Raw genomic sequence first — 56,457 nt, 5'->3', positions numbered from 1 at the left:
CGACCTTCTTTCGCGCAGAAGTCGACAAAGCCAATGCCGCCGATGTGGGCGCCATGTTCTTTACCTCTGGCACCACGGGCAATCCCAAGGGCGTGGTTCACACGCATGACTCCCTGATCAACCGCGCTGAAGCCGGTGCCAAGTTTGACAAACTCACGTCGGAAGAAGAAGTGTTGGCTTATTTGCCACCGGCTTGGATCGGTCAAAACATCTTCAGCTATGCGCAATGGCTGTACTGCGGCTACGTGGTGAACTGTCCGGAGTCTGTGGCCACCGTCACCATCGATTTGAAAGAAGTCGGGCCCACCTATTACTTCGCACCTCCCCGCGTGTTTGAAGGCTTGCTCACCATGGTGATGATTCGCATGGAAGACGCCAGCGCACTCAAGCGCAGCATGTTCCATTTCTTCATGGATGTGGCACGCAAATACGGCCCCAGCAAAATGTCGGGCCAATCCATTGGCTTGGTCGGCAGTTTCTTGTATGGCTTGGGCAACCTGTTGGTTTACGGGCCCCTGCGCAACACCCTGGGCATGAGCCGCGTGCGCGTGGCTTACACCGCCGGCGAGGCCATTGGCCCCGATTTGTTCACGTTCTACCGCGCGATCGGTGTGAACTTGAAGCAGCTCTACGGCTCCACAGAAACTGCCGTGTTCGTTTGCTTGCAGCCCGACCACGAAGCACGCGCCGACACCGTGGGTGTGCCCTGTGCCGGCGTTGAAATCAAGGTGGCTGACAACGGTGAAATTTTGGTCAAGTCCCCTGGCTTGCTCAAAGGTTATTACAAGAACGACAAGGCCACCGCAGAAGTACTGACGGCCGATGGCTGGTACCACACCAGCGACGCGGGCTTCATCGATGCCAATGGCCATTTGAAAATCATCGATCGCGTCAAAGACGTGGGCCGCATCCAAGGCGGTGTCAACGACGGTGCCATGTTCGCGCCCAAGTACGTCGAGAACAAACTCAAGTTCTTCCCGCACATCAAAGAAGTGGTGGCCTATGGCGACCAACGCGAAAAAGTGTGCGTGATGATCAACATCGACTTCGATGCTGTGGGCAACTGGGCCGAGCGCCGCAACTTGCCTTATGCCGGCTACACCGATTTGGCGCAAAAGCCTGAGGTGTACGGCCTGATCAAAGAATGCGTTGAAAAAGTCAACGCCGATCTGGCCGCTGACGAACTGTTGGCGGGTAGCCAAGTGAGCCGCTTCCTCGTGTTGCACAAAGAACTCGATGCCGATGACGGCGAACTCACCCGTACCAACAAAGTGCGTCGCGGCTTCATCGCCGAAAAGTACGACGCCTTGGTGGGCGCTTTGTACAACGGCGCGACCGAGCAATTCATTGAAACCGTGGTGAAGTTTGAAGACGGCCGCACCGGTAGCGTGAGCGCCACGCTCAAACTGTCGGACGCCAAAACTTTCGCACCCATGGGGAAAGCAGCATGAGTAAAAAAATCGGTGACGTCATCTTGGACGTCCACAACATCAGTTTGCGTTTCGGTGGTGTTAAGGCGCTGACCGACATCTCCTTCAACGTCAAAGAGCACGAAGTGCGCGCCATCATTGGCCCCAACGGCGCGGGTAAAAGCTCGATGCTCAACTGCATCAACGGCGTGTACGCACCGCAAGAAGGCTCGATCACCTTCCGTGGTCAAACCTTTGGACATATGGACAGCCATCAAGTGGCGACCATGGGCATTGCGCGCACCTTCCAAAACCTGGCCTTGTTCAAAGGCATGAGCGTGCTCGACAACATCATGACGGGGCGCAACCTGCGCATGAAGAGCAACATCCTCATGCAAGCGTTGCGTATCGGGCCCGCTGAAAAAGAAGAAATGATGCACCGCGAAAAGGTGGAGCGCATCATCGACTTCTTGGAGATTCAAGCCTTCCGCAAAACGCCTGTAGGCCAGTTGCCCTACGGCCTGCAAAAGCGCGTGGACTTGGGTCGTGCGCTGGCGCTCGAGCCGCAAGTGTTGTTGCTCGACGAGCCCATGGCCGGCATGAACGTCGAAGAGAAGCAAGACATGTGTCGTTTTATCTTGGATGTGAACGATGAATTTGGCACCACCATCGTGTTGATCGAACACGACATGGGCGTGGTGATGGACATTTCTGATCGCGTGGTCGTGCTCGACTACGGCAAGAAGATCGGCGACGGCACCCCCGATGAGGTGCGCAACAACGAGGAAGTCATCAGCGCTTACCTCGGCACTTCACACTAAGGACAAGAACATGGCATTTTTTCTTGAAACCCTTTTCGGCGGCCTCATGGCAGGCATGCTGTATTCGTTGGTCGCGCTCGGCTTCGTGCTGATCTACAAAGCCTCTGGCGTGTTTAACTTTGCGCAGGGCGCGATGGTGTTGTTTGCCGCGCTGGCCATGGCTCGCTTTGGCGAATGGATCCCTGCCTATACCGGCATCAACCACTTTGTGCTCGTTAACTTGCTGGCTTTCACAGGCGCCGCTGCCGTGATGTTTGTGGTGGCGTGGGTGATTGAGTTTTTGGTCTTGCGCCATTTGGTCAACCAAGAGGGCACCACCCTGCTGATGGCTACGTTGGGCATCACTTACTTCCTCGACGGCTTGGGTCAATCCATCTTTGGCAGCGACATCTACAAAATTGATGTGGGCATGCCCAAAGAGCCTGTCATGCTGATGGAGTCCACCTTTGACGGCGGCATCATGATCAACCAAGAAGACTTGGTGGCCGCCGTGATTGCGGCAGCCTTGGTCGCTTTGCTCAGCGTGTTCTTCCAAAAAACAACCACTGGCCGTGCCTTGCGTGCGGTAGCCGATGACCACCAAGCGGCGCAATCGATCGGCATCCCGCTCAACCGCATCTGGGTCATTGTGTGGTGCGTGGCCGGCGTGGTGGCTTTGGTGGCCGGCATGATTTGGGGCTCTAAATTGGGCGTGCAGTTCTCGCTCTCCACCGTCGCTTTGCGTGCCTTGCCCGTGGTGATTTTGGGTGGCCTGACCTCGGTGCCTGGCGCCATCATTGGGGGCTTGATCATCGGGGTGGGCGAGAAATTGTCGGAAGTGTTCCTCGGCCCGTACGTGGGCGGCGGTATTGAGATTTGGTTTGCGTATGTGTTGGCCTTGGGCTTCCTGTTGATTCGTCCACAGGGCTTGTTTGGCGAAAAAATCATCGACCGCGTGTAAGGAAAAGAAACATGTTTTACAGAGAAAACGGTCAATTCAAAACGACATACAAGGCAGATCAACAGATCTTCCCGATCACACAAGACCGCATTGGGGTGCTGTTGCTCATCGCGTTTGCCTTCATTGGCGTACCTATGCTCGCTGACGAATACATGCTGCGCGCGATTTTGATTCCCTTCCTCATCTTGTCGCTTGCCGCCTTGGGGGTGAACATTTTGGTGGGGTATTGCGGTCAGATTTCTTTGGGCTCGGGCGCATTCATGGCGGTGGGCGCTTATGCCGCCTACAACTTCTTTGTCCGCATTGATGGCATGCCCCTCATCTTGGCCATCTTGATGGGCGGTTTTTTTGCCACCTTGGTCGGTATGTTCTTTGGTATTCCCAGCTTGCGCGTGAAGGGCCTGTATCTGGCGGTGGCGACTTTGGCTGCGCAGTTCTTTTGCGACTGGGCGTTCTTGCGCATCAATTGGTTCACCAACAACTCCGCGTCAGGCACCGCCTCTGTGTCTGACCTGCAAGTCTTCGGCTTGTCCATCAACACACCGTTTGAAAAGTACACCTTCTGCTTGATCTTTTTGGTGGTGTTTGGGGTGCTGGCCAAAAACTTGGTGCGTGGTGCGATTGGCCGCGAGTGGATGGCCATCCGCGATATGGACGTGGCCGCTGCCGTCATCGGCATTCGCCCGATGTACGCCAAGCTCAGCGCCTTTGCCGTGAGCTCGTTCATCGTGGGCGTGGCTGGCGCACTGTGGGCCTTTGTCTACTTGGGTTCTTGGGAACCCGCCGCGTTCTCAGTTGACCGCTCATTTCAGTTGCTGTTCATGGTCATCTTGGGCGGTATGGGCTCCATCATGGGTAGCTTTTTTGGTGCGGGTTTCATCGTGATTCTTCCCGTCATCATCAACCACGCACTGCCTTGGTTGGGTGGCTTGGTGGGTATTCCCGTCAGCACGGCCGCCATCACACATGCTGAGCAAATGATTTTTGGTGCCTTGATTGTTTGGTTCTTGATCGTCGAGCCGCATGGCTTGGCCAAGTTGTGGAGTGTGGGTAAACAAAAGCTGCGTCTGTGGCCGTTCCCGCACTGAGTTGGTTTTCTGGTGTTTGCAAAATTTTTCTAAGGAGACTTCAAAATGACAATTCGTTCCCTCATGTTGGCGGTGGCCATTGCGGCAACTGGCTTGACCGGTGCCGTGGTGGCTCCATCTGCTCAGGCGCAAGCCAAAGAGCAGTTCTTTCCCGTGTTGCCTTACCGCACAGGCGCCTATGCACCCAACGGCGTGCCTTGGGCGAACGCCTATGTGGACTACTTGAAGCTGATCAACGCGCGTGATGGCGGCATCAACGGCGTCAAGATCACGTTTGAGGAATGCGACACCGCTTACGCCACAGACCGCGGTGTTGAGTGTTACGAGCGCCTGAAAGGCAAGTCGCAAGGCGCGGTGTTTCAACCTTTGTCCACAGGCATCACCTTCGCTTTGACAGAGAAAGCACCTACCGACAAAAACCCATTGATCACGGGCGGCTACGGTCGTTCAGAGTCCAGCGATGGTCAGGTGTTCAAGTGGAACTTCCCTCTGCAGGGCACATATTGGTCGGGTGCTGACATCATCATGCAGTTGATCACCCAAAAAGAAGGTGGCAACATCAAAGGCAAGAAAATTGCCTTGGTCTACCACGACAGCCCATTTGGCAAAGAGCCCATCCCTCTGCTGCAAGAGCGCGCCAAAATTCAAGGCTTCGACCTGCAACTCTTGCCTGTGACCGCACCCGGCGTGGAGCAAAAAGCCACATGGTTGCAAGTGCGCCAAGCTCGACCCGACTACGTCTTGTTGTGGGGCTGGGGCGTGATGAACTCTGCCGCTTTGAAAGAAGCGGTCGCCACCGGCTATCCCCGCGAAAAAATGTATGGCGTGTGGTGGTCTGCTGCTGAACCTGATGTCAAAGACGTTGGCGAAGCTGCCAAGGGCTACAACGGATTGGTGGCGACCGGTGAAGGCGGCAAAGTCATGAACGACATCAAGTCTGTGTTGCATGGCAAAAAGCTCGGCACGGGCCCCATCGACGAAGTGGGCACCACCCTTTATAACCGCGGTTTGGTCAGCGCCGCTTTGGCGGTCGAAGGTGTGCGTCGTGCACAAGAACGATTCGGCAAAGGCAAGGTCATGACTGGCGATCAAATTCGTTGGGGCTTGGAAAACTTAGCGTTGGATCAAAAAGCGCTCGACAAGCTCGGTCTGGGCACGGTCATGCGACCTATCAGCACCTCATGCTTGGATCACGAAGGTTCACGTTCTGCTCGCCTGCACACCTGGGACGGCAAAAAGTGGAACTACAGCTCAGACTGGATCGAAGCTGATGAATCCATCATCAAGCCGTTGGTCAAACAGTTCGCTGACAAGTACGCCGCTGAGAAAAAACTCACACGTCGCACACCGGCAGACTGCCAGTCTTAAGTTGACGCAGATCAGCCTTAACGGCTGATCGTTTGGTGGCTCGCAAGAGCCACCAAACCTCAAACTCACCGCGCCAGTCTGGGTTTGAGGTTTGGTCCAGTCCAACAACGTTTTTTAGCAAGGTAAGTTATGAGCGCCAACAACATCGTTCTTAATGTCAACGGCATTGAGGTCATTTACAACCATGTCATCTTGGTCTTAAAAGGCGTCTCGTTACAAGTCCCTGAGGGCGGCATTGTTGCTTTGCTCGGCGGCAACGGCGCTGGCAAAACAACCACCTTGCGTGCCATTTCCAACTTGCTGCAAGGCGAGCGCGGCGCAGTCACCAAGGGCAGCATTGATCTGCGCGGTGAGCGTATCGAAAACCTCACCCCTGCCGATTTGGTCAAACGCGGCGTGGTGCAAGTCATGGAAGGGCGCCACTGCTTCGCCCACTTAACCATCGAAGAAAACTTGCTCACGGGCAGCTACACGCGCACCAGCAAGGGCGAGATCGAGGCCAATTTGGAGAAGGTTTACAACTACTTTCCACGCTTGAAAACACGCCGCACTTCCCAAGCCGCTTACACCTCGGGTGGCGAGCAGCAAATGTGCGCCATTGGCCGCGCCCTCATGGCCAACCCCAACATGGTGCTGCTGGATGAGCCCTCCATGGGCTTGGCCCCGCAAATCGTGGAAGAGGTGTTCAACATCGTCAAAGACTTGAACGATAAAGAAAAAGTCACGTTCTTGTTGGCTGAGCAAAACACCAACATGGCCCTGAAGTACGCCGACTACGGCTACATCATGGAGTCAGGCCGCATCGTCATGGACGGCGCGGCGTCTGATTTGGCGAACAACGAAGACGTCAAAGAGTTCTACTTGGGCATGGGCGGCGGCGAGCGCAAAAGTTTCAAAGACGCCAAGAGCTACAAGCGCCGCAAGCGTTGGTTGGCATAACCTTTCACCTCTTGACTGCAAGTTATGACCACTTCTTCTCACTACGACGCCCTCGAAACCCGCAACCCTGCTGAGCGCGAAGCCGCCTTGATGGCCGCCTTGCCAGCGCAAGTGGCTCACGCACAAAAAAATTCACCGGCTTTCACAGCCTCTTTGGCCGGTGTGGATGCCGCCAGCATCCACAGCCGCGAAGCGCTGGCCCAACTTCCTGTCATTCGTAAATACGAATTGCTGGCGCAGCAGCAGGCGCAACGCGCCACCAACGTGTTTGGGGGCTTTGCTGCCATTGGTTTTGGCAAAGCCATGCCGCGCGTGTTTGCAAGCCCCGGCACCATTTACGAGCCCGAAGGCGCCCGCGCAGACTATTGGCGCATGGCCCGTGCCATTTATGCGGCAGGGTTTCGCCCGAATGAGTTGATTCACAACTGCTTCAGTTACCACTTCACCCCTGCGGGCTCGATGATGGAAACTGGCGCACACGCCATCGGCTGCACCGTGTTTGCGGGCGGTACAGGCCAAACCGAGCAGCAAGTGGGCGCGATGGCCGAGTTGCAGCCTGCGGGCTATATTGGCACGCCCAGTTTCTTAAAAATCATTGTTGAAAAAGCGGCTGAGATGGGCGTCAAGTTGCCCAGCGTCACCAAAGCCTTGGTGTCTGGCGAAGCCTTTCCACCCAGCTTGCGCCATTGGCTGGCCGAGCGCGGCATTGCCGGCTACCAGTGCTACGCCACCGCAGACCTTGGCCTGATTGCCTACGAAACCGAGGCCCGCGAAGGCTTGGTGTTGGACGAGGGCGTGATTGTGGAGATCGTGCGCCCCGGCACCGGCGACCCCGTGCCTGAGGGCGAAGTGGGCGAGTTGGTGGTGACAACCCTCAACCCCGATTACCCACTCATCCGATTTGGCACAGGCGACTTGTCTGCCGTGCTGCCAGGCCCATGCCCGACAGGCCGCACCAATGTACGTATCAAAGGCTGGATGGGGCGTGCCGACCAAACCACCAAAGTGCGCGGCATGTTTGTGCACCCCGGCCAAGTCGCTGAGGTGGTCAAGCGGTTCCCCGAAATCACGCGTGCACGTTTGGTGGTCACTGGCGAGATGGCCAACGACCAAATGAGCCTCAAAGTGGAAGCCCCAGACGCAGAGGGTTTGGTGCAAAAAATCAGTGATGCCGTGCGCGACATCACCAAGCTCCGCGCCGACGTTTCTTTGGTGGCCTTAGGCAGCTTGCCCAACGATGGCAAGGTCATTGAAGACGCGCGCACTTATCAATAGAGCCTACGTAGTATCCGAAATGCTAAAGCTGTCAATAGAGCTTTAGTATGGAGGTTTATTTACAAGAGGCTTCCATGAAACAACTGTTCACTTTGAGCGTGCTGGCCGTCGCCGCATTGACTGGCGCGAACGCTGCCGATTTCCCGATCAAAGACAAGCCCATCACCATCGTGGTGCCGTTCACGGCCGGTGGCCCCACCGACCGCGTGGCGCGTGATTTGGCAGAAGCCATGCGCAAGCCTTTGGGCGCGAACGTCGTGGTTGAAAACGTGGCAGGTGCTGGTGGCACGATCGGCGCTAACAAAGTGGCCAAGGCGCCGCAAGATGGTCACACGGTGTTGTTGCACCACATCGGCATGGCCACATCGCCGGCGCTGTACCGCAAGATGCCTTACAACACCACCGAAGATTTCGAGTACTTGGGCATGGTCAACGAAGTGCCCATGACCTTGATCGGCCGTCCCACTTTGCCTGCCACCACTTACAAAGAATTGGCCGTTTGGATTGAGCAAAACAAAGGCAAGGTCAATTTGGGTAACGCCGGTTTAGGCGCTGCCTCTCACTTGTGCGGCCTGTTGTTTCAAAGCGCCATCAAGACCGACATGACCACGGTGCCCTACAAAGGCACAGCACCTGCCATGAACGACTTGATGGGTGGCCAGATTGATTTGTTGTGCGACCAAAGCACCAACACCACCAGCCAAATCGAAGGCAAAACCGTCAAGGCCTTTGCTGTGACCACGGCCAAGCGCTTGACCACACCCGCTTTGAAGCACTTGCCCACCATGCAAGAGGCTGGCATCAAAGGTTTTGAAGTCACCATTTGGCACGGTTTGTACGCCCCCAAGGGCACGCCGGCTGACGCGGTCACCAAAATCAATGCTGCTTTGAAGGCTGCGCTGAAAGACCCCGAGTTCATCAAGAAGCAAGAAGCCTTGGGTGCCGTCATCGTCGCCGACAAGCGCGTGGATGGCGCTGAGCACAAGAAGTTTGTGGCGTCTGAAATCGCCAAGTGGGGCCCGATCATTCAGGCCGCTGGCGTTTACGCCGACTGATCGACAACGCATCCGATCCACGTTGTCAAAAGCCACCCCTTGGGGGTGGCTTTTTTACGTGTATTCATAGGGTTTTTTCACTTAGGTGACCGTAAATTTACCTGCTTGGTGGCATCATCATGCAAGAAAATTTATTCAGGAGATCGCATGTTGTTACGTCGAAATTTATTGCAATTGAGCCTTCAAGCCGCTGTGTTGGCTGGGGCCGCATTCACGGGTTTGCATGCGCACGCTCAAGCTCAAGCCTGGCCTGCCAAGCCAGTGCGCATCGTGGTGCCTTTTGCCCCAGGCGGTACCACCGACATCTTGGCGCGCGCCATGGCGCCAGAGTTAACCAAAGCGTTTGGTCAAACCTTCTTTGTGGAGAACAAGGCCGGCGCAGGCGGCAACCTTGGTGCTGAACAAGTGGCCAAATCCGCCAACGATGGCTACACCTTGCTCATGGGCACGGTGGGCACACATGGCATCAACCGCGCGCTGTACAGCAAGCTGCCCTATGACCCTTTCAAAGACTTCGCCCCCATCACCGTGGTGGCGGGTGTGCCCAACGTGATGGTGGTCAACGCCGAGGTGGCCAAGTCGCGCAACATCAACAACATGGCCGACTTCATCGCGTATGCCAAAGCCAACCCGGCCAAACTCAACATGGCGTCCAGCGGCAACGGCACTTCCATTCACTTGTCGGGTGAGTTGTTCAAGAGCATGAGCGGCATCTTCATGGTTCATTTCCCTTACAAGGGTTCAGGCCCCGCGTTGCTCGACCTGTTGGGCGGCTCCATGGACGTGATGTACGACAACCTGCCCTCGTCCATTCCGCACATCAAATCAGGCAAGCTCAAAGCCCTGGCCGTCACCAGCATCCAGCGTTCCGCGGCTGTGCCTGACGTGCCCACGGTAGAGGAGGCGGGCGGCCCGAGCATGAAGGGCTTTGATGCCAGTTCATGGTTTGGTTTGTTGGCACCTGCAGGTACGTCACCTGAGGTGGTCGTGCGTATTCAGCAAGAAGTGGCGAAGGCCTTGAACTCACCAGCGATCAAAGAAAAACTGCTGGCGCAAGGTGCTATTCCTGGTGGTAACACACCGGCTGATTTCGCCAAGTTCATTGACGCCGAGCACAAGAAGTGGGCGCAAGTGGTGAAGATGTCGGGCGCCAAGGTCGACTGACCCGAGTTTGATTGACGCAAGGTTGAAGCAGGTGCTCAAAGCCTCTCAAAAGGCAAGGCCTGTTTCACCAACATCACGGTGCAAGGGGCCGCCATGGCCACCTTGATGGGCACAGTCGTTACCCATCGTTGCATGGGTAACCCGTGCGTGGCTGCACCCATCACCAACATGCTCACGTGGTTGCCCTCGGCATAGCGCAGCAGGGCATGCGCCACATCATCTGCCTCCAGCACATGAAACGACGTGGGGTGGTCCTCGATGTCCAGCGGTTGCGCCCATTGGTGCAGCTGGTGCAGGTGCAAGCGGTGGACGGAGGTTTCACTGTGTGCACTGTCCGTGGCGCTGGTTTGGCTGCTTGCAATCACGGTCACCACGGTCAAGCGCGCGCCGGGTCTATTTTTTAAAACACGGGCTACGGCTTGGCGCAACGCGAACAGGCTGGCGTCACTCGCTTCATGGTGTGGCACAGCCACCATCACGATGGGCACCTCGTCAATTTGCTGCGTGGGCATGGCGCTGGGTTGGTAGTGCATGCCCGCTGCTTTGAGCCAGCGTTTGAGGTGCGTCCAAAAAGACGTGCCTTGCAGTTGCTTGCCGCGCGCCGTGATGTGAATGTCTGAGGGGTGTTCCAAGTCAAACGCCAGATGAGCGGCCGAGGGGTAGCGCTTGGCAGCTTCGGGCTCAAGACAGCGCAGCACCACCTCTTGCAGCCATTCAGGCAAGTCGGTGCGATGCTGACGTGGCGGCTGAGGGTCCATCCACAAACGCTGACGCATACCGGCATCCGTTTGCGGGTTTCCAAAGGGCAACTCGCCGGTGGCCAACTCGTACAGCACCACGCCCAGCGCAAAGATGTCACTACGCGGATCACCTCGAACGCCCACCACTTGCTCGGGCGCAATCCATGCGGGTGAGCCGACGGCTTTGCGCAGCTCTTCGGCGAGCAAGTCGGGGTAATGCGCGTGGCAAGACAACCCAAAGTCGAGCAGCACCGCATGACCATCGGGCTGTATCAACACGTTGGCGGGTTTGATGTCCAGGTGGCAAACGTTTTGCTGGTGCAAGCTGTGTATCGCGCGGGAGATGGCTGCGCCAATGTGGGCAATCTCTGCGGCGCTAGGGCGTGTGTGCTGTGCGCTGAATTGATCGAGCAGCTGTTGCAAGGTTTGGCCTGGCACATGCGCCATCACCAAATAAGGCAAATTCACCAAGTCGCCTGCCGCCACAAACCGAGGCACATGGGGGCCTTGCAACACTTGCAAGATTTGATGCTCAACTTCGAAGCTCACAATGTTTTCGGCACCGTCACCCGCTGTCATGCGTGGCACCTTCATGACCATCGCAAACGGCGCGGGCCGATCGTCAGCGTAAGTCACGTCGTAAATGTGGGCCATGCCGCCAGCGTGCAGACAGGCGCCGACACGAAAGCCGTCAAGCAGGGTGCCAGGCTCTAGACGCTTCATTGCCCCGTCTCCAGTCGGCGTGCGCAAAACTCCGGTAAGCCGGCTTCGCGTACGGCGCGTGCCGCAGCCATGTGGTCGTAAGCCACCCGGTGAAAGGTGAGTTGGCCAGCGTTATCGTCAAACAAGGCATACATGGCGCGAGGGTTGCCATCGCGCGGTTGGCCCACCGAGCCGACCGTAGCGATCCAGCGGCGGTGAGATGCCACGGGAATGGCCACGCCTGCTGTGGGTTTGAAGGCCATCAACTGGCGTCCCGTGCCACGGTAATACAGCGACGGGTGGTGCACATGACCGCCAAACACATAGCGCACTTCGGGGTTGGCGCACGCGGCATCCAAGCTCAAGGCGGCAAGACGTTCGTCGGTGATGTAGCGCCATTTCTCAGGCGCATCGGCGCTGGCATGCACCAGCAAGCATTGCTCAAGGTGTGCCGTGAGAGGCAAGACTTCTAGCCAAAAGCGCTGGGCGGGGGTGAGTTGGTCGTGTGTCCACGCCGATGTTTGGCTGCCCAGTGTTTGATCTTTTGAGAGGTCTGACCCAGGTGTCATGCCCGCGTGTCTTTGCACTAACTCTTCATGGTTGCCCCGCAGCACGATGGCGCCTTGCGCTTGAAGCGCCTGGCAGCGCGCCACCACTTGCGACGGATAGGCACCGTAGCCCACCAAGTCGCCGAGCACCGCGATGCGGTCGGCCCCTTGCGTTTGTGCATGCAACAAGCACGCTTCTAACGCATGCAAGTTGCTGTGCACATCAGAAAGCAAGGCCAGTTTCATGGCGCTAGGTGTACGGCTGAGCGTGAACAGTGAGGCTCAATAAACGTAAACGCCACGGCCCGTTTTGCGGCCCAATTGACCGGCGGCCACCATTTCTTTCAGCAACGGGCAAGGGCGGTATTTGCTGTCGCCGTACTCGTTGAGGTAAACCTCCATCACCGCCAAGCACACGTCCAAGCCAATCATGTCGGCCAAGGCCAGGGGACCAATGGGTTGGTTGCAGCCGAGCACCATGCCGGCATCGATGTCTTTGGCGGTGGCGAGGCCTTCTGCCAACACAAAGAAGGCTTCGTTGATCATGGGCACCAAGATGCGGTTCACCACAAAACCTGGGGCGTTCTTCACCGTGATGGGGGTCTTGCCCAGGCGGGTGGACAACTCATGCACGGCGGCGTGCGTGGCGTCTGAGGTTTGCAAACCACGGATGATTTCAACCAGCGCCATCATGGGCACGGGGTTGAAAAAATGCATGCCAATGAAACGGTCGGCACGTGTGGTGACTGCGGCGAGTTTGGTAATGGAAATGGACGAGGTGTTCGACGCAATCAACACGCTGGCATCGAGCAAGGCATCCACTTGCTTCAAGATTTTGACCTTGAGCTCAAAATTTTCGGTGGCGGCTTCGATGACCAATTGCGTGTCTTTGAGGTCGTCGTAGCTGGTGCTGACTTTGACGCGAGCCAGCGCTGCAGCTTTGTCGTCTTCGGTGATTTTTTCTTTTTTGATCAAGCGGTCCAAACTGCTCGAAATGGTGGCCACGCCTTTGGCGACAGCCGCCTCCGAAATGTCCACCATCACCACGTTCACGCCTGATACGGCACACGCTTGTGCGATGCCGTTGCCCATGGTGCCGGCACCGATGATGCCTACGGTTTGAATGCTCATTGGAAAACTCCCTTAGCTGGTTGAATCAAAAGAACGATGTTAGCGGGTGATGTGTATGACTTCAGGCCTTGAAGCGCTTCTTCGTCAGGTGCAACGCGATTTTCCAAGCCACCACCGTGTACAAAGCCAACACACCCAAATGCAGCGCCACATCCGTGGGCCATTGGTCCATGAACAAAGGCCGAATCAAGGCAATCGCTTGCGTCAACGGCAGCCATTCAGAGATGTCGCGCACGACGCTTGGCAGCTGATCGCGGGGAAAGAACACACCGCTCAAAAACATCATGGGCGTGAGAAACAGTGTGAAATAGTAAGAGAAGAAATCGTAGCCCTTGGCCAGTGCATTGAAGATGAGCGCAATGCAACTGAAGGTGATGCCGACAAACAGCAGAATGGGCCAAGCGGCCAGCAACTTCCAGCTGTGTGTGATGCCCAGCGCCACCATCACAGCCAAGATGGCGGTGATGGTGAACAGCGCTTTGAACGCCGCCCACAGCATTTCGGCCAGCAGCACATCGTTCAAACGCATGGGGGCGTTCAAGATGCCGTCCCATGTTTTTTGCACATGCATGCGTGAAAAAGCGGAGTACAGCGCTTCAAACGTGGCGGCGTTCATGGCGCTCATGCAAATGGAACCACTGGCTAAAAACAAGATGTAAGGCACCTTCTCGCCGTCCAAAGTGACTTCGCCGATCAAGGCGCCCATGCCGTAGCCAAACGCCACCAGCCACATCAAAGGTTCGGCGATGTTGGCGACCAAACTAGGGAGGGCGAGCTTGCGCCACACCAAGAGGTTGCGCAAGAAGACGGGCCAGAAACGGAAATACATGGTTTAGCCCTCTTCGCGGATTTGGCGTCCGGTCATTTTTAAAAACAAATCTTCTAGGTTGGCGGGGCGGTGCAGCGTACGTAGGCCGGCGTGGGCGTTGAGTGCTTGCAGCACTTGCGCGGCATCTTGGGTGTAGAAAAACACGGTTTCGCCACTTGTCTCCACGCGTTGCGCCAAGGCCGCGATGGGGCTGCCTACCAAGGCCAAGGCGCCGTTGCCATACACCTCCACCACATCGGGCTCCAGGTGCTGCGCGATCAAGTCACGGGGTGTGCCTTCGGCAATTTTTTTGCCATGGTCCAGCACCAGCAGGCGGTTGCACAAGCGCTCGGCCTCGTCCATGAAGTGGGTGGTCAGCAAAATTGATTTACCTTGTTGCAGCAGTTGTTGCAAACGCTCCCACATCAGGTGGCGTGCTTGCGGGTCGAGACCGGTGGTGGGCTCGTCGAGCAGCAGCAAATCGGGGTTGTTGATGAGCGCACGCGCCAGGCTGAGGCGGCGCTTCATGCCGCCCGACAATTCGCCGGGTTTGGCGTTGGCTTTGTGCGAGAGCGCGGCAAACTCCAGCAGCTGCGGAATGCGCGCTTGAATGGTGGCTTTCTTCAGCCCAAAGTAGCGGCCAAACGTCAACAGGTTTTCAGCGCAGGTGAAGTCGGGGTCGAGCGTGTCGAACTGGCTCACCACGCCTAGGCGGGCTTTGATGCCCAGTGCATCTTCGGGCATGGACAAGTCAAAGGCGCGAATGCTGCCGCTGTCGGGTTTGGCGAGGCCCAGACACATGCGCAGCGTGGTGGTTTTACCTGCGCCGTTGGGGCCAATCACGCCCAGACATTCGCCAGGGGCAATGCTGAAAGACACGTCGTTCACCACGGTGTGGTCACCGTAACGTTTGACCAGATGTTGGCATTCAAAAAGTGGGGTGCTCATGCGCTAGATTGTGCCCGCCTAAAATTGCCAAATGAATGAAAAAACCTTTGTCGCCTTGCAACACGTCATGCCCAAACAGTGGCTCACGCAATTCGCGGGCGCTGTGGCGCGTGCGCGTGGCGGCAAATGGACGCACGCCTTGATCAAGTGGTTTGTGGGCAAGTACCAAGTCAACATGGACGAGGCCGCGCAACCCGACATCACGCAGTACGCCTGTTTCAACGACTTCTTCACCCGCGCCCTCAAGCCCGGCGCACGCCCCTTGGCCGATGCCGCATTTGTGTGCCCCGTGGACGGCGCCATCAGCCAACTGGGGCACATCAACGGCGACCAAATTTTTCAGGCCAAAGGCCACAGCTACAGCACACAAGCCTTGGTGGGCGGCGACGCCACCTTGGCCGCGCAGTTCTCTGACGGCGAGTTCGCCACGATTTACCTCAGCCCCAAGGACTACCACCGCATTCACATGCCCAGCGCAGGCCGTTTGCGCCGGATGATTCATGTGCCCGGTGATTTGTTCTCGGTCAACCCTGCCACGGCGCGTGGCGTGCCCGGCTTGTTTGCGCGCAATGAGCGTGTGGTGTGTGTGTTTGACATGCCTGTCGACGCTTCTGCCAATGCAAGCGTGTCGCCCAAGCAATTTGTGTTGGTGCTCGTGGGCGCCACCATCGTGGGCAGCATGGCCACCCCGTGGCACGGCGTGGTCAACCCTCCGCGCCCAGGCAAGGTGCGCGAGTGGACCTATGACGACCCTAAGCTGAGCTTGAAGCAGGGCGAGGAAATGGGGCGCTTTTTGTTGGGCTCTACCGTGGTGCTGCTGTGGCCTAAGAACACCATTGCGCTCAACCCCGCTTGGCATGCAGGGCAGGGGGTGAGGCTGGGCGAGAAGATGGGTGATTAGATATAAAAAAGCCCCCAAAGGCGTGAGCCAATGGGGGCCGCTTAATTCAGCTGAAATTTAGCTGAGCTTCATTTGGCTGGGTGATGCCGTTAAGTAGCCAACGGCTGCACCGAACTTGTCTTTGTAATTGGCTTTGAGCAGAGGATCAAGCGTTGTCCGCAGCGTAGTGCTGTGAATGCCGCCCCAATCGCCAGCGTGCTGGAAGTTGCTCATGATGTAGGTCCAGCCATTCAACTCATCCACCGCATGCAGGCCCGTTGACTCGCCGCCTGCTGGAATCGACATGATGCGTGACAACGCTTTTGTATCGACGTTATAAGCCCACAAGAAATTGTTCACATGCTGGCCACTGTCTTCGCCAATGAACAGCGTGCGCATTTTTTCCGAGAACTTCAAGTTGTCAGGGTTTGCAATTTTTTCTGGGTCAGCGGTGTTGCCCAATGCATCTGCTGTGATGTCTTTGCCTGTGATCAATGTTTTGATGTCAGCCGGCATCCACTCGCTCACAATGTTTGCACCCGCTGTATCTTTGATACCACCCTTTAAAGACAATGCCATCACAGCCCCTGCATTCAGCGCTGCAGGGATTCCAATGCCGTTACCGACAGTATTGAGGGCATTACCTGTGACCATGGATGTGACGCAATTCTGCAAAGCAGAGTAAGCCACTTTATCTTTGATGTTGACCGTTGTGCCTTCCATCTTGGAGAAGCCCATTGATGCGCCAACCAATGACGCGTAGCGATGGGTTTCCAAGAAGGCTGCCGCTTTTTCCATCCCGGCTACCAACTTGACCCATTCCGTTTTGCCGTTGGCATTGATCTTGGTGTAAGTCGCATCACTTGGATCTGCTGTTTTGACGTCCATGATTTGAGTAGATGTCAGTGTGCTCGCCAATCGATGAATCTCAGCGCTGGTTGCAGAGCCAAGTTTGATCCATGTCATAGGCGCAGCAGCGGCAGCTGGGTCGAGGCTGTAACCTGTACCTACCTTGGCCACATACAACGTGCCAGCAGACAGGTCTTTTTCTTTGTCGGCCACAAACACGAAATAGCCACTGTTCGTGGCGTCATCGCCCATCAAAACCGTACGGTTGTCAGGCATGACTTGAACCAGTTCGTGTGAAATACGGCCCATGCAATAGTGCTTTTTGATCGTTGCTGTGCCGTCCGCATTGACCGTGACTTCAGGCATGTGGCCGTAGTGGTAGGGGTTTGCAGCCGTTTCGCTGCCATACAGGTTTTTGCTGAACGCTTTGAATTGCGCATCGGTCCCTGCTGCGACCGCGACCGCGTTGGGTTCGTACTCTTCGCTGGACAGGTGTGTGCCCCAAGGCGAGATGCTTGCGCCGCAGGTGATCCACAGGCCGTGCACATTGGATGTGTCGATATTGTGATATTTCACCAATGACAATTTGCCGGTGCTGCTGTCTTGGTCGAGTGTGAGTACGGCGATCGGCGATGGCAATTTGCCATACATGCCTGTCGTGCCGTCTTTGGCCCATGTGGTGTATTCAAATTGCACGACTGCAAAAACGGTGTTGCCTTTTACGCCTGCGACTTTTGCGTTGGCCACTGTCAGCAAAGAGGTGCCATCTGGTGCGTCAGAGAAGAACTGTCGGCTTGCACCCGTTCCGGTTGTGTCCATGATCGGCTGGTTATAGATGTCGACATAACCACCTGCTAAAACTGTTCCGCCATTGCCATCAGAGACCATATCGCCTGTTGTGAAAAATGGCTGGTATGCCAGCGCGAAATCTTTTTTCGTGCCATCAACATAGTTCACTGTCATGGTCGACCCAACTTTGGTGGTCGCCATGTCCGCCGCGCTTGCTAACGCTGGCGCTGCCATGTGGCTGAACGATACGTCTTTGAATGCGGCAGTTGCTGCAACAGAGTCAGTGCTGCCGCAAGCAGAGAGCAATGTACCGGTGCCAACCATCGAGGCAGTCAGTGGGAGCATCGGTGCAGCTCCAAAGAGTTGAAGCAGACCGCGTCGAGAAATATTAGGTGAACTCATAAAAAAACTCCAAGTGAAGATGTTTGTTAGAAACGTCCTCCATCTTGGAGTTTGAGTATGTCAACAGTATTTCGAATTTATTTCAAAAATATGAAATCATTGAAACGCCACCTCAGCAAAACTCCGCAACTTGCGGCTGTGCAGTTGCGCAGGCCCTTGTTGTCTTAAAAGCTCAATCGCTCGCATCCCAATGCGCAAATGCTGGTCCACGCGCTCGCGGTAAAAGTGGTTGGCCATACCCGGTAGTTTGATTTCGCCGTGCAGCGGTTTGTCGCTCACGCACAGCAGCGTGCCGTAGGGCACGCGAAACCTAAATCCATTCGCAGCAATGGTGGCGCTTTCCATGTCCAGTGCGACGGCGCGGCTTTGGCTGAAGCGGCGTTGCGGGGTGTTGTTGGGCAGCAGCTCCCAATTGCGGTTGTCGGTGCTGGCCACCGTGCCTGTGCGCAAGATACGTTTGAGTTCTGGGCCCTCGCATTGCGTCACATCCTTCACCGCTTGCTCGAGCGCGACTTGAATTTCGGCCAGTGCAGGGATGGGCACCCACAGCGGTAACTCTTCGTCCAGCACATGGTCCTCGCGCACATAGCCGTGGGCCAACACGTAGTCGCCCAGCTGCTGCGTGTTACGTAAGCCCGCGCAATGGCCCAGCATCAGCCAGGCATGCGGGCGCAGTACGGCAATGTGGTCGGTGATGTTTTTGGCGTTGGCGGGGCCCACACCAATGTTGACCATGGTGATGCCCGTGTGGTCGGCGCGCACCAAGTGGTAGCCGGGCATTTGTGGCAAACGCGGTGGCACTTTGCCCAGCGCGTCATTCGCTTCTGCGGCCAAACCCACACGACGCGTCACCACGTTGCCGGGCTCCACAAATGCGATGTATTCGCTGTGGGGGTCTTGCATGGTCTCCAGACCTAAGCGCACAAACTCGTCGATGTAGAACTGGTAGTTGGTGAACAACACGTAGTTCTGAAAATGCTCAGGGCTGGTGCCGCTGTAGTGGCGCAGGCGCTGTAGCGAGTAGTCCATGCGTGCGGCGGTGAACAGCGACAAAGGCTGTGGCTCACCCGCTTTCGCTTCGAAGGTGCCGTTGGCAATGCCGTCGTCCATGGCGGTGAGGTCGGGCAGGTCAAACACCTCGCGCATCAGTTGTCGGCGCTCGGCGCTCATCTCGCCTTCCACATGGTCGTTGTCGGCAAACGAGAAGTGCACAGGAATAGGTTGGTGGCTGACGCCCACTTCGAGGGAGCCGCCGTGGTTTTGCAGCAGCAGGCGGAATTGCTCACGGTAATAAGCAGCAAATAAATCGGGGCGGGTGAGTGTGGTTTCGTAGCGGCCAGGCTCGGCCACAAAGCCGTAGCTCAGACTGCCGCCATCGGTGCTCGCTTGCAACGCACCTGTCTTTGTGTGGATGCGCACGAACGGGTAAAACGCCCTCACGCGTTGCTCAAAGTGCATGCCCGCCACAAACTCGCGCATGGCGTGACGTAAGTGGTCAAGGCTGGTTTGGTACAGCGCTTGCACTTGGGCCAAGGCGCTGTCTGGGTCGGTGTGATGGGTGGGGGCGGTGAAGGGGGGGCGGATGCTCATGAAGAGATGTTAAGGCCGCCCAATGACACATCGATATCCTTGCAAATTAAACATGGCATATTAAAAATACAAGGAGAAATCAATTTACATATTGCGTCGGTACTGCCCCCCCACCTCAAACAAGGCATGGGTAATCTGCCCCAGTGAACACACACGCACCGCATCCATCAACACCTCAAACACGTTAGCGTTGTCGATCACCGCTTGTTGCAGGCGTTTGATTTGCACAGCCGCCGCGTCTTTGTGGCGGGCGTGGAAGTCGTGCAAGCGGTTCAGCTGGCTTTGCTTTTCTTCTTCAGTGGAGCGTGCAAGTTCCAGTTTGTCCATCACTTGCTCGCCGTGTGGGTTGCGGAAAGTGTTGACGCCAATGATGGGCAGCTCGCCGGTGTGCTTGAGCATTTCGTAGGTCATCGATTCGTCTTGAATCTTGCCGCGTTGGTAGCCGGTTTCCATCGCGCCCAACACACCGCCGCGCTCGGCAATGCGCTCGAACTCGGCCAGCACAGCCTCTTCCACCAACTCGGTGAGGTCTTCAATGATGAAGGCGCCTTGGCTTGGGTTTTCGTTTTTGGCCAAGCCCCACTCGCGGTTGATGATGAGCTGAATCGCCATGGCGCGACGCACCGAGTCTTCGGTGGGCGTGGTGATGGCTTCGTCAAACGCGTTGGTGTGCAGGCTGTTGCAGTTGTCGTAAATCGCAATCAGCGCTTGCAGCGTGGTACGGATGTCGTTGAACTGAATCTCTTGCGCGTGCAGTGAACGGCCTGAAGTTTGAATGTGGTATTTCAGTTTCTGTGAACGCTCATTCGCGCCGTATTTCTCTTTCATCGCCACCGCCCAAATGCGACGTGCCACGCGGCCCATCACGGTGTACTCGGGGTCCATGCCGTTGCTGAAGAAGAAGCTCAGGTTGGGCGCGAAGTCGTCAATGTGCATGCCGCGCGCCAAGTAGGCTTCCACAAAGGTGAAGCCGTTGGACAACGTGAACGCCAATTGCGAAATGGGGTTGGCCCCCGCTTCGGCAATGTGATAACCGCTGATCGACACGCTGTAGAAATTGCGCACTTGGTTGTGCACAAAGTACTGCGCGATGTCGCCCATCACCTTCAGGCTGAACTCGGTCGAGAACAGGCAGGTGTTCTGCCCTTGGTCTTCTTTCAAGATGTCGGCTTGCACCGTGCCGCGCACGTTTTGCATGACCCAGGCTTTGATGTCGGCGGCCTCGGCATCGGTCGGATCGCGCCCTTTGTCGGCCTTGAACTTGTCCAAGTTTTGGTCAATGGCCGTGTTCATGAACATGGCCAAGATCGAGGGCGCAGGACCGTTGATGGTCATCGACACACTGGTGGTCGGGTTGCACAGGTCAAACCCGTCGTACAACACCTTCATGTCGTCGAGCGTGGCCACGTTCACGCCAGAGTTGCCCACTTTGCCGTAAATATCGGGGCGCACATCGGGGTCGTTACCGTAGAGCGTGACCGAGTCAAACGCGGTAGACAAGCGTTTGGCGGGCAGGCCTTCGCTCACCAGCTTGAAGCGGCGGTTGGTGCGGAAGGGGTCGCCTTCGCCCGCAAACATGCGGGTGGGGTCTTCGCCTTCACGCTTAAATGGGAAGGTGCCAGCGGTGTAGGGGTAGCTGCCGGGCACGTTGTCGAGCATGAGCCACTTCAAAATTTCGCCGTGGTCTTCGTAGGTGGGCAAGGCCACTTTGCGAACCACAGTGCCGCTGAGGGACTTGGTGGTGAGTGCAGTGCGAATTTCTTTGTCGCGAATTTTCACCACGTACTCGTCGCCTGCGTAGGCGGCTTGTAGGTCGGGCCATTGGGCCAAGAGCTTGCGTTCGGGGGCGCCTAAGTTTTCTTCGCGGCTGAAGGCCAAGTCGATGGCGGCCTCAGAGGCTTTGGCGCGGCCGGGCTTGCCTTCCGACAACATCCGGGCGGCTTCGCGCAGTTGTTGAATTTCGCGGGCCAGTTTGGCTTGTGTGCGTGCACGCTTTTTGTAGCCGCGTACGGTGTCGGTAATTTCGGCCAAATAGCGTGTGCGTGCTGCGGGCACGATGGGTGTTTGGTTGCTGCTGTTGCGCACGTTGACCAGTGGCAAACGGCCTTCTTTGAAGCTCAAGCCCAACTCGCTCAGGCGGCCTTTGAGGGCTTGGTACAACGCCGTCACGCCGTCGTCGTTGAAGCGTGCAGCCATGGTTCCAAACACGGGCATTTGCTCGGTGGGCGTGTGCCAGGCTTCTTGGTTGCGCTGCACTTGTTTGGCCACATCACGCAGCGCGTCGCTGGCGCCTTTGCGGTCAAACTTGTTGATGGCCACAAACTCGGCAAAGTCGAGCATGTCGATTTTTTCCAACTGACTGGCTGCGCCAAACTCAGGCGTCATCACATACATGGGCACGTCCACATGCGGCACGATGGCTGCGTCGCCTTGGCCAATGCCGGATGTTTCCACAATGATCAAGTCAAAGCCTGCGCACTTGGTGGCGGCCAACACATCGGGCAATGCCGCGCTGATTTCGCTGCCAAAGTCGCGTGTGGCGAGTGAGCGCATGAACACGCGCTGGCCGCTGCGCCACGGTGAAATCGCATTCATGCGAATGCGGTCGCCCAGCAACGCGCCACCGCTCTTGCGGCGTGAGGGGTCAATCGAAATCACAGCAATCCGTAGCGCATCACCTTGGTCCAAACGGATGCGGCGTACCAGCTCGTCGGTGAGCGACGACTTGCCCGCACCGCCGGTCCCGGTGATGCCCAGCACCGGCACTTTGTGGTTCACCGATTCTGTGCGCACAGCGTCGACCATGGCAGGGTCAGCCTTCTCGTTCTCTAACGCCGTGATGAGCTGTGCCAACTTGCGCCACGCCATTTCGTCATGGCCTTGAATGTCTTTCACAGAAGAGGGCGCGAAGCTCGACAGGTCTTTGTCGCAGCGCATGATCATCTCGCCAATCATGCCTTGCAGACCCATCTTCTGGCCGTCTTCGGGGCTGTAAATGCGGGTCACGCCGTAGGCTTGAAGCTCGCGAATTTCGGGCGGCACGATCACACCGCCTCCGCCGCCAAACACCTGAATGTGTTCACCACCGCGCGCGCGCAACAAGTCGACCATGTACTTGAAGTACTCCACATGGCCGCCTTGATACGAGCTGATGGCAATGCCTTGCACGTCCTCTTGCAGTGCGGCCGTCACCACTTCGTCAACCGAGCGGTTGTGGCCCAAGTGAATCACCTCAGCGCCCATGCCCTGCAAGATGCGACGCATGATATTGATGGCCGCGTCGTGCCCGTCAAACAAACTGGCGGCAGTCACGAAGCGCACTTTTTGCGTGGGCTTGTAGTTGGCAAGGGCTTGGAATTCGGCGGACAGGTCAGTCATGGAAGGCTCCGAGAAAACGGCAGAGAGAACGGCAGAGAGAACGGCAGTGAAAACGCAGTTGATGGTTTACGTTTACGTAAACGTCAATGATAGCAACTTGGCAGCGTATGTGACAAGGAATTGCCCTGATACAAAAATAAAGCGGACCATAAAAAAGCCGCAGAGCCTTGAGGGCGCTGCGGCTTTGTCTGAGTCAAACCAAGGCTTATTTAGGGCCGTACAGGTAGTCAGGCAACCAGAGGGTGAGCCCTGGCCAGATGTACATCAGCACCATACAAATGATCACGATGAACATATAAGGCATCATGCCGGCAAAAATCTGATTGATGGTCACATGCGGCGGTGACACCCCTTTCAGATAGAAGGCTGACATCGCCACAGGCGGTGACAGGAATGCCGCTTGCAAGTTCACAAACACCAGCACGCCCCACAAGATCGGGTCGATTTGGAAGTGCGTCAGCAATGGCAAGAAGATGGGCACAAAAATCACGATGATTTCGGTCCACTCCAAAGGCCAGCCCAGCACAAAGATGACAGCTTGCGACAGCAGCATGAACTGCAGCGGCGTCAGGTCCATGGCCATGACCCACTGTTCCACCAAGCGCTGGCCACCCAAGACGGCAAACACGGCAGAGAACAAGGCCGAGCCCACAAACAACCAGCACACCATGGAGGTGGTTTTGGCTGTCAAGAACACCGCTTGTTTGGTCTTGTCAAAGTTCAGCGAACCCGACCACCAGGCCATGAGGAAGGCGCCCGTGGCACCCACAGCAGCCGATTCAGTCGCAGTCGCTAGACCTAACAAAATCACACCCAACACCACGGCAGTCAGGATGCCCAGCGGCATCACCGACTTGACCAGCAAGTTCAGGATCTCAAACTGCTCAGCGTCAAAGCCTTTGTAGTAGAAAACCAGCAGGCCGAACAGCACCAGTGCTGTGCCCCAGAACCCGGTGTAGAAACCCTCGGGCACTTCGATGACTTTGTCAGCTTCGACCACTTCATCGCCCAACGACATGGCGTTGTTATTGGCTTCAGGGGCATCGGCCACCTTATCGCCACCCATTTCTTCTAAACCTTCTGGCTCAGCGCTATCGGTGGTTTTTTCAGCCACGATGTCGGTGGTCATCTGCACAACTTCAGTGCCCGCTTGTGCATTGGCGTTGGCTTGTGAATAAATCACCACATACCACCACGACGTTGCCAACATGGCCACGACGATGAACACAGGGGCCAAGGCCATTGTGAAGCTACGCACCAACAAACCCCAGGTCACGCGCACATCAGGCACGCTGATTTGCAGTGCACGGCCAGGCATCAGCACCGCTTTCGCCATGGCTGGCAGCATGCGCTTGGAGTACTGCTCACCGAGTTTTTCCAGCCAAGGCGACACAGGCGCTCTGGTTTGTTCTTCCGGCAACTTAGGCGCAATCTTCGGGTCAATCAAGACCCAGCCGATGACATATACCAAGTACAAGAAAGCCAAGAAAAAGCCAGGGAACATCGCCGCGGCATACAACTTGACCACCGATTGGCCTGCCACAGCGGCGTACACAATGATCATCACCGAGGGGGGAATCAAAATGCCCAAGGTGCCGCCAGCCGTGATCACGCCTGCAGCCAAGCGCGTGTCATAGCCCGCGCTCAACATGGGGCGCATCGCGATGACACCCATCAGCACCACCACCGCGCCCACCAAACCGCTGGCAATGCCCCAGAAAGTGCAAATTACCAAAGTAGCCACAGCCAAAGAGCCAGGCAAACGGCGGAAGGCCAGCTGCACGCTGTGGAACATTTTGTCCACCAAGGCGCCCCGTTCCATCACATAGCCCATTAGCACGAACAGCGGGATGGATAGCAAGGTGTCGTTGGTCATCGCGCCGTAGGTGCGTTGAACCATCAGGTTAAAAACGCGGTTGTCCAACCAAGGCTCAGCAGGGTTGTAGAAGGCCGTGAAGCCAAACACCATGCCCAAACCCATCAGCGTGAACGCCGTTGGAAAGCCCATCATGATCACCACGATGATCAGGCAAAGCATCGTTAGTCCGAGTGCTGGATCGCTCATTTTTTCTCTCCCATCGAGCTACCACGCTGGTGGGCCTCATCGTCAATGTTTTTCGCGCGTTCAATCGCCTCGCGTTTGGCGTCTTCGTCGACATAAATACTGGCCGACAGTTGTTGCTCGACCACGTCAATTTCGTTGGCATCTTTCAAGCGTGCGGGCCATTCGCCGGTTTGTAGGCACACCACACAACGCACAATTTCAGCCAAGCCTTGCATCAACACAATGAAGCCGGTCAGCGGAATGATGGCCTTGAAGGGGTACAAGGGAATCGCGTCGGCGCTGTTGGTCATTTCGCGAATTGAGATGGCGTCGCCGGCGTAGGTCCAGCCTGCCCATGTCAAGGCGATCACGCCAGGCAAGAAGAACAAGATGTAGAGACCCAGATCAAGCGACGCTTGTGTGCGGGGTTTGGCGCTGCCGTAAAAAAAGTCGCCACGGACGTGGCCGTCTTGGCTCAGTGTGTAGGCGCCGCACATCATGAAGGCGGTGCCATACAGCATGTTGCTGGCCTCAAAAATCCAAGCGGTGGGGGCGTTCAAGGCGTAGCGCTTGAAAACTTCGCCCATCACCATCACCATCAGCACCACGATCAGCCATGCGAAGGCTTTGCCTACCCATGTGCTGATGTTGTCTGCTGTGTGAAGCAGTTTCAGTGTGTTCATATCGTTCTTAAAAATAAAAAAGACTGAAGTTCTGCTTGCGCAGACTTCAGTCCCGTGGTCTAACAGCCTAAAATTTTAGCTTAAGCTTTCTTCGCACCGAAGAAGTGGTTGACCGCCATGCGACGGCTGATGTTGGTGTCCTGATCCCACTTCACAGCGCGCGTTGCAAACGCCTTTTGCGAAGCCACGATCTCTTTGAACAATGGGTTCTCAGCAGACTTCTTCTCCAAGATTTCAGACCAAATTTTCAACTGGTCTTGCAAAATGGAGTCAGGCGTTTTGTAGAACTTGACCTTGTCTTTGGTTTGCAACTCAGCGTAGTCTTGAGAGTAACGGTCAACCGCTTTCCAAGACATGTCGGCAGAAGCTGCCTCAGTCGCGCCGGCAATCACAGCCTTCATCTTGGCGGGCAGTGCGTCGTACTTGTTCTTGTTGAACATGATCTCGAAGGTCTCAGCGCTTTGGTGGTAGCTTTGCAACATGCACACCTTAGACACGTCTGGGAAGCCCAAGACACGGTCAGACGTGGCGTTGTTGAACTCAGCACCGTCCAGCAAACCGCGGTCCATCGCTGGCACGATTTCGCCGCCTGGCAATGCGTTCACGGCAGCACCCATGGCTGTGAACAAGTCAATGGCCAAACCGTTAGTGCGGAACTTCAAGCCCTTGAAGTCAGCTGTTTTGGTGATTGGCTTTTTGAACCAGCCCAAAGGTTGGGTGCTCATGGGGCCGTACAAGAATGACTGCACGTTGCCGCCGATGGAGGCGTACAACTTGGCCAACAACTCAGCGCCGCCGCCGTACTTGTGCCATGCCAACACCATGTTGGCGTCCATGCCGAAGGCTGGGCCTGAGTTCCACAGCGCCAAAGCGTTTTGCTTGCCGTAGTGGTAGCCCAACACGCCGTGACCGCCGTCCAAGGTGCCCTTAGACACAGCTTCGAGCAAACCAAAGGCTGGCACCACAGAACCTGCAGGCAACACTTCAATCTTCAAATCGCCACCGGTCATGTCGTTGACTTTTTTCGCGTAGTCAAGGGCGTACTCATGGAAGATGTCCTTGGCGGGCCAAGTGCTCTGCCAGCGCATGCTGATGGGGCCGGTTTGGGCGGCGACCATCGGTGCAGCAGCCACGCCAGCGGCAGCGGCAGCAGCGCCTTTGAGTACGTTACGGCGAGCCGTGGTTTTTTTGATTTCTGACATCAGAGAAGTCTCCTAGGTTTTTGACAAAGACATGAATTGGGGTGCTGATTTTGATCTGCCTTGTTAGATTTTTTTCAAGGGTTTCCCCTAGTGGTTCTTCAAATGCCTGTCTGTTTGTCTCTCTGGAGACGAGCGGCTTCTATACTTGTCCACCATTTCATTTGAATAAAAACATGCGTAGCAACGCGTTGGGCATTGCGGGCTACACATTCACGCACCTATGACATTTCTTGCACTCGATGTGGGCAACACCCGTCTTAAATGGGGCGTGTACGACAGCCCGGCACCCGGCGCCAAGTTGTTGGGCAGTGGCGCTGTGTTTCTAGAGAATATTGACCGTTTGGCAGATGAAGATTGGCGCGATCTGCCCGAGCCCACCCACATGTTGGGCTGCATCGTGGCCGGCGAGGCCATTCGCCGCCGCGTCGAAGAACAAATGGAAATGTGGGACTTCGCCCCGCATTGGGCCGTGTCCTCTGCCGCAGAAGCCGGCATGACCAACGGCTACGACCACCCCACGCGCTTGGGTGCTGACCGTTGGGTTGCCATGATCGGTGCACACGCGCGCATGCTGGCGAGCTGCGGCGGTGCGCCCAAACCCATGGTGGTGGTCATGGTGGGTACGGCGGTGACCGTGGAAGCCATTGACGCCAGCGGCAAGTTTTTGGGCGGCTTGATCTTGCCTGGCCACGGCATCATGTTGCGCGCCTTGGAGTCAGGCACCGCAGGCTTGCGTGTGCCCACCGGTGACGTCTGCGAATTCCCCACCAACACCAGCGATGCCCTCACCAGCGGTGGCACTTTTGCCATTGCTGGCGCGGTCGAACGCATGGTTCAGCATGTGCGCCAACACTGCGGCGAAGAGCCCATGTGCCTGATGACCGGCGGCGCGGGTTGGAAGATGGCGCCCAGCATGTCGGTGCAGTTTGAACTGGTGGACACCTTGATCTTTGACGGTTTGCTAGAAATCGCGCAATCGCGCTTGGGCACCGTTTGGGTCGCCTGATATCCCGCACACGTTGCTTCAAATTTCATTCCTCATTAAAGTGCACCTATGAAAAATTCAAACCTCTCGCCATTCATCAAGTCGCTCTGCGTCGTCAGCCTGGCCCTGGTCGCCAGCTTCAGCAGCCTGGCCCAAACCCCGGCATTCCCTTCCAAAACCCTCAAAATCGTGGTGCCCAATGCGGCCGGCGGCGCGGCCGACATCACGGCGCGCACGGTCGGGCAAAAACTGTCCGAGGCCTTGGGTCAATCGGTGGTGATCGAGAACAAACCCAGCGCAGGCGGCATCGTCGCAGGCGAAATAGTGGCCCGTGCTGAGCCCGATGGCCACACGATGTTGTTGATCTCCAGCGGCACGGCCGTCAGCGCGTCGCTCTTCAAAACTTTGCCGTTTGACACGGTCAAAGACTTCACGCCCGTCTCCAAACTGGCCACGTTTGACTTGGTCATCGCCTCGGCCGAAGGTGGCCGCTTCAAAACCTTTGCCGAGTTGCTGGCCTACGGTCGCGCCAACCCTGGCAAGCTCAACATCGGCACGCCCCAAATTGGCACCACCCAAAACTTGGCCGCAGAGTTGTTCTTGAGCGCTTCGGGTCTGTCGGCGCAAATTGTTCCGTTCAATGGCACGCCGCCCGTCATCAACGCCTTGCGCGGCGGTAGCTTGGATGCGATGGTTGAAATCGTCGGGCCCTTGATGCCGCAAATCAAATCCAACGCCGTGCGCCCTTTGGCTTTGCTGGGTGACAAGCGCGCCGCCAGCATGCCAGACGTGCCGACCGTGCGCGAAGCCGGTGGCAGCTTGGACAAGTTCCAAGCCTCGTCGTGGAACGGTTTGGCCGTGCCCGCACAGACACCGCGTGACGTGGTGTTGCGCTTGAGCCGCGAAATTCAAACCATCATGGACATGCCCGACGTCAAAAAGCGTTTGAGCGACGTCAACCTCAACGCCCAAGGCTCCACGCCTGAGCAAGCCGCCGAGTTGCTGGCCGCCGACATTCGACGCTGGCATGACGTGATCATCAAAGCCAAGATCGACAAGCAATAAGGCGCTGGTGCACCCGCTTAGGGTGTCCCCTTAGGCCAAGCGCGCCCTTTGCGGCTGCTATAAACTGACACGATGAACTTGCCTCTGAATCCCAAAGTCTTAGCCGAACTCATGGCCCAAGCGCCGGGCATCGCGGCAGTTCGCCGCGATATTCACGCGCACCCCGAGCTTAGTTTTGAAGAGTTTCGCACCGCCGATGTGGTGGCGCAAAAGCTCACCGAATGGGGCATACCCATTCACCGTGGACTAGGCAAGACGGGCGTGGTGGGCATCTTAAAAAATGGCACCAGCGACCGCGCCATTGGCCTGCGCGCCGATATGGATGCGCTGCCCGTTCAAGAGTTCAACAAGTTCGACCACAGCAGCAAACACCCCGGCAAGATGCACGCCTGCGGCCACGATGGGCATGTGGCCATGCTCTTGGCTGCGGCCCAGCATCTGTCGCAGCACAAGCAATTTGACGGCACGGTCTACTTCATTTTTCAGCCCGCAGAAGAAGGCGGCGGTGGTGCCCGCGAGATGATGCGTGACGGCCTGTTTGAGCTGTTCCCCATGCAAGCCGTCTACGGCATGCACAACTGGCCGGGCTTGGCCGAAGGGCAATTCGCCTTGAGCGCGGGCCCTGTCATGGCGTCGAGCAACGAGTTCAAAATCACCATCCACGGCAAAGGCTGCCACGCTGCGTTGCCCCACAACGGCATCGACCCTGTGCCGATCGCCTGCCAAATGGTGCAAGCGTTTCAAACCATTATTTCGCGCAACAAAAAGCCGGTCGATGCGGGCGTCATTTCGGTCACCATGATCCACACCGGTGAAGCCACCAACGTCGTGCCCGACCACTGCGAAATGCAAGGCACCGTGCGCACCTTCAGCTTGGAGGTGCTCGACCTCATTGAGCAACGCATGCGCGATATTGCGCACCACACCTGCGCGGCCTTTGGTGCCACTTGCACGTTTGAGTTTGAGCGCAATTACCCGCCCACCGTCAACCACGCTGCCGAGACCGAGTTTGCCCACCAGGTCATGGCCAGCATCGTGGGCGGCGCCAACGTGGTGCCGCAAGAGCCCACCATGGGCGCTGAAGACTTCTCGTACATGTTGCAAGCCGTGCCCGGCGCCTATGCGTTCATCGGCAACGGGGAGGGCGCCCATCGCACGCACGGCCACGGCGAAGGCCCATGCACCTTGCACAACCCCAGCTACGACTTCAACGACGCCCTCATTCCTTTGGGCGGCACGGTGTGGGTCAAGCTGGTCGAGGCTTGGTTGCGTTAATAGGCGTTCAGCAAATCGCCCAAGTGCCCCTTGTGCTCGTCCACCGCAAACGGCAGCACCAAACTCAGCACATGCTTGGCCCCGCGCAACAGCGACTTTTGCGCACTCTCAGGCTCTAGCGCGTGACGCGGATCGCGCACGTACTCGTAACTCAGCCACCACGTCAACATCACCACCATGTGCGTCGCTGTGGCCTCGCGCTCCGACACCGTGACCTGCAAAGCGCCTTCGTGCGCGAGGTTGTCCAACAAAGTACGAAACGCCGTGTTCTTGTGCAGCAGCGCATCTTTCACGTGGGTTTCTAGCCGCCGGTTGTTGCTCAGCAAATGGTTCAAATCGCGGTACAAAAACCGGTACTCCCACACCAACTCAAACAAGCTGTGCATGAAAAACCAAGCGTCCTCCACATCGTGCACACCAGGCGCCGCGCCCAGCAGTTCGTGCAGCGCTGTTTCATAGCGGTTGAACAGCGCCGTCACCAACTCCTCTTTGGCGGGGTAGTGGTAATACAAATTGCCAGGGCTGATGTTCAGCTCAGCCGAAATTAGCGTCGTTGACACGTTTGGCTCGCCAAAGCGGTTGAACAGCTCTAGCGTCGTCTCCAAAATCCGCTCAGCCGTGCGGCGCGGTGCTTTTTTAGCCATATGAATCGAATTTGTTCATTTAATTGGGGTCAGATCCCAATTAATTTTTGGCAGGTTTGGCAGGTTTGACAGACTTGGCGGGCGCCTTAGCCGCCGTTTTGACTGCCGTTTTCGCCGTCGATTTAGCGGGCACTTTGGTAGCTGCCTTCGTTGCTGGCTTTACAGCAGGCTTTGCCGCCGCTTTCGGTGCAGCTGTCGTCTTTTTGGCCGCCGTAGGTTTGACGGCCACAGGCTGGGCCGCTTGACCCAATTGCGCCTCCAGCGCCGCCACACGCTCATGCAGCGCCTTCAACTCTTGTGCCGATGGCACGCCAAGTCCTTGCAGCGCCTTGGCCACGCGGTCTTCAAAAATGTTTTCTAACTTGCCCCATTGACCTGTCGCGCGTTCGTTCAGCGTCTGCGCCGCTTCCGTCACTTTTTGCGTCGCTTCGGCCAGCTTTTCTTCAGCGGTGGTGTGCACCTTGCGCTGCATCGTGATGCCGTCGCTCACCAGCTTTTCAAATGCCTTGGTGCCTTCCTGTTGCGCCTTCGAAAACGCGCCCAAGCCTGCCAACCAAATTTGCTGCGCTTGCTCTTTCACGTTGTCAGACATCGCGGCGGGATCAAACGGATTTTTTTTAGACATGAGGCGCTTTCAAAGACGTTGCAGAAGAGGGCACTTTAACGCGCAGTGCTTGCACTGGCAATTGGGTTAAGCTCATTCGCATGGTTCAACCTTCAACGTCAATCGCTAGCCCCGTGGACGATCAACTTCGCGACGTGTTGTCGCGGTTCCCTGTTGTTCAATTGGCGATCTTGTTTGGCTCTGTCGCCAGCGGCCGAGCTCGTCCAGACAGCGATTTAGATCTGGGCATTGTTTGCGCACGCCCAATTAGCGTGGATGAAAAAATCGCCATCATCGAAGCCTTGGCAGAAAAGTTTGGCCGACCTGTTGACTTGGTCGATCTCTATCCCGCCCCCGAACCCCTGCTTGGGCAGGTCTTGCGCCACGGCCGTCGCATCATCGGAAGCGATGAGTCCTTTGCGCGTTTGCTCTACCGACATCTCATTGCGCAGGCCGACTTTATGCCCATAAAAAACAGAATTCTTCAAGAAAGGCGCATGGCATGGATCGGCAAGTGATTGACCAAAAGCTGGAGTCTTTATTCCGTTGTTTGTCGCGCATCAAAGCCAAATTTCCAGCTGACGTTTCTTTGTTGACCTCCGACTTTGATTTACAAGACATCGTCTCACTTAACCTCAGCCGTGCCGTGCAATTGACCGTTGACATTGGTGGGCACATCGTCTCTGTCAGCGACTTCCATTCACCCGAAACCATGGGCGAAACATTCGATGTGCTGGCGCAAAACAAAGTCGTGTCACATGACCTGGCCGCAAGGTTGAAAAAATCTGTGGGTTTCAGGAATATCGCCGTTCACAACTACGACGCGATCAATTGGCACATCGTTCACAGCATCATCAAAGATCATTTAGGTGACTTCACTGAATTCGCCAAAGCTGTCATTGCTTGGCAAAATCAACAGCGGTAAGCATCAAACAATCCGTCTAAACCCCCGCGTGCAACGCGTCAACTTGCGCTTACGATACGTCTCTGAGATTTTTGACAACGTATGAGCCCAGAGACAACATCGCCATCGACAGACACCGTGACGGCCAGCAGCGCTTGGTACGTCATTCACACCAAGCCTCGCAACGAGACGCGTGCCTTAGAAAACCTACAAAACCAAGGCTTCGAGTGCTTCTTGCCGACCATGGAGGTCGAAAAGCGCGTGCGTCAACGTGTGCAAACCTTGGTTGTGCCCATGTTCAGCCGCTACCTGTTCATTCGCTTGAACGACGTCAACCAAAACTGGGCGCCCATCCGCTCCACCTTGGGCGTCAGTAAACTGGTGAGCTTTGGCAACCTGCCCGCCAAAGCCCCACAAAGTCTGATCGACTTTTTGCGCCAAGCCCCCGCCGCCGAAATCGCTCGCCTCTTTGGCGTGGGCGACGCCGTACAAATCACCGACGGTCCGCTCAAAGGCTTGCAAGGCACGTACCAAGCGCACCTTCAAGACCACGATGGCGACCAATGCGCCATGGTTTTGGTCGATTTGCTCGGTCAACCCCAAAAATTGCGCATGGCTCTGGATTCACTCCATAAAATAGAGTCATGAACAAAAGTATTACAAGTCCCGCACACATCGCCATCATCATGGATGGCAATGGGCGTTGGGCTAAAAAACGCTTCATGCCGCGCACCGTCGGCCACGTCAAAGGTGCGAGCTTGGTGCCTGACTTGGTCAAGGCTTGCTTGCACAAAGGCATACCTCACCTCACCCTGTTCGCCTTCAGCACCGAAAACTGGAGCCGCCCCGAGGACGAGGTGTCCACCCTCATGGGCCTGTTCATTCAGTACCTTGAGAAAGAAATCAAAAACATGCAAGCCGAAGGCGTGCGCCTCAACATCATCGGCGACACCTCGCGCTTCCCGCAAGCCCTGCAAGACAGCATTCACAAAGCCACCGCCAGCACCGCCAGCAACACCCGACTCATCCTCAATGTGGCGGCCAACTACGGCGGCCGCTGGGACATTTTGCAAGCCGTGCAAGCTTGGCAAGTAGCCAACCCCACGTCCACCGTGGCTGACCTCGCGCCCGAGCAACTCAACGACTACCTCAGCACCGCCGGTCAGCCCGAGCCCGACCTACTCATCCGCACCGGCGGCGAATCGCGCGTCAGCAACTTCATGCTGTGGCAATTGGCCTATGCTGAGTTCTATTTCACCGACACCCTGTGGCCCGACTTCGATGCCGCCGAGTTTGACAAAGCCTTGGCATGGTTTGAAGGGCGTGAGCGGCGGTTTGGCTCGGTGGTGGCATAAGGCGCTGCACCCTAGAAGTCCATGCTGTAAGATTTTCAGCATGCGCCTCACCCCTGAACAAGTTCAAGCCATTCGCCAAGTCGCCCAACGCGAGCTGGGTGACGATGCTCGGGTACGGCTTTTTGGCTCTCAGGTCTTGGATGATCGCAGAGGCGGCGACATCGATTTGCTCTTTGAAACCGACACAAAGCAGCAAAGTCGCGCCTCCACCATCTGCCGCCTCTACGCCGCTTTGGTCATGCAACTGGGCGATCGAAAAATCGATGTGTTGCTCAAAGACCCCAACACCCCTGATGCCCCCATTTTTCAAATTGCCAACCGCACAGGGGTTTTGTTGTGACGCTGCTTTACTCACTCATGAATGCGCGTAACGCAACACCCATGCTTTTCAAGGTTGTGAGCTGCATCGACTTGAAAGCTAAAGAGCTTGGGTTGCTTGATGACCCGCTGCGCTGACATGTAAATAGAGTTGTCAATTGAATCCGCGATTGCATCCAGCAGATCACACCAACAACCTCATCCCCGCATATTTAGAAGCCCCTACATCAAACGTCATCGTCTGCACACAGCCTGCGCTGGCAGCGGCGCGTTCAATCAGGCAGTCTGCGAGGTCGGCCTTGCCATCGCCAAAAACGCGCAGTGCGCGCATCACTTGATCGGCGCGCTCGACCATGAGTTGCTTGGTGCACAACATGGCCTCTAGGGCTTGCGCGACTTGTTGGCCCGTCAGTCCATAGCTTGACGTCAGCACCCAATACAACTCCACCACAGAAACCATGGTGATGTAGCCCACGTTGTCGCTGGTCAACGACTCAATCAACGCGGTGGCCTTGGCCGATTGCTTGACATCGTCTTGCATGATGTAGCGCACCATCACATTTGTATCGAGGCCAATCATCGTGCTGCCGCGCCGCGTTTTGCAATGGCCTCATTCATGGCTTCTACCGAGACCTGCTTCTTGGCCGCTCCAAACATACCCTTCAGTGCCGTCACCTCACGCGTGGCCGCGACGAACTCGTAGCGATCGGGTGCGATTTGTACAAACTCGACCCGATCCCCGGCATCCACCTTGAGCGCGTGACGCACTTCCACCGGTATCGTGATCTGCCCTTTGGACGTGAGCGTTGCTGTTGACATGGCATTTCTCCTTTTTCCTTACTATGAAGTAAGGCGTGCATGGCGTCAAGGGCTTGCGATGACATTCTTGACAAAGAATGGGTGTAGAAATGGTTGCAACAGCATCTAAACCCACACAGCAAAGGGCGCGGCGTTTGGGTCAACCTCAAATAGCAACCCGTCCACCCCCTGACAATACTACGTAAAAAATGAATTATTTAATACTCGTTATTTTGCTGAATGACATGACAAGTCACAAAATCGTCACCTTTCCTACATACAATAGCTAGTCAAAATAAAAACTAGCCAACACCTCAGCGCATTGCCGAGGTGTTTTGTTTTTACCGAAAGATGTTTTCAATGCCTCAATTGAAGTTTGCGCTTGGTTCAAGTGCTGCGGTAGCCATGGTGCTGTCGCTTTTTGTGGTTTCAGCCCACGCGCAAAACATGCAAGCGCCTACGGGTCAACCCCAAGGTTTCACAGCAGGTGCGGCAGCAGGCGGCGCAGGCCTTGGCGCCATGTCGGCAGGTGGTGTGCCCTCTATCCGTGCGGTCGACCCCACCAGCCCCTTTGGTACCCCAGCTTTGGGCGCACAAGGTGCACAAACCTTGCAAGGCGGCTATAACCAGCAACTGGTTGACCCCCTCAAGCCCAACGACTTCCAAAAATTCGTCTTAGAAACCACCGGTTTCAAACTGCCCCTCTACGGCCAAAGCTTCTTTGACAACGTGCAAAGCAGCCAACGCCCAGGCGGCAACCCCTTCGCGCCTATCGACAATGCGCCCGTCACGTCTGACTACCCATTGGGCCCGGGCGACCAAGTCATCATCCGTGGCTGGGGCTCGATTGACATCGACGTGCGCACCACCATCGATCGCAACGGCATGGTCACCCTGCCACGCGTGGGTGCCGTGCAATTGGCGGGCGTCAAAGCCGGCCAAGCCGAAGGCGTGCTGCACAACGCTGTGGGCAAGTACTACAAAGACTTTCAACTCAGCGTCAGCCTAGGCAGCCTGCGCTCCATCACTGTGTATGTGGTGGGCCAAGCCCGCCGCCCAGGCAGCTACACCCTCAGCAGCGTGTCCACCTTGGCCAGCGGTTTGTTCGCCACAGGCGGCCCCAACGCCAATGGCTCTATGCGCCGTGTGCAGCTCAAGCGCGCCGGCCAAGTGGTGACCGAGCTCGACCTCTACAGCTTCTTGTCACAAGGCAGCAATGGCGCAGACGCCAAGCTGATTGATGGCGACGTCATCTTCATTCCCCCCGCCGCAGGCCACATCGCCATGGTGGGCAAGGTCAACAACCCTGCGGTGTACGAGCTCAAAAGCACGTCCGAGACCTTAGAGCAGTTGCTCAGCGTCGCCGGTGGCGTGCCCGTGGTGGCTGACCCCCGTCGCGTCACCCTAGAGCGCATCAACGCTAACCTCAATCAGCCCCGCAGCGTCGAAGGCTTTGCGCTCGACGCCGCAGGCCTCAAAACCGCGCTCAAAAACGGCGACTTGCTCACCGTGCAAGCCATCAACCCCGAAATGGCCAACGCAGTCACCTTGCGCGGTAACGTGGCTCAAGCCACCCGCTTGCCATGGCGCGAAGGCATGCGTGTGACCGATCTCATTCCCAACAAAGAAGCCCTCATCAGCCGCGACTCTATTCGTCGCCAAAACGAAGCGCTGTTTGATGGCAATCAGCGCGAGCGTGCTTTGCGTGAGCGCGAAATGATTCCGGATGACTTGTTGGCTGACCCGCAGCTGGAGGCTCAAATTGATCGTCAGTCTCGTGAGGGGGTGATCTCGGCTACGCAGTCTGGTAACACAGCTGCTTCTAAGAACACGCGTGAGTTGCGAGATGCCCGTCAAGCCAGGTTATTTTCTCAACAAAGGCTGGGGTCTTCTGCCCTGAGTTTGTCTGAATCCATCGGTAATTCATACGACGAAATCAATTGGGAATACGCCCTCATCGAACGCCTCAACCGCCAAGACATGAGCGTCAGCTTGGTGCCCTTCAACTTAGGCCGCGTCTTGGCCAACGCCAAAGACCCAGACAACCAAGTGCTGCAGCCGGGTGACGTGGTCACCGTCTTCTCGGTCAACGACATGCGTGTGCCCATGGCCAAGCGCCGCGCCATGGTGCGCATTGAAGGCGAAGTGGCCAGCCCCGGTGTGTATCAAGTCAAGCCCGGCGAAACCTTAACCACCGTGCTGCAACGTGCCGGTGGCCTCACGCACGATGCCTATTTGTTTGGCGCCTCGTTCTACCGCGAAGACGTGCGCAAAAGCCAAACTGAAAACCTAGAAAAACTCATTCGCCGCCTTGAGGCAGAGTCCAGTGCCAGCGTGGCGCAAATCAGCCAAAGCATGGGTGCCAGCACCGACGCCTCATTGGCCCAAGCCCGCATCTTGGCTGCGCAGCAAGCGCAGCGCCAGTCGATTGACCGTGTGCGCAGCCTCAAGCCCGAAGGCCGCATTGCCATGGACATGCCAGCCGACATGTTCAATTACGTCAACAAACTGCCCGACCTGCGGCTGCAAAACGGCGACCGTTTTGTAGTGCCCAGCCGCCCAGACTTTGTGTATGTGTTTGGCTCGGTCAACACCGAGTCGGCCTTACTCTATAAAGCCGACCAATCGGTGGAGCAATACCTCAAAGTGGCAGGCGTCAGCCAAAGCGCCGACCGTGATGGCGTTATCTTGATTCGTGCCGATGGCTCTGCCGTCACGTCCACCGGCACGTGGGGCAACCCCGTGCTCAGCACCAAGGTCATGCCTGGCGACACTATCGTCATGCCTGAAAAGCTAGACCGCGAAGCCACTTGGAGTGCTGTCATTCGCAACACCAAAGACATCACCCAAATTTTGTACCAGCTGGGCTTGGGTGCCGCAGCCTACAAAACCTTGCGTAACTGATGGGCACGAGCATGACCGAGCAAACAACTGCCCAAAACACTTTGCCTGAAGATGACGAAATTAGCCTGATTGATTTGGCCATTGCCTTGGGTGAAGAGAAGGCAACCATCCTCAAAGTAACGGGTTTGTTCACTGCGGTGGCCGTGGTTGTGGCCTTGCTACTGCCCAATATCTATACCGCCAAAACGGTGATGATGCCGCCCCAGCAGCAGCAAAGTGGCGCTGCATCTGCACTGGCTAGCTTGGGTGCTTTGGCTGGTTTGGCAGGGGGGGCTGCTGGCATCAAAAGCCCTGACGAAATGTATGTGGCCTTTATGCAAAGCGAAGGCCTGCAAAATACTATTATTGGAAAGCTTAAATTACAAGAACGGTACGACGAAAAGACGTTAGTTGATACGCGTAAAGAGCTTAAAACAAATATTCGAATTTCTCCAGACAAAAAGTCTGGTTTGATTACTATCGAAGCCGACGACAAAGACCCTGTCTTTGCTGCGCAGCTAGCCAACTTGCATGTCGACGAGTTACGCGTGTTACTAGGTCGTTTGGCTGTTACAGATGCCCAACAGCGTCGCATGTTCTACGAGCAGCAAATCAAGAAAGTGCAGGTAGAGTTGGCAGAGGCTGAGCAAAGCTTCAGGCAAGCCAAAGCTCAGTCGGGCATGCAAGTTACAGCTGTTTTGGCTGAAACTGGTGTGCGTGCCAGTGCGGAGTTGCGCGGCCAAATAGCGGCACGCGAAGTGCAAATGAGTGCCATGAGCCGCTTTGCCACTGCGCAAAACCCCGATGTGCAGCGCTTGGGCAGCGAGCTGTCTGCTTTGCGCGGTCAGTTGGCAAAGCTAGAGCAGGGTAGTGGTGTGGTTGAGACCTCAACACCTTTGCAACAGCAGGCCGTAAAGTCGTATCGCGATGTCAAAGTGCAAGAGGCCATGCTGGAAGTGCTCATCAAGCAGTACGAGTTAGCCCGCGTGGACGAGGCCAAAGAAGGGCCCCTGTTGCAGCAGTTAGATGTGGCCACTGCGCCAGAGCGTAAGGCCAAGCCCAAACGCTCCATGATTGTTTTGGTTGCTGCCTTTGGTGGCTTGTTTTTAGGGGTGCTGCTGGCCTTTATTCGCCGTGCCATGCGCAATGCCGTTGAGTCAGATCAAGGCAGTTCGCAAATGTCATTGCTGCAAAAAGCATGGAGTTTCAAGCGTTGACCGTTATCAGCATTTCTGCTGCTGCTGCGTGGGGCTTTTTTAGTTGCTTTGCACTGTGCGTGTTGTTGGTCGTCACCAAGCGCTGGCATGGTGCGTTGACCATGGATTTCACAGATGGCATTCAAAAGTTTCACACAGCGCCAACGCCTCGCATCGGAGGCATACCCATCGTGTTGGGGCTTGTCGTGGCTTGGTCAGTGGCGCAGCAGGATTTGAAAGATTTACTTTTACCTATTTTGTTAGCAGGCATGCCCGCGTTTTTGTTTGGCGTTGCTGAAGACTTGACCAAATGTGTCGGCGTTATGCAGCGCTTGCTGGCGACTATGGCTTCGGGCTTGTTGGCTTGGTGGATTACCGAATACTCCCTCACCCGTGTAGACATTTGGGGGGTGGACTGGCTTTTGAGCTTTACGTTGGTATCCGTCATCTTCACCGCCTTTGCTGTGGGCGGCGTGGCCAACGCCGTCAACATCATCGATGGTTTCAATGGCTTAGCCAGCACCATGGCTACCTTGGCGTTTGTGGGCTATGCACTCATTGCATGGCAGGTGGGCGACTACACCCTTGCCAACGCGTCTCTTGTGCTGGCCGCTTGTGTATGGGGTTTCTTTTGGGTCAATTGGCCCTTTGGCAAGATTTTCTTGGGCGATGGCGGTTCGTATTTTATTGGCTTTGCGTTGGCTTGGGTAGCAGTCATGCTCTTGGCGCGCAACCAGTCAGTGTCTGCATTTGCGGCACTTGTGGTGTGTGTTCATCCGGTTACCGAGGTGTTATTTAGTATTTACCGCCGTAAGGTGCGTAAAGACCACCCGGGCATGCCTGACAGGCTGCACTTTCATAGCCTGGTCAAGCGTCGCTATGTAGCGCGTTGGTTTGGCGAATATTCCAATGCAGTCAGAAATTCAATCACAGGTGCATTGGTCGGCGCTATGACTCTTACTTCCATCGCGCTGGCGAGTTTGACCTTTACCTCTGTACATCTATCAGCTCTGGTATTCGTTACCTTAGGCTTGGGTTATGTTTCTGTTTATGCCCGTATGGTGAGACACCATTGGTGTTCACCCATTACTTTTTTATTCGTTAAACCGAATAAGCATGCAGGCCTAGCAGTTTGAATCAGCTGACCAAGACGCTTAAAAAAATGATTCAAGTTACACCCGTTATTCTTTGTGGTGGCTCTGGCACTCGGCTGTGGCCGCGCTCTCGCACAGGCTTTTCCAAGCAGTTTCTGTGCATTCGCATTAGCTATAGGATCTACGGCACTAAACGGCGATAAGGTCTAGAACAATTTTCAGATTCAAAACACCAAGCTTAAAAACGCAAACGGCGTCGACAAAATCTAAATTACATGACATCTGGCGCATTTCGGCTAAGCGATCAACTGACCAAAAAAACTACCCAATGAAAATCGCCATCGCGGGCACCGGCTACGTCGGACTCTCTAACGCCATCCTTTTGGCTCAGCACAACGAAGTCGTTGCGCTCGACATCATCGCTGACAAAGTTGACATGATCAACTGCAAGCAGTCGCCCATCGAAGACGCAGAAATCCAGCATTACTTGGCCCACGAGCCTCTTAACCTGCGGGCCACCTTAAACAAGAACGAGGCCTACGAGGGAGCGGACTACGTGATTATTGCCACTCCGACAGACTACGATCCCACGACCAATTATTTCAATACCGTCAGCATCGAGGCGGTTATTCGGGACGTGTCGGCCATTAACCCGCAAGCGGTGATGGTGATCAAAAGTACCGTGCCCGTCGGCTACACCACCAAAACTGCGCAGGCACTGGGCACGTCCAACCTGCTCTTCAGCCCCGAATTTCTGCGCGAAGGCAAAGCCCTACACGACAACTTGCATCCCAGCCGCATCGTGGTGGGCGAGCAAAGTGAACGCGCAAACGCATTTGCTGCCCTCTTGCAGCAAGGCGCCATCAAAGCCAACGTGCCCGTGCTACTAACGAACAGCACCGAAGCCGAGGCCATCAAGCTTTTTGCCAATACCTACCTCGCCATGCGCGTTGCCTATTTCAACGAGCTAGACACCTACGCAGCCACCAATGGGCTGGACACGCGCCAGATCATTGACGGCGTTTGTCTCGATCCGCGTATCGGCAACCATTACAACAATCCAAGCTTCGGATACGGCGGGTACTGTCTACCCAAAGACACGAAGCAGTTGCTTGCCAATTATCGTGATGTACCTCAGAATCTTATCCAATCTATTGTTGAATCCAATACGACTCGTAAAGACTTCATCGCTGAAGAAATAATACGCCGTAACCCTAAGGTGGTTGGTGTTTACCGTTTGATTATGAAAGAAGGATCAGATAACTTTCGTGCTTCAAGCATTCAAGGGATAATGAAAAGAATTCAAGCGAAAGGAATTACTATAATTATCTACGAGCCTAACTTGAAAGAGATGAATTTTTATGATTCAGAAGTGATTGCAGATATAAACGAATTTAAAACAAAAACAGATATTATTATAGCAAATCGAATGAGCAATCAATTGTTGAATGTGGCGGATAAGGTTTATACACGTGATTTATTTGGGATTGATTGATTATAAAGGCTATAGAAATGCTGATATTTAAAGTGCTTAAATAAATAACTACGAATGCTTAAAACAATAGTTATACAAGGGGTGGGTGCATTAACTTCAATATTACTGACTGGGGTGATTTCGAGAAAGACGGGCATTGATGGGCAAGGTTACTGGGCAGAACTAAAGGCTAATACAGAGTTTTTGGCGGCATTTTTAGCCTTTGGTTTTCCTTCGTCTGTAACATACTTAATACATGCAAAGGGGCAGTCAGTAAAAAGAATTTTAAAGTCTATTTTTGCATGTGTTGGTATTGCATCATGCATTGGTGTTTTTTGTGGCTTTGTATATTTTAAAATTTTTAATAAGTTAATTATCGGGAATAGTACACAGGATGCGGTAATAATATATGCGTCAGCGGTGCTGCTATCAATTTATTTTATTTATAGGGGTATATATTTAGCTCTATCTACAAATACAGGGTTTGATGTAGTGACTGCAAGTCTACCCATTTTCTTGTTAGTTTCCTTTTGGGTGAGTGATATTAATTTTAAAGAGGATATATATAGTATTTACTTGGTTGCAATACTTTTATTGACTGCTACGATTGGTATACCTTGGCATTTATTTTTTTTTAATAATTCGAATAATATTGCTTCAACTCACCAAGTTAAGGAGTTAAGTTTCTGGCAAATAGTAATGTTGTCGGCGCCAAATTTTGGGACGATAATACTCCCATATCTTTTCCCGCTTCTGTTATACAAGACCATGAGAATGAATGGATATTCAGAATATGAAATGGGTATTATAAGTATTTGTATGCTGGTTCAAGGTGCGGCATTATTGATTCCTAACATAATTGGACCAAGACTTTATAAAGAATGGACAATTATGGACGCCAAGATAGATGTGCGGATGTCTTATAAAAAAGCAGTGCGATACACTTATCTATTTTCATTAATTGTATTTTTAGTAACAATGGGTGGAATTGATGTAATATTGACATTAGTAACAGGAGGTAAATTACACGATGCTATTGCCCCAATATTTATAATATTGTCTACATTACCACTAAGTGCTGCGTTGAGGCCAATGCTTAATCTTTGTTTATCACGAGGGGGGGCAAACCACTATATTTTTTCATTGATAATTAAGTCATTATCGTTGGTGGTTCTTTTCTCTTTCTTTCCTAAATTGGGAGTAATTTCAGCGGCTTTTATTATTATGTTTACTGAGGTCATTGCATTTGTGGTATTGTTATTCATGTCAAAAAAGTTGCTTAAATGGTCATATCCTTCCCTTTTGGGGGTACAGTGAAGCAATTGTTTCGAAATATAATTAATGCCTGTGCTTTAACTTTATATTATGCAGTTGGATGGCTCAAGGCATCGATTCATGGTGTAAGACTAGACTATCGCGCAAAGATAAGTCCATATGCAAATATTGCCTTGGCATCATATATTGGAAATGCATTGATAGCCAAAGATGTATTTGTAGGCAAAGGGTCTTATATCAATTCCGGCGTGATTCACTCCGGCTCAATTGGGGAATATACTTCAATCGGATATGATGTATGCATCGGACCCTCTGAGCACAACTACAAACAATGGACAACTTCACCATACGCCTTGAACGCAGCAAAGGAAACTGTTAGCATTGATTCAATACATCCACCTCAAATTGGTGATGATGTTTGGATAGGTGCAGGTGTAATTATCTTAAAAGGATCAACTATTGGAACTGGAGCTGTATTAGCTGCTGGTGCCGTAGTTAAAGGATTTGTACCAGAGTACGAAATATGGGGTGGAGTGCCTGCTAAATTCATAAAAAAGAGATTTATTAATGGAAATGATGAAAATAATGCTCGGTTGAAGCTTGATTCACTGAAATCTGAAAGATGATCATATGAAAATATTATGGATTCATAACTGGCCAGAAGATAGGAAAAGTATGGGGCCATTTATGTGGACTGTTTATAATGGATTGAAAGAGTCTGGGCATCATATTGATATGCATTATATTAATGGTAGGAGAAATATATTTTCATTATTTATTGAAATTATTCAGCTTAAAAAGAAGTTAAAAAGATATGAATTAGTACATGCACAATATGGCTCATTAATCGGATATATTGCTTCAAAACTAGGGCTGCCATATATTATTACTATTAGAGGGTCGGACTGGCATCAATACCGGGGCGGTAACGTTAAGGAGTATATTCATTCTTTGGTGGCAACAACTTTAACTAGACTTGCATTAAATAAGTGTTCGCATGCTATTGTTATGTCTAAACGAATGGCTAGTGAATTGACAGAATTTAACGATAAAATCAAAAAAACTATAATCGCTGATCCAATTGATGTTTCATCTTTTCATCAAATGAATCAGGTTGAATCTCGCTCTATGCTCGGGAGCGATGATTATAAAAGTGAATGGGTGTTGTTTAATACGTTAGATGAAAAAAATCCGGTTAAGAGGTTAGATTTGGCAAGGGCTGCCATAGAGATAGTTAAGAGTAAATATCCGGAGGTCAAACTTAAAGTAGCCACTGGATTAAAATATAATGATATGCCAATATTTATCAACTCCTGCGACTTAGTGCTTTGCACCTCAACGCACGAAGGTTGGCCGAATTCGATAAAAGAAGCCTTAGCTTGCGGCTTACCATTTGTGTCGACTGATGTAAGTGATCTGCGTGAAATTTCTATCAATTACAAAACATGCAAAGTCACTAATGATGAACCAGCTGAAATTGCAAAGGCAATTATGGAAGTCTTGTCTAGCAATGTAAATGAAAATTACAATGAAATATTAAATGAATTTGATATTTTTAAATCTACTAAAAAATATATAAATCTGTATGATCTGAGTGAGAAAAGTATTGAAAAAAGGATTTGTTAGGCGAGATTAGGAAGTAAGGTAAAAACGAATTCAAGTAAGTGGTGAAATATATACTAATGAGTGGTAATGCGACTTTTAGGGTGTCTGTTGATTAGCTTTCAAAAGATGATGAATTAGTATTGTTCGCCATTCGACAGCTGCATGTGCCTTTTGTAACATGAAGTTGGTGGTTAGAATGGATATGCTTCCAAATTGCAATGATATAAGCAGAGATAGTTCGTCACTTTTATCTTTGATATAAATCATCAATAAATTGTATAATGTTAATTTTATAATTTAAATTAATTTTGAATAATAAAAAATCTAAAAAATTAGTAAAAAAAATATTCACTAAGAATATAATTTTACTTGTAATATTGGTAGTGGTTATTGTTTATTTAAGCTTTATAACTGACTATGAAGGTTTAGCATCGTTTACGCCATACTTTTTATTTATTCAAATATCAATATACCTACTTGGCAGCGGTCGAACTTTTGATGTCTTTGATCCATATCATGGTGTGTCAATATTACACCTGCTGTACTCTTCAGCGGCTTTAATGTTTGTCGCTGAGGCGAGGTTCATTCCGCAAGGTGATTATATTAACATTAGTCATGCGTTAGAGTTCAGCAAGGTTTCATTATTTATCCAAATTACTCTATCTTTTGTAAATAATATTTTTTCGAACCAAAAGATTCAGGATTTTGCGCCTGCTAATAATAGTGGTCTTAAATTAGAGCGTGGATCTATTCGCTTGGCATTGTTAATTTTACTTGCTTTATTGATGTTGCAGGTTGGTGAGTTGAATCCCATTGGGATTAGTAGTTATGGTGATAGGGTGCTTGATTACAATGTAAACAAAAGAGGGCAGTCTACATCTGGGCTGACTGAATTTATTGAAATATTTGCTCAAATAGGAATACTATTTTTAAGTGTTTATATTTTGATTGTTGAGAGTAAAAAAAATCATTTACGATTATTTGCTGTTTCTATTATAGGGTTGCTGTTGGTCAAATATTTTCTCGCTGGTGACAGGTCCAGTTTGGTCACGTGCATATTTTTCCTACTCATTGTTCGACATTACTTTGTTGCAAATTTAAATATTGTATACGTTCTTCTATGTTCAATATTTGGCTATGTTATTTTTAATTTGATTTCTATTGCCAGAGTTTCATCTGATCCGTTTGAAATGATTTTTATTGTGACGAATTATATATTGGAGAATGGCATCACAATTTTTGCACTCGATAAATCAGGCGAGTTAATGGCTGGGGCTAACTTTATCAAGTTAATCAGCGAAGTGGATGCTACTGGTGTCCGTTTTGGTGGAAATGCGCTAGATTCAATTTTGTCTTTTATACCAAGATTTATGATGAATAGAGAGGCTTATTTTGGTAATGAGACTTTTGTTCGTTGGTATTACCCTGAGGTATTTACTCAAGGAGGAGGCCATGGTTACTTTTTGCCGATGGATGGCTACTGGGATTTTGGGGTTGTGGGTGCTCTTGTATTTATGGTGGTGTATTTGAGCATTTTAAAACACTTTTATTATTTGCTTCTTAAAAATAAATCTAAAATTATCTATATATTTGTATATGCTGTATTTTTTTCGCAATTGATTGCTTTTGGAATGAGGAGTGGAGTCTATGCCGCCAGTAAGCAATTTTTAATTTATGCAGCACCACTCGTGCTTATTATTTTGTTGTTGCGTTTTGAAAATACTAAAATTCGCAATCGTAAAGTGGTGTGAATCTTTAAGGTCTTTAAAATGATTGGCTCATTGTATTGATTTTGAGTATTTCATATTTCTAACAAATCCAAATGCTAACATTAAATAAATTCCATGATGCAAATAATTGAATTAAGCGTAATAATTCCGTTTTATCGTGAACTCGATATGATAGCAAGGTCGGTTGATTCAGTTTTAAATAATCTAGGTGTAGTTGGTGGAGTGGAAATATTGATCTGCAATGATGGTGCTATAGCTGAGGAAGATATACGGAAGCGACTGAGTAAAGAATCTAATAATATTGTTTGTGTTTTAAAAAACAAAGGACATCGAGGTCCTGGTGGCGCGCGGAATCTAGGTCTTGATGCTGCTGCTGGCCAAATGATTGCGTTTTTAGATGCGGATGATTTTTGGTTGCCGGGCAAGCTTGAGGCACAGATAAATGCAATTAAACTGGGTGCAACATTTGTCGCAACTGGCTATAAGTTTGATAATGCGTTGGCTATCATTGAGCCGCCGGCTTTTATTGATAGACCGATAGATATTTTTATTCGTAGAGGCATTGGTACTTCTACTGTAGTTATAACGCGAGAATTGTTGTCCAGTAATCGTTTTAAAAATATAAGATTTTCGCAAGATATCGATTATTGGTATGCATTGGCTCGTAGTCCTGAATTTAGGTATCGTTCTATTGATGAATGTTATGTTGAGTACAATACAGCAGGATCCACAAGTAACAAGTGGGTTCAACTAAAGTCATTTAATCACGTACTTTCTATTAATAATATTTTTTGGCTTACACGTAGTCGGGTGATGGTAAGCTATATTCTGAATGGTATTTATAATCACTACATCAAAAAAAGATTTTTCCTTAAGAAAATTAAAAAAAACAACCACCATGCATGACAATCTAATTTGGATACGAGGCGAGATCATTCGTCAGAGCAAAGCAACGGTCAACGTACTATCTCCGATGGCGCAGTTCGGTCTGAATGTCTTTGAAGGCATACGCTGTTACTGGAATGAAGATAAAAGCGAACTTTATGCATTCAGATTGAATGAGCATCTTGAACGATTGATGATGTCTTGCCGACTTCTGCGACTTCCTTCACCATATCTGCCAGCCCAGATCGAGTTATTCATGAAGCAAGCCATCCAAGCCAATGACTTCCAGACCGATACGGCTGTACGAATGACGATTTTCGGCGATGGACAAGGAACTTGGAACACTTGTGAGCCTGTTTCTATGTTTGTGGCCCCCATGGCTAAACCACGTACTAGGCTGGACAAGATACCGGCCTTAAAAGCCTGTATTTCTTCTTGGGAGCGTATCAACGACAATGCTTTACCTCCGCGTGCAAAAGTTGGAGCCAATTATATTAACGGCCGCTACGCGCACCTCCAGGCGCGTCATGATGGGTATGACGTGCCCATTTTTTTGGGACGTGACGGCAAGGTGGCTGAGGGGGCGGGCGCTTGCCTGTTCATGCTGCGGAATGGCCAATTGGTGACACCGCCTACGACATCCTCCGTGTTGGAGAGCATTACGCGCGACACAATCATGGTACTAGCTCGCGAAGCGGGCATGATGGTCTTAGAGCGTCAAGTGGATCGGACTGAACTCTATTTGGCAGATGAAGTGTTCTTGTGTGGCAGTGCCGCCGAGATTTCCCCCATTGTTTCCGTGGACGGCTATGTCTTGGGTAATGGACAACCAGGTCCTGTCACGTCATCATTGTTAAAGGGTTATCTTGAGGTTTCATCCGGGGAGACGTTGGTGCATCCCGAATGGCGGACTGTTGTGCACCGCCGTACTTTAATTGATTAAGTACATGACATATATAAGTTTTTAATCAAATTCTGATTTACACATATGAAGTTAACTCGTTCTTTTCTCGAGCTCGTATCGGGCAGTCATGGTCCCAGTTTTTACCTGCTGGATGCCCCCCGCTTTCAGGACAACTTCAGGCACCTCACGGATGCCTTCCGCGCTCACTATCCGCAGACGACGATCGCCTACTCATACAAGACCAACTATGTGCCCCGGTATTGCGCGCTGGTGTCCCAGTTGGGGGGCTACGCAGAGGTGGTCTCTAGCATGGAGATGATGCTGGCTCTCAAACTGGGCGTGTCCGCTCATAAGGTTTTCTTCAATGGTCCCTACAAGGAGCACGAGCATGTGCTTGCGCTTCTTCATGAGGGCGGCACGGTGAACATCGATTCGTGGGAAGAGTTGCAACGCATATCGCGTTCGGCCGACCAGCACGACGGCGAGCCCTTCAAGTTGGGTCTGCGCTGCAATTTCGAGGTACACGATGGTGTGTTGTCGCGTTTCGGCTTTGACACGGATAGCCAGGCTTTCTTGGACGCTGTGGCTCTTATTGATGGGCATTCAAAGCTGAAGCTGGTTGGCCTGCACTGCCACTTTGCAACGCGGAGCCTGGACTGTTGGAAGAACCGCACCGAGGGCATGATCGCCGTGATTGATCGCCACTTCCGCCACCGCTTGGCCGACTTGACGCATGTGAGTCTCGGTGGTGGCATGTACGGTCACATGCCGGATGATCTCAAGGTGCAGTTCCCGGTCACGATCCCCGCGTTCGAAGACTATGCGGCCGTGGCAGCATTGCCATTCGCCCGCTACCTCGACGAAGTGGGCGGCAGCCACCGTCCCACGCTAATCATCGAACCAGGCACTGCCCTGGTGGCGGATGCGATGAAGTACGTATGTCAGGTTAACAGCATCAAGCATGTGCGTGGGCGGACGATAGTCTCATTGACTGGTAGTTCCTATAACATCAACCCGAACCCCAACCGTAAGAATGTACCGATCGAGTGCTTCCCTGACCCTGCCGCGCAGGATCGAACTGAAATGACAGGCGCTTATTTCGGTGGCTACACCTGTATCGAAGGGGATTATCTGTACAAAGAGTTCAGCGGCAATCTGTCTGTTGGCGACTTCATCGCCTTCGACGATGTTGGCGCTTACTCTGTTGTCATGAAACCACCATTTATCCTGCCTAACGTGGCTATCGTCGAGCCGCTAGGCGATGGCGATCGCTACAAGCTGGTCAAGCGTCGCGAAACTTTCGACGATATCTTTCACACCTACACGTTCGAGTGAGCATGCGCCTTTTGTACATCACCAAAGATCCGGCGGTTAGTCGGGTCGCTGAGAACGCGGGGGTCGACTGGATCTTCGTGGACATGGAGTACCGAGGCAAGTCGGACCGCCAGGCTAATCGGGACACCGTGATCTCGGCCCACACGCTCGAAGATGTGCTGGCCATGCGCCAAGCCATTACGCACTCGCAACTGATGGTGCGCATCAATCCCTGGGGTGAATGGAGTCGGCAAGAGGTCGAGGACGTGGTGCAAGCTGGTGCAGACATCATCATGTTGCCGTTCTTCACGACGGCCACCGAAGTCTCAGCCTTCATCAGCGAGGTCGCCGGGAGAGCGAAGACCTGCCTGCTGCTCGAGACGATGGACGCAATCGCGGCCCTGGATGACATTTTGGCGGTGCTAGGCATCGATTTTGTGCATATCGGGTTGAACGACCTCCACATTGAGCGGGGTACGACCTTCATGTTCGAGTTTTTGGCGGATGGCGGTGTTGACGCGATCGCTTTCAAACTGCGTGCGGCTGGTATCACGTTCGGCTTTGGTGGTATGGCCCGGATTGGCGGCTTGGTGCCTCCGGCCGAGCGCATCTTGGCCGAGCATTTCCGCCTGGGTTCGACAGGTGTGATCCTGTCCCGTAGCTTCTGCCATCCTTCACAGGCCACCGGTGGAGAGGCATTTGATGCGATGTTCAAGGCTGAGGTCGCCAAGGTTCGTGCCGAGGAGTCTCGACTGGCCACGGCCAGTGCCGCATTTTTCGAACAGACTCGGCTGCAGGTGATCAATGAGGTCGAACAGGTGGTGCGGCAGATGAAGGAGAACCAAGCGTGAAGCAAGAAAGAGGCGCTTCTTCGCTTGCCCTGTTGGTCATCCGTGGCCTCGACCTGCTCTTTTCGCTGGCCGCGCTGCTGGTCTTCTCTCCTCTGCTGTTGTTGGTTGCCATCGCGCTGCGCTTTTCTGGCGAAGGCGAGGTCTTCTACCGGCAGGTCCGCTTCGGCAAGGGAGGGCGTGAGTTCTATCTGCTGAAGTTCGCCACGATGATGAAGCACAGCCCAGCCATGGGGACCGGAGAATTGACACTGCCAAACGACCCACGAGTGCTGCCACTGGGGCGCATCTTGCGCAAGACCAAGCTTAACGAATTGCCACAACTGCTCAACATCGTTGCAGGCGATCTAAGTTTGATTGGCCCTCGTCCCCAAACTCTACGTTATTACAACTTTTATCGACCCGACGACCGAGTCTGTATAGACACCATTCGGCCCGGCCTTTCCGGCGTAGGGTCGATCCTGTTCCGCGACGAAGAAACCTTGCTGTCCAAGGTGAACGATCCGATCGCTTTCGACGACCAAGTCATTACCCCTTACAAGGGGCAGGTGGAGCACTGGTTCGCTCTAAACCAGTCGGTGAGTCTCTATTTCGAGCTGATCTTCACCACCGTACTGGTCGTGTTGATACCCTCTTCCGGTCTGCATCAGCGCCTGCTGAGTCGTGTGCCGCCTCCACCTGCCGAGCTTTCCAAGCTGCTTGAATCATGAGAAGGATCCTGTTTTGAATGCTTTGAACCTCTTGGGCCGACATGAGCCCCTCTTTGACCAAGACATCTCTCTTCATGAGTCTGCCTTGCGCGACATGCTCGCCAACGCGCGCTGCCTAGTGATCGGTGGTGCCGGGACCATCGGCCAGGCCGTGACGCGCGAGTTGTTCAAGCGCGATCCGGCCGCCTTGCATGTGGTGGACATCAGCGAGAACAACATGGTGGAGCTGGTGCGAGATATCAGGAGCACGATCGGCTACGGAAAGGGTGACTTCCGCACCTTCGCCATCGATTGCGGTTCGCCCGAGTTCTCAGCGCTTTTCCAGGTGGAGGGCCCTTACGACTACGTCTTCAACCTCTCAGCGCTGAAGCACGTCCGCAGCGAGAAGGACCCGTTCACTCTCATGCGCATGATCCAGGTGAACGTGTTCAACACTTTGAGCACGCTGCGAATGGCCAAGGCCGGTGGCGCCAAGAAGTACTTCTGTGTGTCGACTGACAAAGCAGCCAACCCGGTGAACATGATGGGTGCCAGCAAGCGCATCATGGAACTGTTCTTGATGAGGGAGAGCCTGACGCAGTCCATCTCGATGGCACGGTTCGCCAATGTGGCCTTCTCCGACGGCTCGTTGCTGCATGGCTTCAACCAGCGCTTTGCCAAGCGCCAGCCGATATCGGCGCCATGTGACGTGCGCCGGTACTTCGTCACCCAGCAGGAGTCCGGCGAGCTTTGTTTGCTCTCGGCCATGCTTGGCGAGAACCGCGACATTTTCTTCCCCAAGCTGAGCGAGAAGCTCCACCTCATCACCTTCTCGGAGATCGCCCAAAAATACTTGCGTGGCCTTGGCTACGAGCCTTATGAGTGCCAAACCGAGGACGAGGCCCGCGGGCGTGCCGAAGAGCTCATCAGCCAGCGTAAGTGGCCCTGCTATTTCTTCAACAGCGACACGACGGGCGAGAAAGACTTCGAAGAGTTCTTTACGGATAAGGAGGACTTAGACATGTCCCGCTTAACGAGCGTCGGGGTCATCCGTAATGAGGCGCAGTTCGATGACGGCCAACTGCTGCGCTTTGAAAGGGACGTGAACGCCTTGCGCTCGAGCGGAAGCTGGACCAAGGGCCAACTCGTCGAGATGTTCTTCGAGATGTTGCCGGATTTCGCCCATCTAGAAACGGGCAAATACCTAGATCAAAGGATGTGACTGTGCAGAGGTTCCTCGACATCTTTTTCTCAGGCTTGGCTCTGTTGGTCCTCGCGCCGCTTCTGCTGCCCATTGCCTTGATGCTACGCCTGACGGGTGAGGGCGAAATCTTCTTTTTGCAGGAGCGTGTTGGCAAGGACGGCAAGCCGTTCAAGCTCTACAAGTTCGCCACCATGTTGAAGAACAGTCCTTATGTCGGCACAGGCACGGTTACTGTGAAAAATGATCCAAGGGTACTACCTATGGGCCATTTCTTGCGCAGAACCAAGATCAATGAGTTGCCCCAATTACTAAACATACTGCTTGGATCTATGAGTGTCGTGGGCCCTCGCCCCCAAGCGCGCAAGAACTTCGAAGCGTTCCCGATGAACCTACAAAAACTAATCATCCAAGTAAGACCCGGGCTTTCAGGAATTGGGTCAGTCATCTTCAGGGGAGAAGAAGACATATTGGCTGACTATGCGGACAATGTAAATTTCTACGACAAGGTTATTGCCCCTTACAAAGGGCAGGTAGAGGCTTGGTATGTTGAAAATCAGTCTATGTTTACATACTTTGCTGTGATATTCATCACTATTTGGGTAGTGATATTTTCTTCTTCAAGGCTGGTGTGGCGAGTTTTCAAGGGATTGCCAATACCACCCGATACTCTAAAGGGCCATTTGAATTATTTAGCCATGGACGCATAAGTCGTATTTTGAGAGTTTATGGCAATTATGCGATGGCCAAGGCACTCGAGCGGGTTAAAACTGTCGAGCGCCTGGTGAAGCAAAAAATCGTGGTCAAAGAGTCTCGGGGGCAGTGGCGCCCAAGTTTGCAGAACGATGACGTGGTGACCCACTGAACCTAGTTTTTGTTGCGCCGTCTGCACAAGAGGCGACGGGGGACAATGCCATACCGCAAACACTCGCTTCGGTTTGTTCAATTGATTAAGGAGCGGTTTAATGATGAATTTCGACTTGTTACAGCAGAGCAAGAAATCGATCGCCGATTACGTTCAAAGGGAATTACCCGTTCGCCTTAAGAACCGTCATTTAGAGCATTTGCTAAATAAGGCGTGAATTTATTACGGATATAGCACCGTAATTGGGGTCAGATCCAAATTGTTTGTGATGTTCAAGGAGCCTACGGGCTCCTTGTCTACTTAAGGGGCTTGTGTTGTCCAAAGGCCGGCCAATTGAGGTGGGAGTGAGTGACAACAAGTGATGTAAATTCAACAATCGAAGCAGCCTCTGGCTGCTTTGTCGTTTTGGAGTGTCAATGCCGTTTAGAAAATTTGCTCTTGTGATTTGGGCGCTGGCCATATTGGCCGTAACGGTGCTGGCCTTGCTGCCCATTCAGCACTTGCAATTTCCGGTCTTTGATTGGTGGGATAAAGCGCAACACGCTTTTGCTTTTGTGGTGCTGTCGGGTGGCGCATTGCTGCTGTGGCCCGGCGCCTCTGTGCGGGTGGTGGGGGCTTGGTTGCTGGTTCGAGGGATGCAGGAATAATTGGGGCCAGATCCTTAGTTGTAAACTTTATCAACGGCTGATACACTTAGTCATGCGTGAAGATCTCGGCATAACCACTCTTACCGATCTCCATGATCAGATCATTGATCAAGGGGATGGGTACTGGATCAAGATCGAGGCTTGGGTTGTCCCAGTCTCAAAAGACATTCCGCATGGGGTTCGTTATGCGCTGACATTGCACGAACCTTATGGCAAACGAATTCTTGGGTACGACAATGCCCATGCGGTTAAGCCGCCCAAGAAATTCAAGTATGCCGGTACTAGGTTGCCGTATGACCACAAACATCGGCATGTCAGCGACAAGGGTGTGCCTTACGAGTTCAAGGATGCACACCAACTGTTATCCGACTTCTTTGTTGAAGTCGATCGTGTGCTGAAGGAGGCTAGGAAGTCATGAAGACAATCGTTGTTGGAATCTTGCCGCAAGAGAAAATTCGCGAGCGAATGTTGTCTATCGCTCGTGGCGATTACAAACCAAAATCAACCGACCCCAAGATCTGGTTTACATCAATGCGGTCTCTGGCAGAGGTTTTGAGTGATGACAATCGTGCCTTGCTGAAGGTCATTCAGAACTCAAAACCACAGTCCATTTCCTCTTTGGCTGATATCACTGGACGCAAGCCAGGCAACCTTTCGCGAACATTGAAGACAATGTCCAACTACGGCTTTGTTGAGATGAGGCGCGAGAACCGGCACGTCCGTCCAATTGCTATGGGTACGGACTTCCGCATCGTTGCCTGATCGTGTTTTGAATCGCCCCAGATTTGAACTGCCCCCCAGAAGTAGGAAAAACATGGCCAAGTTTTTTAGTTTCTTCAGATCAGATCAGCATCTTTTGGCAGATACATCTCTGTCTAGATTTGTGCGTGATGCTTCTTCAGCAGAGAAAAAGAAGATCTATTCGCGTGTGATTGCTAAGGCTACGGAAGATCAAAACAAAGTAATTGAGTTAGCGAAAAATCTGGAGTCTCAGAAAGTATCAATTGGGGTCAGATCCCAATTGTTTGTGATGTTCAAAGCTTTCGGCCATGGTGGCGACGGGCAGGTGGCTACGAACAAAGCGGATGACTTGCCGGTTTGATAAATTCCAAAAACATGCATAATTTCTGACATGCGCACATCTGAAGCCATTCGCCAAGCCATCGCAGCTAAGCCTGATGGAGCGGTGTTTTCTGCCGCAGACTTGCGGTTGGCGGGCACCCGAGCAGCCATCGACCAAGCGCTATTGAGGATGATGCAGGCTGGCGTTATTGTGCGAGTGGCCAGGGGCTTGTACGCGTTGGCAGGTCAAAGTGTGGAGGCGCAGACAGTGGCCCGTGCGGTGGCGCAAAAGACGGGCGAGCGTGTCGGTCTTGCGCCAAACGCTGAACCCCATGATGAGTTGGTGGTGCCGACCTCTGGTGTGTCACGCACCGTCAAGGCTGGAGGGCATACGCTGCAGTTCCGGCGAATGAGTCAGCGAAAAGTCCAACTGGCCTCAAGCCCCAAGGGCAGGGTGTTGTTGACGCTTTGGAACCGTGGCGTAGCGGAACTGACAACCACAGAGATCAAGCAAGCCACAGTTGACTGGCCGCAGGGCGATATTGACAGCTTCGCTGGCTTAATTCCGGCTTGGCTTTATGTGGCCATTCAACAATCCAATGCGCCGCGCAAGTCCGTTAAGTTAGGACTATCTGGCGCGTACGACTGGTCTAACCCAAACATGCGTGACGATGTGTTGATTGGAAAGGTGCTCGAAAAACACAAATTTGAGGACGTGGCTCGGCTGTGCTTTTTTTACGGTGTTCCCAAAGTCAAGCGCGTGTTCAAGCGGTGTGAGTTCGGGCAAATGACACGTGCCTGTGTGACCCGGATGCTGGGCAACATCAGCAAAGGCCTGAGCGCAATTCAGGCAGGAAATGCTGGAGACAGACCTCGGCTGAAAAGTGACTTCTTGAAGTCATCCCCAAAGCTGGAGATTGTCAAAGGGGGCTTCGACGTTTTGGGTTTGGATGGACTTTTGGCCATGAAAAGTATCGTCGTGTATGACCGTGTCAGGTCAAGAGATATTTTTGATTTGATGATTCTTACCCGTGACCATGGTTACACCTTGAAAGACATCTTTGCGGCCATCGATGCCTATCAGCCCATCAGGCACAAAGATCCTGAGCATTTCAAGTGCGTCGTCACCGGGCTGATTCCGGTGGATGAAAATGATGAGGGCTTTGCCAGCATCCGTCTGAATGTCAAGATGGATGAGATCTATACGCACTTCAAAAAATTGGTCAATGATTACGAAGTGAAGGTTGCTCAAGAGCTTTGGGCGGGCGGCGTATGACCACAAAGACAAGCCAGTGTTTGGGTAATCGTCCCTAGTATCAAAGACGTGAGATGTAGCATTTTTTCCAATGGAAGAGCTTCTACTTGAAGAGATCAAAATTCAGCGATAGCCAGATCATGGACGCCGTCAAACGCGTTGTGATGTACGCCGGTGACCACTTGCTTGCCCATGTCAGGGTGAATCAGGGTTGGTAAATCGGGGGCAGACCTCCCAATTGATTACAATGCAATCGTTGCAATCAATCGGGGAGGCGTCACATGAGCAGCATCACCATTCGTAACCTGGACGAAAACCTCAAGGCCAGTCTGCGCATGCGCGCAGCACGGCACGGCTTGTCGATGGAGCAAGAAGTGCGCAACATTCTGCAAAGCACCTTGGCCACAGACGCCAGCCAAGTCAATGGATTGGACTTTGCGCTTCGCATCCATCAACGCTTCAAAGGGCTTGGCGGTGACGATTTACTCTTGCCAGAGCGCACGTCAGCCAGACCAGCGCCCGATTTCAGCCAGCCCTGAGCTCGGGCCATGAGCAGGGGTTCCCTCATCGACACCAACGTTTTGTCAGAGCTCATGCGTGACAAACCAGACCCGCAGGTATTGACCTGGTTTTCGGAGCAAACGGTCAACCACCTGCAAACCAGCGCGGTCACGCACGCTGAAATCTTGACCGGTATCGCACTCTTGCCTGCGGGCAAGCGCCGCCAAGCCATGGCGCTTGCCGCAAGCCAAATTTTTGAAGAAGATTTTTTGGGCCGATGCATCGACTTTGGTGGGCTCGCCGTAGCGCAATACGCCATGGTCAAAGC

General features: G+C 53.4%; 55 protein-coding genes and 1 pseudogene (2 of these 56 cut by a window edge). 41 read left to right on the top strand and 15 right to left on the bottom strand.

The window, feature by feature from the left end:
• The 9 genes from B9Z42_RS12805 to B9Z42_RS12765 form a co-directional block, all read left to right on the top strand.
• Positions 1 to 1,451 carry the 3' portion of a long-chain fatty acid--CoA ligase gene (locus B9Z42_RS12805; RefSeq protein ID WP_100133798.1) on the top strand. Its footprint begins 496 nt before the window's first position, so the window shows 1,451 of its 1,947 coding nt (coding positions 497-1,947); its start codon lies beyond the left edge, outside the window; it ends in the stop codon at positions 1,449 to 1,451.
• The gene (locus tag B9Z42_RS12800) at positions 1,448 to 2,230 is read left to right on the top strand and encodes an ABC transporter ATP-binding protein (protein WP_100133797.1); all 783 of its coding nucleotides are present in this window, start codon (positions 1,448 to 1,450) and stop codon (positions 2,228 to 2,230) included. The genes B9Z42_RS12805 and B9Z42_RS12800 overlap by 4 nt, the downstream gene beginning before the upstream one ends.
• A gap of 10 nt (positions 2,231 to 2,240) precedes the next feature.
• Positions 2,241 to 3,170, top strand: coding sequence for a branched-chain amino acid ABC transporter permease (locus tag B9Z42_RS12795; protein WP_100133796.1), 930 nt, complete (start codon positions 2,241 to 2,243; stop codon positions 3,168 to 3,170).
• An 11-nt stretch (positions 3,171 to 3,181) separates the two neighbouring features.
• Complete coding sequence (locus tag B9Z42_RS12790) at positions 3,182 to 4,258, top strand: branched-chain amino acid ABC transporter permease (RefSeq protein ID WP_100133795.1); 1,077 nt, start codon at positions 3,182 to 3,184, stop codon at positions 4,256 to 4,258.
• Positions 4,259 to 4,303: 45 nt separating this feature from the next.
• Positions 4,304 to 5,626 (top strand): ABC transporter substrate-binding protein, encoded by a 1,323-nt coding sequence (locus B9Z42_RS12785; RefSeq protein WP_100133794.1) that lies wholly within the window; start codon positions 4,304 to 4,306, stop codon positions 5,624 to 5,626.
• A gap of 129 nt (positions 5,627 to 5,755) precedes the next feature.
• Complete coding sequence (locus B9Z42_RS12780) at positions 5,756 to 6,565, top strand: ABC transporter ATP-binding protein (protein ID WP_100133793.1); 810 nt, start codon at positions 5,756 to 5,758, stop codon at positions 6,563 to 6,565.
• Between the two features lie 24 nt (positions 6,566 to 6,589).
• Positions 6,590 to 7,840 carry a phenylacetate--CoA ligase family protein gene (locus tag B9Z42_RS12775; protein ID WP_100133792.1) on the top strand — a complete coding sequence of 417 codons (1,251 nt, stop codon included), beginning with the start codon at positions 6,590 to 6,592 and terminating at the stop codon, positions 7,838 to 7,840.
• Between the two features lie 74 nt (positions 7,841 to 7,914).
• Positions 7,915 to 8,895: a tripartite tricarboxylate transporter substrate-binding protein gene (locus B9Z42_RS12770; RefSeq protein WP_100133791.1), complete on the top strand. Its 981-nt coding sequence runs from the start codon at positions 7,915 to 7,917 to the stop codon at positions 8,893 to 8,895.
• A gap of 147 nt (positions 8,896 to 9,042) precedes the next feature.
• Positions 9,043 to 10,059, top strand: coding sequence for a tripartite tricarboxylate transporter substrate binding protein (locus tag B9Z42_RS12765; protein WP_100133790.1), 1,017 nt, complete (start codon positions 9,043 to 9,045; stop codon positions 10,057 to 10,059).
• Positions 10,060 to 10,094: 35 nt separating this feature from the next.
• On the opposite strand, the gene B9Z42_RS12760 is transcribed toward B9Z42_RS12765, so the two are convergent.
• The 5 genes from B9Z42_RS12760 to B9Z42_RS12740 all read right to left on the bottom strand — a co-directional run bounded on the left by B9Z42_RS12760 (position 10,095) and on the right by B9Z42_RS12740 (position 14,936).
• A complete protein-coding gene (locus tag B9Z42_RS12760) occupies positions 10,095 to 11,522 on the bottom strand; it encodes a bifunctional serine/threonine-protein kinase/universal stress protein (RefSeq protein WP_100133789.1) in 1,428 nt (475 codons plus the stop codon).
• Complete coding sequence (locus B9Z42_RS12755; protein WP_100133788.1) at positions 11,519 to 12,295, bottom strand: metallophosphoesterase; 777 nt, start codon at positions 12,293 to 12,295, stop codon at positions 11,519 to 11,521. Before B9Z42_RS12755 ends, B9Z42_RS12760 begins: the two co-directional genes overlap by 4 nt.
• Before the next feature lie 36 nt (positions 12,296 to 12,331).
• Complete coding sequence (locus B9Z42_RS12750; RefSeq protein ID WP_100133787.1) at positions 12,332 to 13,180, bottom strand: 3-hydroxybutyryl-CoA dehydrogenase; 849 nt, start codon at positions 13,178 to 13,180, stop codon at positions 12,332 to 12,334.
• Positions 13,181 to 13,241: 61 nt separating this feature from the next.
• The gene (locus tag B9Z42_RS12745) at positions 13,242 to 14,009 is read right to left on the bottom strand and encodes an ABC transporter permease (RefSeq protein WP_100133786.1); all 768 of its coding nucleotides are present in this window, start codon (positions 14,007 to 14,009) and stop codon (positions 13,242 to 13,244) included.
• A 3-nt stretch (positions 14,010 to 14,012) separates the two neighbouring features.
• Positions 14,013 to 14,936, bottom strand: a complete 924-nt coding sequence (locus B9Z42_RS12740) for an ATP-binding cassette domain-containing protein (RefSeq protein ID WP_100133785.1) — start codon at positions 14,934 to 14,936, stop codon at positions 14,013 to 14,015.
• 31 nt (positions 14,937 to 14,967) lie between these two features.
• Between B9Z42_RS12740 and asd the strand changes: the two genes are divergently transcribed.
• Positions 14,968 to 15,837: an archaetidylserine decarboxylase gene (gene asd / locus B9Z42_RS12735; protein ID WP_100133784.1), complete on the top strand. Its 870-nt coding sequence runs from the start codon at positions 14,968 to 14,970 to the stop codon at positions 15,835 to 15,837.
• A gap of 57 nt (positions 15,838 to 15,894) precedes the next feature.
• Here asd and B9Z42_RS12730 read toward each other — a convergent pair whose 3' ends face one another.
• The 6 genes from B9Z42_RS12730 to B9Z42_RS12705 form a co-directional block, all read right to left on the bottom strand.
• On the bottom strand, positions 15,895 to 17,856 hold the full coding sequence (locus tag B9Z42_RS12730; RefSeq protein ID WP_100133783.1) for a PhoX family phosphatase: 1,962 nt from the start codon (positions 17,854 to 17,856) through the stop codon (positions 15,895 to 15,897).
• A 96-nt stretch (positions 17,857 to 17,952) separates the two neighbouring features.
• On the bottom strand, positions 17,953 to 19,446 hold the full coding sequence (locus B9Z42_RS12725; protein WP_100133782.1) for an AMP nucleosidase: 1,494 nt from the start codon (positions 19,444 to 19,446) through the stop codon (positions 17,953 to 17,955).
• An 84-nt stretch (positions 19,447 to 19,530) separates the two neighbouring features.
• Entirely contained in the window at positions 19,531 to 22,824 is a 3,294-nt protein-coding gene (gene icmF, locus B9Z42_RS12720; RefSeq protein WP_100133781.1) for a fused isobutyryl-CoA mutase/GTPase IcmF, read from the bottom strand.
• A 205-nt stretch (positions 22,825 to 23,029) separates the two neighbouring features.
• Positions 23,030 to 24,889 carry a TRAP transporter large permease subunit gene (locus tag B9Z42_RS12715; protein ID WP_100133780.1) on the bottom strand — a complete coding sequence of 620 codons (1,860 nt, stop codon included), beginning with the start codon at positions 24,887 to 24,889 and terminating at the stop codon, positions 23,030 to 23,032.
• On the bottom strand, positions 24,886 to 25,551 hold the full coding sequence (locus B9Z42_RS12710; RefSeq protein ID WP_100133779.1) for a TRAP transporter small permease subunit: 666 nt from the start codon (positions 25,549 to 25,551) through the stop codon (positions 24,886 to 24,888). The genes B9Z42_RS12715 and B9Z42_RS12710 overlap by 4 nt, the downstream gene beginning before the upstream one ends.
• An 80-nt stretch (positions 25,552 to 25,631) precedes the next feature.
• Positions 25,632 to 26,753: a TRAP transporter substrate-binding protein gene (locus tag B9Z42_RS12705; RefSeq protein ID WP_100133778.1), complete on the bottom strand. Its 1,122-nt coding sequence runs from the start codon at positions 26,751 to 26,753 to the stop codon at positions 25,632 to 25,634.
• Positions 26,754 to 26,973: 220 nt separating this feature from the next.
• Between B9Z42_RS12705 and B9Z42_RS12700 the strand changes: the two genes are divergently transcribed.
• From B9Z42_RS12700 to B9Z42_RS12690, 3 genes are all read left to right on the top strand, one after another.
• Positions 26,974 to 27,759, top strand: coding sequence for a type III pantothenate kinase (locus B9Z42_RS12700; protein WP_100133777.1), 786 nt, complete (start codon positions 26,974 to 26,976; stop codon positions 27,757 to 27,759).
• 48 nt (positions 27,760 to 27,807) lie between these two features.
• Positions 27,808 to 28,803: a tripartite tricarboxylate transporter substrate binding protein gene (locus B9Z42_RS12695; protein WP_100133776.1), complete on the top strand. Its 996-nt coding sequence runs from the start codon at positions 27,808 to 27,810 to the stop codon at positions 28,801 to 28,803.
• Between the two features lie 72 nt (positions 28,804 to 28,875).
• Positions 28,876 to 30,078: a M20 aminoacylase family protein gene (locus tag B9Z42_RS12690; protein ID WP_100133775.1), complete on the top strand. Its 1,203-nt coding sequence runs from the start codon at positions 28,876 to 28,878 to the stop codon at positions 30,076 to 30,078.
• On the opposite strand, the gene B9Z42_RS12685 is transcribed toward B9Z42_RS12690, so the two are convergent.
• Positions 30,075 to 30,722, bottom strand: coding sequence for a TetR/AcrR family transcriptional regulator (locus B9Z42_RS12685; protein WP_100133774.1), 648 nt, complete (start codon positions 30,720 to 30,722; stop codon positions 30,075 to 30,077). The two genes, B9Z42_RS12690 and B9Z42_RS12685, sit on opposite strands and share 4 nt — an antisense overlap.
• A 40-nt stretch (positions 30,723 to 30,762) precedes the next feature.
• Positions 30,763 to 31,347 carry a phasin family protein gene (locus B9Z42_RS12680; protein WP_100133773.1) on the bottom strand — a complete coding sequence of 195 codons (585 nt, stop codon included), beginning with the start codon at positions 31,345 to 31,347 and terminating at the stop codon, positions 30,763 to 30,765.
• A gap of 113 nt (positions 31,348 to 31,460) precedes the next feature.
• Between B9Z42_RS12680 and B9Z42_RS12675 the strand changes: the two genes are divergently transcribed.
• The 5 genes from B9Z42_RS12675 (at position 31,461) to B9Z42_RS12655 (ending at position 33,925) form a co-directional block, all read left to right on the top strand.
• Positions 31,461 to 31,844, top strand: a complete 384-nt coding sequence (locus B9Z42_RS12675) for a nucleotidyltransferase domain-containing protein (RefSeq protein ID WP_233203645.1) — start codon at positions 31,461 to 31,463, stop codon at positions 31,842 to 31,844.
• Entirely contained in the window at positions 31,829 to 32,251 is a 423-nt protein-coding gene (locus B9Z42_RS12670; RefSeq protein ID WP_100133771.1) for a DUF86 domain-containing protein, read from the top strand. The genes B9Z42_RS12675 and B9Z42_RS12670 overlap by 16 nt, the downstream gene beginning before the upstream one ends.
• A gap of 81 nt (positions 32,252 to 32,332) precedes the next feature.
• A complete protein-coding gene (locus B9Z42_RS12665) occupies positions 32,333 to 32,878 on the top strand; it encodes a transcriptional activator RfaH (protein ID WP_100133770.1) in 546 nt (181 codons plus the stop codon).
• A complete protein-coding gene (uppS, locus tag B9Z42_RS12660) occupies positions 32,875 to 33,585 on the top strand; it encodes a polyprenyl diphosphate synthase (protein ID WP_100133769.1) in 711 nt (236 codons plus the stop codon). The genes B9Z42_RS12665 and uppS overlap by 4 nt, the downstream gene beginning before the upstream one ends.
• A gap of 40 nt (positions 33,586 to 33,625) precedes the next feature.
• Positions 33,626 to 33,925, top strand: a complete 300-nt coding sequence (locus tag B9Z42_RS12655) for a nucleotidyltransferase domain-containing protein (protein WP_100133768.1) — start codon at positions 33,626 to 33,628, stop codon at positions 33,923 to 33,925.
• A 162-nt stretch (positions 33,926 to 34,087) separates the two neighbouring features.
• Here the strand turns inward: B9Z42_RS12655 and B9Z42_RS12650 are convergent, their stop codons facing one another.
• On the bottom strand, positions 34,088 to 34,483 hold the full coding sequence (locus B9Z42_RS12650; RefSeq protein ID WP_100133767.1) for a PIN domain-containing protein: 396 nt from the start codon (positions 34,481 to 34,483) through the stop codon (positions 34,088 to 34,090).
• The gene (locus tag B9Z42_RS12645; protein WP_100133766.1) at positions 34,480 to 34,722 is read right to left on the bottom strand and encodes an AbrB/MazE/SpoVT family DNA-binding domain-containing protein; all 243 of its coding nucleotides are present in this window, start codon (positions 34,720 to 34,722) and stop codon (positions 34,480 to 34,482) included. The genes B9Z42_RS12650 and B9Z42_RS12645 overlap by 4 nt, the downstream gene beginning before the upstream one ends.
• 339 nt (positions 34,723 to 35,061) lie before the next feature.
• Here B9Z42_RS12645 and B9Z42_RS12640 point away from each other — a divergent pair, with 339 nt between their 5' ends.
• The 23 genes and pseudogenes from B9Z42_RS12640 to B9Z42_RS12530 all read left to right on the top strand — a co-directional run.
• The gene (locus B9Z42_RS12640) at positions 35,062 to 37,605 is read left to right on the top strand and encodes an SLBB domain-containing protein (protein ID WP_233203644.1); all 2,544 of its coding nucleotides are present in this window, start codon (positions 35,062 to 35,064) and stop codon (positions 37,603 to 37,605) included.
• A gap of 11 nt (positions 37,606 to 37,616) precedes the next feature.
• A complete protein-coding gene (locus tag B9Z42_RS12635) occupies positions 37,617 to 38,801 on the top strand; it encodes a GNVR domain-containing protein (protein WP_158235962.1) in 1,185 nt (394 codons plus the stop codon).
• A complete protein-coding gene (locus B9Z42_RS12630) occupies positions 38,798 to 39,916 on the top strand; it encodes a glycosyltransferase (protein ID WP_158235961.1) in 1,119 nt (372 codons plus the stop codon). Before B9Z42_RS12635 ends, B9Z42_RS12630 begins: the two co-directional genes overlap by 4 nt.
• Positions 39,917 to 39,942: 26 nt before the next feature.
• Positions 39,943 to 40,032 (top strand): annotated as a pseudogene (locus B9Z42_RS12625) (sugar phosphate nucleotidyltransferase); the annotation flags it as partial.
• A 170-nt stretch (positions 40,033 to 40,202) separates the two neighbouring features.
• A complete protein-coding gene (locus tag B9Z42_RS12620; RefSeq protein ID WP_100133763.1) occupies positions 40,203 to 41,369 on the top strand; it encodes a nucleotide sugar dehydrogenase in 1,167 nt (388 codons plus the stop codon).
• 54 nt (positions 41,370 to 41,423) lie between these two features.
• The gene (locus tag B9Z42_RS12615; protein WP_100133762.1) at positions 41,424 to 42,665 is read left to right on the top strand and encodes a hypothetical protein; all 1,242 of its coding nucleotides are present in this window, start codon (positions 41,424 to 41,426) and stop codon (positions 42,663 to 42,665) included.
• Positions 42,632 to 43,249, top strand: coding sequence for a DapH/DapD/GlmU-related protein (locus tag B9Z42_RS12610; RefSeq protein WP_100133761.1), 618 nt, complete (start codon positions 42,632 to 42,634; stop codon positions 43,247 to 43,249). Before B9Z42_RS12615 ends, B9Z42_RS12610 begins: the two co-directional genes overlap by 34 nt.
• A gap of 4 nt (positions 43,250 to 43,253) precedes the next feature.
• On the top strand, positions 43,254 to 44,249 hold the full coding sequence (locus B9Z42_RS12605) for a glycosyltransferase (protein ID WP_100133760.1): 996 nt from the start codon (positions 43,254 to 43,256) through the stop codon (positions 44,247 to 44,249).
• 287 nt (positions 44,250 to 44,536) lie between these two features.
• The gene (locus B9Z42_RS12600; protein ID WP_158235960.1) at positions 44,537 to 45,979 is read left to right on the top strand and encodes an O-antigen polymerase; all 1,443 of its coding nucleotides are present in this window, start codon (positions 44,537 to 44,539) and stop codon (positions 45,977 to 45,979) included.
• A gap of 93 nt (positions 45,980 to 46,072) precedes the next feature.
• The gene (locus B9Z42_RS12595; RefSeq protein ID WP_100133758.1) at positions 46,073 to 46,864 is read left to right on the top strand and encodes a glycosyltransferase family 2 protein; all 792 of its coding nucleotides are present in this window, start codon (positions 46,073 to 46,075) and stop codon (positions 46,862 to 46,864) included.
• Positions 46,791 to 47,786: a branched-chain-amino-acid transaminase gene (gene ilvE / locus B9Z42_RS12590; protein WP_199172059.1), complete on the top strand. Its 996-nt coding sequence runs from the start codon at positions 46,791 to 46,793 to the stop codon at positions 47,784 to 47,786. The genes B9Z42_RS12595 and ilvE overlap by 74 nt, the downstream gene beginning before the upstream one ends.
• A 45-nt stretch (positions 47,787 to 47,831) precedes the next feature.
• Entirely contained in the window at positions 47,832 to 49,082 is a 1,251-nt protein-coding gene (locus tag B9Z42_RS12585; protein ID WP_100133756.1) for an alanine racemase, read from the top strand.
• 2 nt (positions 49,083 to 49,084) lie between these two features.
• The gene (locus B9Z42_RS12580; protein ID WP_100133755.1) at positions 49,085 to 49,912 is read left to right on the top strand and encodes an aldolase/citrate lyase family protein; all 828 of its coding nucleotides are present in this window, start codon (positions 49,085 to 49,087) and stop codon (positions 49,910 to 49,912) included.
• On the top strand, positions 49,909 to 50,619 hold the full coding sequence (locus B9Z42_RS12575) for a sugar transferase (RefSeq protein WP_199172057.1): 711 nt from the start codon (positions 49,909 to 49,911) through the stop codon (positions 50,617 to 50,619). The genes B9Z42_RS12580 and B9Z42_RS12575 overlap by 4 nt, the downstream gene beginning before the upstream one ends.
• A gap of 94 nt (positions 50,620 to 50,713) precedes the next feature.
• Complete coding sequence (locus tag B9Z42_RS12570; RefSeq protein ID WP_199172065.1) at positions 50,714 to 51,820, top strand: UDP-N-acetylglucosamine 4,6-dehydratase; 1,107 nt, start codon at positions 50,714 to 50,716, stop codon at positions 51,818 to 51,820.
• Between the two features lie 2 nt (positions 51,821 to 51,822).
• Complete coding sequence (locus B9Z42_RS12565; RefSeq protein WP_100133896.1) at positions 51,823 to 52,509, top strand: sugar transferase; 687 nt, start codon at positions 51,823 to 51,825, stop codon at positions 52,507 to 52,509.
• A gap of 571 nt (positions 52,510 to 53,080) precedes the next feature.
• The gene (locus tag B9Z42_RS12560) at positions 53,081 to 53,311 is read left to right on the top strand and encodes a hypothetical protein (protein WP_143474092.1); all 231 of its coding nucleotides are present in this window, start codon (positions 53,081 to 53,083) and stop codon (positions 53,309 to 53,311) included.
• 52 nt (positions 53,312 to 53,363) lie between these two features.
• The gene (locus B9Z42_RS12555) at positions 53,364 to 53,729 is read left to right on the top strand and encodes a DUF6516 family protein (protein ID WP_100133752.1); all 366 of its coding nucleotides are present in this window, start codon (positions 53,364 to 53,366) and stop codon (positions 53,727 to 53,729) included.
• On the top strand, positions 53,726 to 54,073 hold the full coding sequence (locus B9Z42_RS12550; protein ID WP_100133751.1) for a transcriptional regulator: 348 nt from the start codon (positions 53,726 to 53,728) through the stop codon (positions 54,071 to 54,073). The genes B9Z42_RS12555 and B9Z42_RS12550 overlap by 4 nt, the downstream gene beginning before the upstream one ends.
• Before the next feature lie 52 nt (positions 54,074 to 54,125).
• Positions 54,126 to 54,413, top strand: a complete 288-nt coding sequence (locus tag B9Z42_RS12545) for a hypothetical protein (protein ID WP_100133750.1) — start codon at positions 54,126 to 54,128, stop codon at positions 54,411 to 54,413.
• A gap of 84 nt (positions 54,414 to 54,497) precedes the next feature.
• Complete coding sequence (locus B9Z42_RS12540; protein ID WP_143474091.1) at positions 54,498 to 55,649, top strand: type IV toxin-antitoxin system AbiEi family antitoxin domain-containing protein; 1,152 nt, start codon at positions 54,498 to 54,500, stop codon at positions 55,647 to 55,649.
• Between the two features lie 260 nt (positions 55,650 to 55,909).
• Positions 55,910 to 56,167, top strand: coding sequence for a hypothetical protein (locus B9Z42_RS12535; RefSeq protein WP_100133748.1), 258 nt, complete (start codon positions 55,910 to 55,912; stop codon positions 56,165 to 56,167).
• A 9-nt stretch (positions 56,168 to 56,176) separates the two neighbouring features.
• Positions 56,177 to 56,457, top strand: the 5' portion of a protein-coding gene (locus B9Z42_RS12530) for a type II toxin-antitoxin system VapC family toxin (protein ID WP_100133747.1). It continues 154 nt past the right edge of the window; the window shows 281 of its 435 coding nt (coding positions 1-281); its start codon is at positions 56,177 to 56,179; its stop codon lies beyond the right edge, outside the window.

It is taken from the genome of Limnohabitans sp. B9-3, from assembly GCF_002778325.1.
GTDB classification, from domain to species: Bacteria; Pseudomonadota; Gammaproteobacteria; order Burkholderiales; family Burkholderiaceae_C; genus Limnohabitans; species Limnohabitans kasalickyi.
This window is presented reverse-complemented; position numbering and strand designations above follow the sequence as displayed.

What these genes read in the sequence shown, in the direction of transcription:
- B9Z42_RS12800 (WP_100133797.1), top strand. Translation starts at nt 1,448, where the DNA reads ATGAGTAAAAAAATCGGTGACGTCATCTTGGACGTCCACAACATCAGT.
- B9Z42_RS12795 (WP_100133796.1), top strand. Translation starts at nt 2,241, where the DNA reads ATGGCATTTTTTCTTGAAACCCTTTTCGGCGGCCTCATGGCAGGCATG.
- B9Z42_RS12790 (WP_100133795.1), top strand. Translation starts at nt 3,182, where the DNA reads ATGTTTTACAGAGAAAACGGTCAATTCAAAACGACATACAAGGCAGAT.
- B9Z42_RS12785 (WP_100133794.1), top strand. Translation starts at nt 4,304, where the DNA reads ATGACAATTCGTTCCCTCATGTTGGCGGTGGCCATTGCGGCAACTGGC.
- B9Z42_RS12780 (WP_100133793.1), top strand. Translation starts at nt 5,756, where the DNA reads ATGAGCGCCAACAACATCGTTCTTAATGTCAACGGCATTGAGGTCATT.
- B9Z42_RS12775 (WP_100133792.1), top strand. Translation starts at nt 6,590, where the DNA reads ATGACCACTTCTTCTCACTACGACGCCCTCGAAACCCGCAACCCTGCT.
- B9Z42_RS12770 (WP_100133791.1), top strand. Translation starts at nt 7,915, where the DNA reads ATGAAACAACTGTTCACTTTGAGCGTGCTGGCCGTCGCCGCATTGACT.
- B9Z42_RS12765 (WP_100133790.1), top strand. Translation starts at nt 9,043, where the DNA reads ATGTTGTTACGTCGAAATTTATTGCAATTGAGCCTTCAAGCCGCTGTG.
- B9Z42_RS12760 (WP_100133789.1), bottom strand. Translation starts at nt 11,522, where the DNA reads ATGAAGCGTCTAGAGCCTGGCACCCTGCTTGACGGCTTTCGTGTCGGC.
- B9Z42_RS12755 (WP_100133788.1), bottom strand. Translation starts at nt 12,295, where the DNA reads ATGAAACTGGCCTTGCTTTCTGATGTGCACAGCAACTTGCATGCGTTA.
- B9Z42_RS12750 (WP_100133787.1), bottom strand. Translation starts at nt 13,180, where the DNA reads ATGAGCATTCAAACCGTAGGCATCATCGGTGCCGGCACCATGGGCAAC.
- B9Z42_RS12745 (WP_100133786.1), bottom strand. Translation starts at nt 14,009, where the DNA reads ATGTATTTCCGTTTCTGGCCCGTCTTCTTGCGCAACCTCTTGGTGTGG.
- B9Z42_RS12740 (WP_100133785.1), bottom strand. Translation starts at nt 14,936, where the DNA reads ATGAGCACCCCACTTTTTGAATGCCAACATCTGGTCAAACGTTACGGT.
- asd (WP_100133784.1), top strand. Translation starts at nt 14,968, where the DNA reads ATGAATGAAAAAACCTTTGTCGCCTTGCAACACGTCATGCCCAAACAG.
- B9Z42_RS12730 (WP_100133783.1), bottom strand. Translation starts at nt 17,856, where the DNA reads ATGAGTTCACCTAATATTTCTCGACGCGGTCTGCTTCAACTCTTTGGA.
- B9Z42_RS12725 (WP_100133782.1), bottom strand. Translation starts at nt 19,446, where the DNA reads ATGAGCATCCGCCCCCCCTTCACCGCCCCCACCCATCACACCGACCCA.
- icmF (WP_100133781.1), bottom strand. Translation starts at nt 22,824, where the DNA reads ATGACTGACCTGTCCGCCGAATTCCAAGCCCTTGCCAACTACAAGCCC.
- B9Z42_RS12715 (WP_100133780.1), bottom strand. Translation starts at nt 24,889, where the DNA reads ATGAGCGATCCAGCACTCGGACTAACGATGCTTTGCCTGATCATCGTG.
- B9Z42_RS12710 (WP_100133779.1), bottom strand. Translation starts at nt 25,551, where the DNA reads ATGAACACACTGAAACTGCTTCACACAGCAGACAACATCAGCACATGG.
- B9Z42_RS12705 (WP_100133778.1), bottom strand. Translation starts at nt 26,753, where the DNA reads ATGTCAGAAATCAAAAAAACCACGGCTCGCCGTAACGTACTCAAAGGC.
- B9Z42_RS12700 (WP_100133777.1), top strand. Translation starts at nt 26,974, where the DNA reads ATGACATTTCTTGCACTCGATGTGGGCAACACCCGTCTTAAATGGGGC.
- B9Z42_RS12695 (WP_100133776.1), top strand. Translation starts at nt 27,808, where the DNA reads ATGAAAAATTCAAACCTCTCGCCATTCATCAAGTCGCTCTGCGTCGTC.
- B9Z42_RS12690 (WP_100133775.1), top strand. Translation starts at nt 28,876, where the DNA reads ATGAACTTGCCTCTGAATCCCAAAGTCTTAGCCGAACTCATGGCCCAA.
- B9Z42_RS12685 (WP_100133774.1), bottom strand. Translation starts at nt 30,722, where the DNA reads ATGGCTAAAAAAGCACCGCGCCGCACGGCTGAGCGGATTTTGGAGACG.
- B9Z42_RS12680 (WP_100133773.1), bottom strand. Translation starts at nt 31,347, where the DNA reads ATGTCTAAAAAAAATCCGTTTGATCCCGCCGCGATGTCTGACAACGTG.
- B9Z42_RS12670 (WP_100133771.1), top strand. Translation starts at nt 31,829, where the DNA reads ATGGATCGGCAAGTGATTGACCAAAAGCTGGAGTCTTTATTCCGTTGT.
- B9Z42_RS12665 (WP_100133770.1), top strand. Translation starts at nt 32,333, where the DNA reads ATGAGCCCAGAGACAACATCGCCATCGACAGACACCGTGACGGCCAGC.
- uppS (WP_100133769.1), top strand. Translation starts at nt 32,875, where the DNA reads ATGAACAAAAGTATTACAAGTCCCGCACACATCGCCATCATCATGGAT.
- B9Z42_RS12655 (WP_100133768.1), top strand. Translation starts at nt 33,626, where the DNA reads ATGCGCCTCACCCCTGAACAAGTTCAAGCCATTCGCCAAGTCGCCCAA.
- B9Z42_RS12650 (WP_100133767.1), bottom strand. Translation starts at nt 34,483, where the DNA reads ATGATTGGCCTCGATACAAATGTGATGGTGCGCTACATCATGCAAGAC.
- B9Z42_RS12645 (WP_100133766.1), bottom strand. Translation starts at nt 34,722, where the DNA reads ATGTCAACAGCAACGCTCACGTCCAAAGGGCAGATCACGATACCGGTG.
- B9Z42_RS12640 (WP_233203644.1), top strand. Translation starts at nt 35,062, where the DNA reads ATGCCTCAATTGAAGTTTGCGCTTGGTTCAAGTGCTGCGGTAGCCATG.
- B9Z42_RS12635 (WP_158235962.1), top strand. Translation starts at nt 37,617, where the DNA reads ATGACCGAGCAAACAACTGCCCAAAACACTTTGCCTGAAGATGACGAA.
- B9Z42_RS12620 (WP_100133763.1), top strand. Translation starts at nt 40,203, where the DNA reads ATGAAAATCGCCATCGCGGGCACCGGCTACGTCGGACTCTCTAACGCC.
- B9Z42_RS12615 (WP_100133762.1), top strand. Translation starts at nt 41,424, where the DNA reads ATGCTTAAAACAATAGTTATACAAGGGGTGGGTGCATTAACTTCAATA.
- B9Z42_RS12610 (WP_100133761.1), top strand. Translation starts at nt 42,632, where the DNA reads ATGGTCATATCCTTCCCTTTTGGGGGTACAGTGAAGCAATTGTTTCGA.
- B9Z42_RS12605 (WP_100133760.1), top strand. Translation starts at nt 43,254, where the DNA reads ATGAAAATATTATGGATTCATAACTGGCCAGAAGATAGGAAAAGTATG.
- B9Z42_RS12595 (WP_100133758.1), top strand. Translation starts at nt 46,073, where the DNA reads ATGATGCAAATAATTGAATTAAGCGTAATAATTCCGTTTTATCGTGAA.
- ilvE (WP_199172059.1), top strand. Translation starts at nt 46,791, where the DNA reads ATGGTATTTATAATCACTACATCAAAAAAAGATTTTTCCTTAAGAAAA.
- B9Z42_RS12585 (WP_100133756.1), top strand. Translation starts at nt 47,832, where the DNA reads ATGAAGTTAACTCGTTCTTTTCTCGAGCTCGTATCGGGCAGTCATGGT.
- B9Z42_RS12580 (WP_100133755.1), top strand. Translation starts at nt 49,085, where the DNA reads ATGCGCCTTTTGTACATCACCAAAGATCCGGCGGTTAGTCGGGTCGCT.
- B9Z42_RS12570 (WP_199172065.1), top strand. Translation starts at nt 50,714, where the DNA reads ATGCTCGCCAACGCGCGCTGCCTAGTGATCGGTGGTGCCGGGACCATC.
- B9Z42_RS12560 (WP_143474092.1), top strand. Translation starts at nt 53,081, where the DNA reads ATGCCGTTTAGAAAATTTGCTCTTGTGATTTGGGCGCTGGCCATATTG.
- B9Z42_RS12555 (WP_100133752.1), top strand. Translation starts at nt 53,364, where the DNA reads ATGCGTGAAGATCTCGGCATAACCACTCTTACCGATCTCCATGATCAG.
- B9Z42_RS12550 (WP_100133751.1), top strand. Translation starts at nt 53,726, where the DNA reads ATGAAGACAATCGTTGTTGGAATCTTGCCGCAAGAGAAAATTCGCGAG.
- B9Z42_RS12545 (WP_100133750.1), top strand. Translation starts at nt 54,126, where the DNA reads ATGGCCAAGTTTTTTAGTTTCTTCAGATCAGATCAGCATCTTTTGGCA.
- B9Z42_RS12535 (WP_100133748.1), top strand. Translation starts at nt 55,910, where the DNA reads ATGAGCAGCATCACCATTCGTAACCTGGACGAAAACCTCAAGGCCAGT.